Source organism: Weizmannia sp. FSL K6-0777, from assembly GCF_038593185.1.
Lineage (GTDB): Bacteria > Bacillota > Bacilli > Bacillales > Bacillaceae_C > Weizmannia > Weizmannia faecalis.
Genome location: NZ_CP151971.1, coordinates 2,305,348 through 2,363,018 on the forward strand (window position 1 = coordinate 2,305,348; position 57,671 = coordinate 2,363,018).

Consider the following 57,671-nt stretch of genomic DNA (forward strand, 5'->3'; position numbering starts at 1 on the left):
ACGGACCTTTTGACAGGGCATCCGCTCGATTTTATCGAAGACATTGCCGCGCTCATGAATGACAACCGGATCGGCTGCCTGCCGATTCTTGAAAACGGGCAGCTGGTCGGAATTGTGACAGGGACCGATCTGCTTCAGACTTTTGTAGATCTGACCGGCGCAGGACATCCGAGTTCGCAGATTGAAATCCGCGCCCGCAACCGGACCGGCATCCTGCGCGATATCACCGAAATCATATACGAACATCATCTGAATATTTTAAGTGTGCTGATTTACCCCGACCGTAAAAATGAGGAAAACCGTGTGCTCGTGTTCCGGGTCAGCACGATGAACCCGGTGTCCCTCATTACGCATTTGAAGGAGGCCGGCTATGAAGTACTCTGGCCAAATATGCCGGGGATGCCGCGATGAAAGATGCTGTTTTCGTCTATTCCACCGATTTGCTGGCTTATCGTTTCCGCGATGACCACCCGTTTAACCAGATGCGGCTCCAATTGGTTAAAGAACTGCTCGAAGCGATCGGGGCTTTGAGTGGGGAGGATATTGTCAAACCACGGAAAGCTACTGATGAGGAACTGTTGCTCATCCATGACCCGTCATATGTGGAAGCCGTAAAACTGGCCGGGCATGGAAAACTTGATCCGGTCAAAGCAGAGAATTACGGGCTCGGGACAGAAGACACCCCCGTTTTTCCGAATATGCACGAAGCGAGCGCTTTAATCGCCGGCGGTACATTGCAGGCAGCCGAAGAAGTGATGTCGGGGAGGGCGCGGCATGCTCTGCACCTTGGCGGCGGGCTGCATCACGGATTCCGCGGCAAAGCTTCCGGATTTTGCATCTACAACGATACGGCAATTGCCATTAAATATTTGCGCAAACAATACGGCGCGCGCGTTCTTTATGTGGACACGGATGCCCACCACGGTGACGGCGTGCAGTGGGCTTTTTACGATGATGAAAATGTTTGTACGTTTTCCATCCACGAAACGGGCCGTTACCTTTTCCCTGGCACCGGCAATGTTAACGAATGGGGAACGGGAAAAGGATATGGCTATTCTTTCAATATTCCTTTGGATGCGTTTACAGAAGACGAATCATGGCTGGAATGTTATGCAAAAGCATTGGAAGAAATCGCAGCATACTTCAAGCCGGATGTACTGGTCACGCAAAACGGGGCGGATGCCCATTATTATGACCCGCTCACCCATTTGTCCGCGACGATGAACATTTACCGCGAAATTCCGAAACTGGCCCACAAAATGGCGCACGAATATTGTGAAGGCCGGTGGATTGCAACTGGCGGGGGCGGCTATGACATTTGGCGGGTCGTGCCGCGGGCCTGGTCGCTCATTTGGCTGGAAATGGCGGAAAGGGAAGGCGGAAGCGGAGAGATCCCTACTGCATGGCTTGAAAAATGGCAAAAAATCTCCCCCTACCCCCTGCCTGAAAGATGGGACGACCCGGTAGGTTTATACCGCCCGATCCCGCGCAAACCGGAAATTGAAGAAAAAAACCGGCTTGTGCTGAACCGGTTGCTGCAATTCATTAAACAGACAAAATAAAAAGCCGGCCCTGCCAGATCATTCTGGCAGCACCGGCCTTATTCATTCTATTCGTTTCAATGGTGAGCGTTACCGTTTACGCCCATGCTGCTTTTTTATTTTGTCGAATTCCGGTATTCCACACGGTGCGGCAGGATGACCTGGTTTTCCGTTACGGTTTCTTTGTTCATGTATTTCGTCAAAAGCCGCATTGAAACAGCACCGATATCATACAACGGCTGGACAACGGAAGTCAGCTGCGGGCGCACCATTTCAGCGAGACGCGTATTATCGGAAGAAACGACTTCCAGCTGTTCCGGAATGTTAACACCGGCATCAAGGGCGCCGTGGATTACGCCGAGTGCCATTTCATCGTTTCCGACAAACACGGCAGTAGGGGTCTTGTCCAATTCCTGAAGCCGTTGCCATGCTTCTATGCCGGAATCATATGTATAGTCCCCTTCCAGAACATAATCCTCATCGAATTCGATGCCCGCATTACGGAGCGCTTCTTTGTATCCTTCCAGGCGCAATTCGCGGTTGACCGCATCATGCAGCGGCCCGATTACCAATGCAATTTCCTTATGTCCCTTTTTGACAAATTCGCTGATCACTTCAATTGTCGCTTTTTTATAATCGATATTAACGGACGGAATTTTTCCCGTAGGTTCAATCGACCCGGCGAGTACGATCGGAACAGAAGATTTTTCAAATTCCTCAATATGCTCTTCCGTAATATTCCCGCTCATAAACACAATGCCGTCCACTTGTTTGCCGAGCATCGTGTTCAAAAGGCGCAGTTCCTTTTCCTTATTCTGGTCGGAATTGCTTAGAATAATATTGTATTTGTACATCGTTGCGATATCTTCAATCCCGCGGGCAAGTTCCGCATACAGCATATTCGACACATCCGGGATAATGACGCCTACGGTTGTCGTCTTTTTGCTGGCGAGGCCGCGTGCAACCGCATTCGGGCGATAGCCGAGCCGGTCGATCACTTCGAGCACTTTCTTCCTTGTTGTCGGTTTCACATTCGGGTTTCCGTTAACAACCCGCGACACCGTTGCCATGGAAACGTTGGCTTCACGGGCAACATCATAAATCGTAATATTCATCTTTCAATCACTCTCCAATATACAAGTCCTGTTCATAGTTTTCACCATTCAGCCTGTCTTAAACATAGAAATGTAAGGCTTTTTCCTCTGGTGTATCGTACAAAAAAATGCCCAAACACGATCGCGTTCGACACTTCTATCGGTTCATTAGACTTCTCATTATACCATATATGATAAGCCAGGCAAAAACTTCCTGCAAGGTTTGACACAAAATTGCCACATTCTTCACAAAGAATTTTAGGGGTAAAGACGACGTCTGGACGTTGGCGCCGCTTCTTTCGTGCCGTATGCAGCAACATGACAGCGGAATTTTGGCCAATTTGAGCTTTTGCTGGAATATTGCCCGCTTCCTTAGCCGTGGCTGCCTGAACTTTGGATGGATTCCTTTACTTAGAGCGCGTCTACGTTAAGAAAGCAAGCTAATATGAAGGCATTCCTTCACTTAGAACCCGTCTATGTTAAGAAGGCGCGAAAAACGATGGCATTCCTTTACCTAGAGACCGTCTACGTGAAGGAATTTCGCTTATTCAACAATCCCTAGTTTATCCGCCATTCGATGTTCTTGCGTTTAAAAATGACAGGACGACGCCACCACACGGCCGGAAAAATCCCCCACAAAGAAAAACCTTCTGCAAGGCAGAAGGCCGGATGCTGATCCTTATATTTTCGCCGGCAAAGCGGATTGGATTTCCTGATAAAATGCATCGAACTGTTTCAAATCCATTTGCTGAGCTGCGTCCGAAAGTGCGACTGCCGGATCCGGGTGCACTTCCGCCATGACACCGTCCGCTCCGATCGCAAACGCCGCTTTGGCAGCTGGAAGGAGCAAATCCCTTCTCCCTGTCGAATGGGTCACATCCACAAATACTGGCAAATGCGTTTCCTGTTTTAAAATCGGCACCGACGTAATATCGAGCGTATTGCGGGTCGCCCGTTCGTACGTCCGGATGCCCCGTTCGCAAAGTATAATCTGTCCGTTTCCTCTTGACATAATATATTCAGCGGCATTCATAAATTCTTCAATCGTTGCCGCGAGTCCGCGTTTTAAGAGAATCGGCTTTTGGATGGAACCTGCCGCTTTCAACAGCTCGAAATTCTGCATATTGCGCGCGCCGATTTGGATGACATCGAGGTAATCGACCGCTTTTTCGAGATCAGCAGGTGTCACGATTTCACTGATAACAGCGAGATCATATTCATCGGCAATCTGTTTTAAAATTTTCAGGCCTTCAAGTCCAAGCCCCTGAAAATCATACGGAGAGGTGCGCGGTTTGTAAGCGCCGCCGCGAAGCAGTTTCAGCCCCTTCGCTTTTACGGATGCCGCAACAGCCGCAACCTGGTCGTACGATTCAACCGAACACGGGCCGAATACAAAATACGGGTTGCCGTCGCCCACTTTTTCGCCTTTAATATCAACAATTGTATTTTCTGGCTGTTTCTTCCGCGAAACGAGCAATGCTTTCCGATGGTCATCTTCCTGCAGTTCAAGGGCCGCTTTAAAGATCTCTTTAAATAAATGTTCAATGGTAGACATTTCAAACGGGCCATCGTGATGTTCTTTAATGGCATTCAGCATTTCACGTTCCCGAACTGGATCATAGCGGTTTACACCCTGAGCTTCTTTCAGTTTCCCGATTTCCTGGACGAGCTCACCCCGCTTGTTGATCAGCTCCAGCAGCTTTAAGTTTACTTCTTCAACTTCTTTCCGCAATTGTTCAAGCTCTCTGTTCCCCACGAACCTCTCATCCTCTCTGTCAATATCCTTATCTCATTTTGTTGCCGGCGTCTATTACCATAGAAGCTTACAAGTGATTAGCACTTATTATAATCGATTCTTTTTAAAAAGTCACGAAAAAATTCTTTATCGGATAAACGCTTTTATGTGCTAAAGCAATACCCGTCCTGTTATAGTTTTATATGTTTTTCTCGGAAAAACGTTCCCTCTTTCTTTTCGTTTTGCCAGTCGCCATGTCCATCCTGATCGTAATTGATTATGTCGTGAAAAACTTCAATTCATATTATACCGCTCCATCTGAAAAAAAACGCACAAAGAGCGGCTGTCGTTTGGCGCGTATCATCCTTCTTGTTCTGTTTTCCTGTCTGAAAAGCACAAAAAAAGCGGCTGATATGCCGCTTTTTTTTGCGCTTACTCACCGACCGATGAGGAACTGCCTGAATTTGAACTTTGTTGATTCACATTTTCCATATCCGTTTGTGCTTTATCTTTTGCCTGCTGCGCGGTCTGAACGGCGCTGTCTTTCAGCTGGCTGCCTTTCTGCACGGCAAAATCGCGGACTTGTTTTGTTTTTTCAGCAGCCTGCGAAGCGAGCTGGGTCCCTTTTTCGGTCGCAAATTCGCGCCAGCCGTCTGTTTTTCCTTTAATGGTTTCCACCTGGCCGCTTAAGTCTTCCCGAAGTTCTTTCCCCGATTTCGGCGCCAGCATAAGCGCTACTGCAGCACCGACAACACCACCGACAATTGCACCAGTCAAAAAATCTTTCGTGGACATTTGTTCTTCAGACATGTAAATTCCTCCTTAAGTTTATGAATTTCTTACCCGTTGGAGCAGCCTTTCATCATTGCGGACCGGTTCTTCAAGAAGGTGTTTCGGGACAGGGTCTTTGGCATGGACAGGATGGGTTTCATTCGTGCCTGTGCCTGTACCTTTTTTACCCGACCATCTATCTTTTATTTCCTTCAGCGCAGCGCCCCATTGCACGGCCTGTGCAATTTTGTCCTGCCTTTTGCTGACGGCCGAAGCAATCGATGTTGTGACTTTACGCAGCGCCTGACTCAGTTGCTGGGCGGAAACACCGATATCTTCCACGGCATAGACGACACTGTTCAGCCTTTCCGATTTATGCTCGATGTCTTCAACCAACACATTCGTTTTTTCCAGTAATTTTGTTGATTCCTCTGTAATGCCGTGCATCTGCCCTTCAAGGCCCTTTACCGTATCCGACAAGTTGTCCAATGTTTTGCTTAATGATTTCAATGTCTTCGTCAGGGCGATGACCAGAATAAGGAATGCAACAGCAATCAGCGCCACGCTTAAATACAGGATGATTTTCATCTTTCGTTACCACCTCCATGTACAATAAAATTACCCCAAATCGCCTTCCTTAAACTATGGGGTTGAAATCTTTGCGGGTACCATCCTTATTTTCGCATAACGGCCGCCTTGTGCCAACAAAAATGGAAACATTTTCTGCTTGACAAATCTTATAACAAAAAAAGACATTGCCCGCCTGTTTTTCGGACAATGCCTTTGCCTTACCGGCTTACATGCTTTTGCAGCAATGCTTCGTATGCCTTTTGGTACTTTTGGATGTCCCCGGCACCCATAAAGAGAATGACACTGTTTTCAATGCCAAGAAGCGGGGACATGTCCTCTTCCTTGATAATTTGAGATCCGCTGACTTTTTCCTGCAAATCGTAAATAGAAAGCTTCCCGTGGTGTTCGCGCGCCGAGCCAAAAATATCGCACAGAAAAACCCGGTCTGCAAGGTTTAAGCTTTCCGCAAACTCTGTAAGAAATGCCTGCGTGCGGCTAAAAGTATGCGGCTGGAATACGGCGACAAGCTCTCTTTCCGGATATTTTTTCCGCGCGGCATCAATGGTTGCCTTGATCTCAGTCGGATGGTGGGCATAGTCATCAATGATGATTTGCGTGCCGATTTCTTTTTCCGTAAAGCGGCGTTTGACCCCGTGAAATGTTTTTAAATGCGTTTCAACCGCTTCTTTTTCGATGCCTTCGTATTGGCAGAGGGCGATGACCCCAAGCGCATTCAGCACGTTGTGGTTCCCGAAAGAGGGAATTTCGAACGTCCCATAAAAATTATTGCGGACCACCACATCGAATTTCGTTCCTTGCGGCTCCGTCACAATATTTCTTGCCTGAAAATCGTTGCCTTCTTCAAAGCCATAAAAAACAACCGGCACTTTCGCCTGGATTTTTTGCAGCTGCTCGTCGTCCCCGTAAGCGATGATGCCTTTTTTGACTTGCAGTGCCATTTCTTGAAAGGCGGAAAAGACATCGTCAATGTTCGCATAATAATCCGGATGGTCGAAGTCAATATTGGTCATAATCGCATAATCCGGATGGTAGGAAAGAAAGTGGCGCCGGTATTCACACGCCTCAAATACAAAATATTCCGCTCCCGGAACCCCTTTTCCCGTTCCGTCCCCGATCAAATAGGAAGTGGGCTTGATCTCATGCATGACATGGGCAAGCAGCCCGGTAGTCGATGTTTTACCGTGCGCGCCTGTTACAGCAACGCTCGTAAAATTTTTCAAAAACTCACCGAGAAATTTATGGTAACGGATCACAGGAATACCGCGTTTCATCGCTTCATCAATTTCTTCGTGCGTATCGGGAAAAGCATTGCCGGCAATCACCGTCAGGCCGGGGTGAATATTTTCCCGGTTGAAAGGCAGGATCTTAATGCCAGCATCTTCTAATGCCTGCTGGGTAAAAAAGCGCTTTTCCACGTCAGACCCCTGCACTTCGTATCCGATGTCATGCAGGATCTGTGCCAGTGCGCTCATGCCCGATCCTTTAATCCCTACGAAATGGTATACAGTCATAATAGAACCTCCAACACTGTCTATATGTATGCAGTATATGATAAAAACCCGCCATGTGCGATAAGGCATGTTTCCATAGCAGCTATACAGGCTTTATACGGCTGCCTTCATGCCCATCATAAAAAATTCATACTCCATCATTATATCATTTCCAGGCAGCCGTGAACATGAAAAAACGGAATTTTGCCCGCAGCCCGCCGGAAGCCGGAAAGGGCAGCGCACATCCGCATTCCGCATGCCCTTTTTCCTCTATCCTTGCCAAAACAGCTGCCGGCTATAAGGAAAAACGATCACTCTCTGCTTTCCGCTTCCTGCATTTGCATAAATTCGCTTTTCGTTATTAAAACATCCCGCGGCTTGCTTCCTTTCGCCCCGGAAATAATCCCCTGCTGCTCCATCATATCAATCAGACGGGCGGCCCGGTTATAGCCGATCCGAAAATTGCGCTGCAAAAGTGACGTGGACGCCCCGCCCTGGTGAATGACAAATTCGCAGGCGTCGGGAAAAAGCTCGTCTTCTTCTTCGCCCGTTTCCGTTTGTCTCAGCAATTCTTCAGGCTGGAACAAATATTCCGGCTCTGCAGTTTCCCTTACAGATGACACAACATCGTCGATTTCACGGTCGCTCACAAAAGTGCCCTGCAGCCGGACCGGTTTGGAAGTGCCGTTTTCCAAAAACAGCATGTCCCCTTTGCCTAGCAGTTTTTCCGCCCCACTCATATCAATAATGGTGCGCGAATCGACCTGTGAAGAGACGGAAAAAGCAATGCGCGTCGGGATATTGGCCTTGATTAAGCCGGTAATGACATCCACGCTCGGCCGCTGTGTCGCCAGAATCAGGTGAATCCCGCAGGCGCGCGCTTTTTGTGCAATCCGGCAGATGGCATCTTCGACATCCCCCGGTGAGGTCATCATTAAATCAGCGAGCTCATCGATGACAATGACAATATACGGCAGCTTTTCGGAAAACCTGCGGGTACGGACGGCCATTTCATTATAACGGTGAATATCGCGCACACTTTCATGGGCAAACAATTCATAACGCCTTTCCATTTCTTCAACCGCCCACTTTAATGCCGCTGTTGCCATTTTGACATCTGTAATGACAGGGCTGACGAGATGCGGAATTTGATTATATGGCGCAAGCTCCACCATTTTCGGGTCGATCAGGAGCAGTTTCAAATCCTGCGGCGCCGCTTTATACAGGAGCGAAACAAGCACCGAATTGATACAGACGCTTTTTCCCGATCCGGTGGCGCCTGCAATCAGCCCGTGCGGCATTTTTTGCAGGTCGGTTACAACCGGTTTCCCCGAAATATCCAGGCCCATCGCAACCGTCAACGGAGATTTGCTGTTTTGAAATACGGGATCACCGATGATCTCACGCAAACGGACAGGGCGGCTTTTCAAGTTCGGGATTTCAATGCCGACCGTATGCTTGCCCGGAATCGGCGCTTCGATCCTGATATCTTTCGCAGCGAGGCTTAATTTTAAGTCGTCGTTCAGATTGGTGATTTTATTGACTTTTACGCCCGGTTCAGGCTGGACTTCAAACCGGGTGACGGAAGGCCCCTGGCTTGCGTTTACCACTTTCGCGCGGACATTGAAATTTTCAAGTGCCTCATCCAGCGTATAGCTTTGTTCTTTGATCCACTCCTCATCCCGGGTCTGCTTCACCGGCGGCTCCAGCAACGAAAGCGACGGGAAAGAAAACGGTTTTTCACCGCTGTTTTCGGCCGGATTTTCTTGTTCCGGCCGGGGACCCGGGGCCTCTTTCTTTTCTGTGATCCTCCGGCGGTCCTGTTTCAGCATCAGCACGTTAAACGGCAGATGCTTTCGCGGGCGTCTTTCCGTTTTTGTTGCTTCGCCGGATGACGGAGAAGTGCCCGCCATCTCCGTATGCCGCTGTTCCGGTTCATTTCCTGCATTTTTTTCGGTTTTTTCCGAAGCATATGCCGAAGGGGTTCCCGGCTCATTTGCAAGGTCCGCCATGCTTGCCTCTTGAGAAACGGCGGCATCCTCTTTTGACAATTCACTTGCCGGATTGAATCCCAGTGTTCCTGCGTTTTGCTGGTCTGGTTCATTTACCAGGATGGCTTCGGTTTTTTCCGAAGCATATGACGAGGAAGCTTTTTCCGGTTCACTTGCAATGGCCGCCGTACTTGCTTCCGGAGAAACAGCCGCTGCATCCTCTTTTGGCAGCACACTTGCCGAATCGGATCCCGGCGTTTTCGCTTTTAGCTGTTCCGATTCATCTGCCGGGTTTGTGCCGGGTTCTTCCGGAGAAATGGCCGTGGCATTCCCTTTTTCCGGTTCGTTTGCCGGATCGGTTTCGGCTTTTTCCGGTTCACTTGCCGAAGTAGCTTTCTCTGTTTCCGGCTCATCTGCCAGGCTTATGCCGGATTTCTCCAGCATGCCTGCTGCTAAAGATTCCGGCGTGCCCATGCTATGTTGTTCTGGCTCCATGTTCTCCAAAGCGGATGCCGGAGTCTCTTCCGATTTTGCCGGGTCACTTGCCGGGTCGGATCCCAGTGTTCCTGCGTTTTGCTGTTCTGGTTCGTTTACCTGGATGGCGTCGGTTTTTTCCGAAGCATACGACGAAGGGGTTTCCGGTTCATTTGCAAGGTCCGCCGTACTTGCTTCCGGAGAAACGGCCGCCGCATCCTCTTTTGGCAGCACACTTGCCGGGCCGGATTCCGGCATTTCCGCTGTCAGCTGTTCCGATTCATCAGACGGAATTGTGCCGGTTCTCCCCAGCCTGTATGCTGCTTCGGATTCCGGCGTTCCTGTGGCTTCATCTGCCGCACCTGGTGAATCTTCGCCGCGCCCTGTTTCCGTTTGGACAGGTTCGCCCTTTTCCGCCTGATCCGCTGTTGCGCGCCCGGCTTGATCTGCCGGTAAATCCATTTTTTTCTCTTCGAACAATTGATCCGCCATGCCGTGTTCAGGTGTTGTCAGGTTCCGTTCGCCGTCCGTGCCCGGATTTTCTGCAAAATCAAGCAATTGCTGCAGTTTCGCCATATCCAAGAGACGGATATCCTTTTTGTAATGATCTTCCAGCTCGTATTCCAACACTGTTGTTTCTTCCTGCGCAGAATCATTTGTCGGCCGTTTAAATCCAAAGACCGGGGACGGGATATCCGTCGGCCGGAAAGGATGGCCTTTTTGCACTTTTTCGCTCCGTTCAGACTGTGGCTCGGGACGATGTTTTTTTGCCCGTGGCCGCTGCTTTTCCGGTTTTTCAGCCGTCTTCCGGCGCGCCCCTTCCTGATCCGGAATTACAGGAAAACGAAACTGTTTTTTCGGATAATGATAAGCCACACGAGTATCTATTTTGTCCGGGCGTGCCTGGTAAAGCCCGGGTTGTTCCGGGGCCTCTTCGTGCACGTTTTCATCCTTAAAATATTTTGCCATTTTTTTAATCCAGCTCAAATTCATCACTCTTTCCTTTGCTCATGCGTCCGAAGAGCCTTTCAAAAATTCTTCTCACCTTCCATTATACAAAGGAAACACATGTTTTTCGAGGGATTTTTTAACACAGGCATGCCGGCATAAAAAAATCGGGGTTAGGCACATTATGAGTGATACTATTTTTTTGAAGGAGGGAATGGATTGAAGATCGCAAAAGCATTGCTCGGCATCGGGCTTGCATCCGGGCTGTTGATGGGATGCGGAAACAATAACGGTGCTGGCGACAATAATGGCAACCGCAACAATGCACGGCCTGTACGCTATAACGACACAGCCGACAATAATGATGTGCGTTACAATAATGTCCGTTACAATACAGGAAGAACAAACGGCAATAATGGCGCTGATTTGACAAATAATACACGGGGTACACAAGGGATCAACAACGCCAATTTGACGAACAATAACGGCAACGGCAACAACAACAATAATAACAACAATAACGTCCGGGTGGCCAACCGTATTGCGCGCAGCATTGAGAATTTAAAAGAGGTAGCACAAGCGCGTGTCATCGCCACGAATGACAATGCTTATGTGGCTGTCTTACTGGAAAGGAACCAAAACAACGACAAACTTGACAAAAAACTGAAAAACAAAATTTCGAAAGTTGTCAAGCAAACCGATCCATCGATCAATGATGTGTACATTTCCGAAAATCCGGATTTCTTTGACCAGATGAGTGATTACGTCAATGACATCCGAAACGGCCGCCCGATTTCAGGATTTTTTAACCAGTTTAACGATATCATTCAGCGTGTCTTTCCGAACGGATCAAGATAAGCGAAAAAGGGCCGCATCCCGCGTGATGCAGCCCTTTTTTTGGCATCCGGCTTTTTATTCCGGCAGCGGAAATTCGCTTCCGACTTCGTATTGCCCGTCCAGCACAAGGATGCCTTTTTTCTGCGGTGCATTCGGGAGCCCGAGTTCACGCGCCGAGCAGATCATGCCACTTGAAGCCACGCCGCGCAGCACGGCATCTTTGATGATCATCCCGTTCGGCATAACAGCGCCTGTTTTTGCAACCACAACTTTTTGCCCGGCTTCCACATTCGGCGCGCCGCAGACAATTTGCAATGTCTCAGCACCGGTGTCAACCTGGCAGATGCTTAAATGATCAGAATCCGGGTGCTTTTCCTTTTCTTTTACATACCCGACAACGAATTTCGGGGACAAGTCGGCGTCCAGTTTTTCATCGAACCCGTTTTCGGCGAGTATTCCGTTCAGCTTGTCGAGTAAAGCTTCCGTCAGTTTCACGGGGGCGCTTCCTTCAAACGCGCCGTACCGGGATGCTTCAAAAATATTGAACCCGGCTGTTTCTTTTGTCTTTTCATCATAAATGCGGGCAACCGTGCCTCTCTTTTCATAAGCGGCATGCTCCGCGTCTTTGATCATAACAATCAATGTATCGCCGATGCCTTCGCGGTTGTAAAAAACATTCATAAACGAAACGTACTCCTTTCAAGACTTCCGGTTTTTGCCCAAAATAAAGACCGGCTCCAATTCGCCGTCCTGATATAAAAATGAGAGGGCAGTAATCGGCACATGGCCGTTTGCAAAAAAATTCATCGCCATTTGCGCGATTATATCATAACCTGTTTCATTGCGGATGTCACCTATAATTAAAACATCCTGATGGGGAACAGCAAGAACCATTTCCCCTTCCGTTTTCTCGGACATTTCCTGCAATAACTTTTCATTTAAAATCCGGCTTGCATCATAGCCATCATTCGTGTTCAAGAAATAAAAATCATTCCCTGCGACAGTGTCTTTTTTCATTTTCGTGGAAAGCGACCGTAAATTAAACCGCGCCGTTTCCCGAATTTGTTCCGGGCTCCACTCTTCCCGCTCCAGCATTTGAAGATCGATCAACCGGTACGTATTCCCCAGATCAAGCGCGTAATAAATGCGCGTCTCGGCCGTGTGCGCATCGGTTAAAAACGGGATGCCTCCTGGAGCTTCTTCTGGAAAAGAAGTGGACCGGATCACAGGAAAAATACTTTTTTCCCGGCCATTAAGCGAATGGTTTTTCCCCATTACACCGAGCGCTGCTTCCGCATAATAGACAACTTCTTTAATCGCTTCTTCTTTTTGGGTAGCCCATTTGGCGGCAATCTCCGGCAGGGAAATATTGAGTCCCTGGTGTGTGTCTTCATTTTCGACCCGAAGTACATCTTTTTCACGGTCATAGGAAAAAATCCGTCCTTTTTTCTCCAGCCTTTTTTCCAGCTCCCGTCTTAATTGTTTCGTATCCATTTTCCGGTTGGCACCTCCTTTATCCCCCAGCTTAGGAAAAATCCCCCGTCCGCAAAGAGGGGGATTTCGGCCTGCTTTTTGTCTTTCCTGAAAATATGCGTATGCATTCGGATGGTGCCGCGTTCAATGCGGCTTGATCATCTATGATTCAGGCAAGGCTTTCGATAAATTTTTCGACTTCTTCTTTTGTTTTCCGGTCTTTGCTGACGAAACGGCCGATTTCCTTGCCGTCCCGGAATGCGACAAAACTCGGGATCCCGTATACATCAAGATCCGCACATAAATCCAAAAATTTATCGCGGTCAACATGGACAAAAGTATAATCGCTGTATTCTTTTTCAATTTCCGGCATAAACGGGTCTAAGAAGCGGCAGTCCGGGCACCAGTCCGCTGAGAACAAAAAAATATGTGTCCCGTTTTCTTTCAAGTTTTTAAAATCTTCCATTGATTGCAATTCCTGCATGGTTAAACCCTCCAGTTTCTGTGTCTTCTTTTTATTATACCGTAACGGCAGAGCTGTTTCATTTTTCATCACCCGGCTTTCCCGGTATAATGAAAATTAAGCAGTTTGCGGGAAATGGACTTTTTACATAAGGGGTAGACTTCATGACCATTTTAATTGTAGATGACCATAAAGTAAATTTATTTGTCATAGAAAAAACTTTAAAAAATGCCGGATATGATCAGTATGTATCTTTCACTTCGGCTAAAGGATTATTCGCTTATTTGCATCTAAATGAGGAACACGCGCCAAAACCGCCTGCCGACTGCATTTTGATGGATATTATGATGCCCGAAATCGATGGTATTGAAGCGTGCCGGATGCTGCAGCAGTCACAGCTTTTTCGTGATATTCCCGTCATTTTCCTGACTGCGCTTGATGATGCCCGGAAGCTGGCGGAAGCACTGAACGCCGGGGGAATCGATTATATTACTAAGCCGATCAACAAAGTCGAGCTGATCGCCCGCCTTAAAGTAGCACTGCGCCTGAAAGAAGAGAAAGAATGGCATGCGGAACAGGAAAGGCATTTAAAAGACGAGCTCGATCTTGCAATGCAGGTTCAGCGCACACTTTTGAGCGAACCGATAAAAGAAAACTGTCTTTCCATTACATCTTCGTACAAACCGGCTCATCAACTGGCCGGTGATCTTTATTACTGGTATAAAATGGATGATCACCGTTACAGCCTCATGCTGCTCGATGTGATGGGGCACGGGATTTCGGCATCGCTCGTCTGCATGTTTATTTCTTCCAAATTAAGGGATTTAATGCAAAGCAAGGCAGACCCTGAAACGGTGATGCAGAAATTAAACGAACTGATGCTTTACCTGAATAAAAATGGCGGGTTGCAGGATTATTTTACAGCCATCTACCTTGTGCTCGACTGTGCCAGCAAAACGATCGAATATGTGAATGCCGGCCACCCGCCCGCTTTTGCCCTCGTGGATGAAAAGGAAGTCGTGTCGCTTTCGGAAGGCGGATGTGCTGTCGGCTTCTTCCCGCAATTGAAAGTGGAAAAGCAGGTGCTCCGTTACCATGAGAGCCTGCAACTCCTTTTATTTACAGATGGCGTAATGGAAGCACTCGATTCGGACAGCCACGACGGCTTGAAAATCCTGCAGCAGCTCGCTTCATCCACTTGGTCTCCAGAAAAGGCCGCTTCCCCCTTGGATACCGTCCTTGCCAAAGAACTGCAGGAACAACAGCCGGATGATATGTGTGTTGTGCTCGTGCAGGCAAAATAAGTGCTAGGGCTTACTAAGCGGGATATAGGGGTTGTCCGGCGAAAATACAGTAAAAAACGGCGAGATCGCAGTGTCTCGCCGTTTTTTAAATGGTTATGCTTTTTTTCGGTAAATTTTTTCTTCTCTGTCAAAAACCTCATACTTTCCTTCCGTATCAATTGTCCGCACGGTTTCTTTATGGCCGAGCCCTAAAAATCCCCGGTTCGTTAAACTTTCATCAAATAATCGCAAAACTTTTTTCTGAAGGTTTTGGTCAAAATAGATCATAACGTTCCGGCAAATAATCGCATGGAACTCATTAAACGAACCGTCCGTGACAAGATTGTGCTGGGCAAATACGATATTTTCCGCAAGGCTCTTATTGAAATAGGCATGCTGGGCATCGGCCGTGTAATAATAGGAAAATTCGCGTTTCCCACCTGCTTGGAAATAATTTTTCGTATACGTCTGCATTTTATGAAGCGAAAAGGCGCCGCTTTCCGCCTGGCGCAACACTCGTTCATTCATATCAGTTGCATAAATTCTCGTTTTTTCGCGCAGCCCCTCTTCGTCCAATAGAATGGCCATCGAATAGGCTTCTTCACCCGAGGAGCAGCCTGCATGCCAGATCCGGATTTCCGGGTACTGCCTTAATTCCGGGACGACTTTTTCGCGAAAGGCGACAAAAAAGTCCGGATCCCGGAACATTTCTGTCACTTAAATGGACAAATCATTTAACAGCACTTCAAGGAATTCGGGTTCATGGATCACCCTTTCGATTAGCGCGCTGATGCTCGGCAGGTTTTCGAGCCGCATCCGGTGCGTAACCCGCCTTTCAATGGAAGAACGGGCATACTGGCGGAAGTCGTAGCCAGATATCCGGTAAATGGCAAATAGCAGCATATCCAGTTCGAGCTTCCTGATGTCCTCATCCGTTAGTTGGTTTTTTTTCACGCTTTTTGCACTCCATCATTCTAAAGTTTGGGCTTGTTGAAATTGCGGAAATGGCATTCATTTCGCAACGGCCGCTAAAAAGCAACAAAATTTCCCGTGCTTCCTTTACTTGAAGCATGCCTATGTGAAGATAGCGGGCTAAATTTGCGGCCTTTTTTACAAAGAAAATCCTGTAACGAATTTTTTTCGGACTTCCCTGCGTGAAGAAAGCAAGCAAAATGTACAGCCTTCCTTCACCCCGTACCCCTCTCTCCGCTTTTTCACGGGCTTCCTTCCCTCAGCCTGCCTTTATTCTAGCGGCAGCCATACCCGCATGACAGATAACAGCTGGTCCATCTTCAGCGGTTTGCTGATGTAATCTGTTGCGCCGGCATCCAGACACTTTTGCCGGTCGCCTTTCATCGCTTTTGCTGTCAGAGCGATAATGGGCAAATCCGCAAATGCATCGTTCTTCCGAATTCTTTGCATCGTTTCATAACCGTCCATGCCCGGCATCATAATATCCATGAGGACGATGTCGACCTCTTTGTGAAGGTCCAGCATATCCAGGCATTCGAAACCGTTTTGCGACACAAGCACTTTCATGCCTTCTTTCGACAGCGCCTTTTTCAGTGCATAAATGTTCCGGTTGTCATCGTCACAAATCAGCACCGTTTTATTTCGGAGCGCCTGATCGGCTGATTCTTCTTCGCCCTGCTGCTGATCTTCTTCATGCAGCAATGCCGGCGCTGCTTCGCTTTCCGACGCTGGCACTTCTTCCGTAGCGGTCATCCCGTTCGGCAAGCTTGGAATATACAAAATGAAGGTGCTGCCCTTTCCGACAGTGCTGTCGAGACAGATTGTGCCGCCGAGCAAGCGGGCAAACTCACGGCAAATGGACAAACCGAGTCCCGTACCGCCGTATTTGCGGCCGGTCGCACCGTCCCCTTGCTGGAAGACTTCGAAAATGAGATCCTGTTTCTTTTCCGGAATCCCGATCCCCGTGTCTTGCACAGCCACTTCCAGCCAAAAATCGGCGCCTTCCGTTTTCACGTATTTTCCGGCTGTTTCTGCGCTCACTTTGCGCATCCGGAACGTCACCGAACCATTTTCCGTAAATTTGACGGCATTTGAAAGCAGGTTTTTCACGATCTGTTGGAAACGCCGTTGGTCGGTATAAATCAAATCCGGCACATTATCATCGACATCAATCTTCAGTTCAAGTCCTTTTTGCTCTGCCAAATAAGCAAACTGGTTGCCGACATACACTGGCAATTCACGGGTGTTCGTCTCTTCAATGACAATTTCCATCTTGCCGGCTTCTACTTTGGACAAGTCAAGTATATCGTTAATTAAATTGAGCAAGTCACTGCCGGATGAATGGATCACACGGGCGAATTCTTTTTGTTCTTCGGTCAGATTGCCCTCTTCCGATTCATCCGCCAGCATTTCGGAAAGAAGCAGAATGCTGTTGAGCGGCGTCCGCAGTTCATGCGACATATTTGCAAGAAATTCAGATTTATACTGCGAGCTCTGGATAAGCTGCTCTGCTTTTTCTTCCAACTGATGCTTTGTTTTTTCCAGTTCCTGCGCTCTTTTTTCCGCTTCTTTCGTCCGTTCCTCAAGCTGTTCATTGATCATGCGCAATTCTTCAGACTGCGACTGCAATTCCTCCGACTGGGCTTGCAGTTCTTCCGATTGCGATTGCAACTCCTCCGACTGGGCCTGCAACTCTTCCGTCATCATTTGCGATTCTTTCAAAAGCCGCTCAACCTCCATTCTGCTCAGGACACTGTTGATTGCCATCCCGAGTGTATGGTTGATTTGCTTGATGAGCTCAAGCCGCGCCGGCGTGAACTCCTCCAGGCTTGCCAGTTCCAAAACCGCCAGTACTTCCTCTTCATAAATGACAGGCGCAATCAGAATGCTGCGCGGTTTCGCTTCACCCAAACCGGTCGAAATTAGCGAATAATTTTCGGGAACATCGGTAATGATCCGGCTCTCTTTTTCTAACGCACACTGGCCGGCCAGCCCTTCCCCGTATGAAAATTTTTCGCGGCCCGGATTCCCGCGGTCTTCCGCATAAGCGGCAATTTTGACAAACTCGGCTTTTGTTTTTTCTCCTCTTTTCAAGTAAAAGGCACCCATCGAGGCTGCCATAACAGGTACGGCTTTTTGAATAAACCGTTCCGCCAGCGTATTGATATGGGTGATATTCTGGTACATCGTCGCCATTTTGGCAAGTGTTGTCTGCATCCAGTTTCTTTCCGATATTTGTTCAATATAATTTTTTTCCTTCTAGCTTGCCTGCTCAAGCGATGCGGCCATCCGGTTAAAAGCCGCGCCGATTTCCCCGATTTCATCATCTGTCGTAACATCCGCCCGCGGCAGTGACGTAAGGTCATCGTAATTGATATGCGTCATCACTTTGGAGATGTTGTTTAAGCTTTTCGCCGTTCCCGATACAATCCAATAAGCAATCAACAGCATAACGGCAATCATCAGCCCGGAAGAAACGACAATCATCTGCAGCAAAGTTTTTTCCAGCTGGCTGGCATTTTTCATTGCTTTAGACATCAAGTTTTCCTGGAAATTTTTAAAATCGGTAATGTATGCCGTTAAATGGCTCCGCTTCGTTTGATAGTCGGAAATCACCCCGGACGGCACCGTTTTATTGTGCCGTGCATCATTGATAATCGTTTCTTCCGTTTCCGTATAGGAAGCAAATTCATTTTGGAGCTTTGCCAAAATATTTTTTGCCTGGCTATGGTTTAATATATTGTCTAGCTGGTTCAGCCTTGATTCGATTTTTGCACGGTTAGCCGTAATATTTTGAATGGCGGTTTCCGTGCCGCTTGCTTTTTCATCATTGATAATGGCTAAAAGTTCCCGGTCGGACTGCGAAAACAGCAGCTGGATCTCCGTTGCCATTTTTACTTTCATATAGCGGTCCTGCACGATTTCAGACATGTTTTTTTCATATGGTTCATGGAAACGAGCATGACGACAGCCGTGACAAGCATAAAAGCGAGTATCACGCCGAACCCTGCATATTGTTTTTTCTTAAAGCCCATGCTTTCTTCCCCCTGTTTTTCCATCTGCCGGATATATCAACACTTCTCAAGCCAAGTGATGAAGCCATTGAAGCTTATACTCTATTCCCGATTTTCCAACATATTATACCACCAATTTGTGGCAAATTTGTTACAAAACGCTGTCCCCCGCAAAACTGGACGTTTTTCCCGGGACAAAAGCCTGTGGCCGTTGCAAAGAAATGTCTGTGTGGTAAAATTTTTCTCGAAGAGGCAGAAGTGTTGGCGCGGAAAAAGAGGCGCCCGATCTGAAAAAGCTGGTTTATTCAAATTTTCCGATCATTATCTTTCTTTGCTTTTTCAGTGTATAATGATAGCTAAGTGAAATATTAGATGCACTAAATAATGAAAGGGTGGGCACTTATGAATTGGAAAACTTTTATAGCCGGAATTGCAGTGGGCGCAGCCGCCGGGTATGCCGTAAATGAAACATTGCACCATACCGTTAACGTATCCGCAGAAACCGTTCTTGCAAAAGTCAAGAAAGCGTTTAAAGAAAACGGGCCGATTGACGGTTCCTGGATTCAAATGACAGAGGAAGATTATGAAAAATATCCGTTTAAAACGAGGGTTTATAAGGGCGGGGTTTCGCTTACAAAAGACGGGGAGAAGAAGCAGTACGAGTTTATTGCTGACTCCAAAACCGGCACCGTCCTCGATGTCTATCCGATTTAACGGAAAAGCAGATCTGTAAGGACCGGTTTTGTAAACCGGCTTGTGCCGGATGGCTGGAAAAGCAGCATCCTTTTAGGGCTGGCTTTTCATGCCGGCTCTATGCGCAGCGGTTTGCTTAATTTAAACCCGGCTCTGTTCCGGATATCCCGGTTTAGGGCTGGTTTTTCATGCCGGCTCTGTACCGGACAGTAAGCAGAATCGGTTTAAGGGCGGGGTTTCATGCCGCCCTTCTCAATACCGGCCAGTTTAGCAGGAAGCCGCAGGGGGTTATGGCCATGCAAAAAAATATGTGCATAGATCGTTTTCCATACGCGGCAGTAAAAAACGGCGGACCTTTTGTTCACCGTTTTTTTGCTGCTTTATACGGGCGTTTTTTCACGCTCCACTTTTTCTGCCATATTCCCGTCCGTATCCCACTTCAGCGCCCGGTAGACAGCGTCGTGGTAAAATACAAACCAGGCATTGTCTCGGATCGCCTCTTCAATCCATTTCTGTTTTTGAAAAATGGAGGTCATAGGGTAATCATCATAAGCCATCACCCAAAGCGGGTTGCGGTGCGCATGCGTCGGCAAAAGATCTGCCATATGGATCCATTTTTCGCCGCCGGACTCCGCCATGACAATCGCATGCCCGTCACTGTGCCCGCCTGTATGTACCATCCGGACTTTGCCTTCAATAGTAACTTCTTCTTTAAACGTTTGTACCTGATGCTGGATCGCTTCCCAGTTTTCCTTCCAATACGTGCTTTTTGAACGGATATTCGGGTGGCGCATTTCGTCCCATTCCGTTTCAGATACATAGATGGCCGCATTTGGAAATGAAGGGACATATCCCTTTGTATCATCCGGCATGGTCAGGCCGCATGCATGGTCAAAATGCAAGTGCGTCATCAGGACAATGTCGATATTCTCACGTGCCAGCCCGAATGCGCTTAATGCGCGGTCAATCTGCGACTCCTCTGTGACGCCGTAATTCCGCTTCTGCTTGTCTGTCAGTTTTCCGTTCCCAATGCCGGACTCAATGAGGATGTTTTTCCCGTTCAGCTGAAAAAATATCGGGTCTGTCCGAAGTTCGATCTGGTTTTTTTCATTGTATGGATATTTCCGCGACCAAAGCGGTTTCGGGACAACGCCGAACATTGCCCCGCCGTCCAGATGCGTGACGCCGCCATCGAGCCAGTAAAGGGTCATTTCACCGACTGTTAAATGTTCCATTCTTTTCCCTCCTGTAATCGATTTCATTTAAAAGGATTCGCCGCCATTTCCCATTTTCCTGCCTGTGCCGGGACGAAAAAAGGCAATCCTCCCTGCTCGCTTTGCCCTGCGGCTTTCCCCCGCCAGTTCCGTAATGCCAAAAACTGAAAATGCTGTTGCGTTTTCCCCAGCCTGCTGCACGGTGCAAAAAACTGAAAATGCCATTGCGTTTTCCCAGCCTGTTCCTCGTGCAAAAAATTGAAAATAACGTTGCTTTTTCCCCTGCCGCGATGCAAAAAAAGCGCCCCGCACTGCCATTATCCTTGCAGTGCGCCGGGCGCGTTGCGGTATTTTGCCTCACAGCGGTAAATGCGCTGCCCTTGTGCGGAAAACTTTTCTTCATATTCCGTCATGACATTGCCGGAAAAATCACTGCGATGCAAATCAAGGCTGATATTTTTTAACAGCAGGCCATATTCAGAAAAACTTTGCAGCGAGTATTCGAACAGGCCCTGGTTGTCGGTTTTTAAATGAATTTCCCCGCCGTCCGCCAAAATGTCTTCATACAGCTGCAAAAAAGTGCGGTATGTGAGCCGCCGTTTTTCATGGCGTTTTTTCGGCCACGGGTCGGAAAAATTCAAATAAATCCGTTCGACATCGCCTTTTGCAAAAAATTCCCGCAACCGTGCACCGTCTGCATTCAACAGTTTTACATTCGGGCTGTTCTTTTCAATCTGCTTATCGAGCGCAGATACGATCACGCTCGGCTGTTTTTCGATCCCGAGAAAATTGATTTCGGGATGCTGTTCCGCCATTTCGGAAATGAACCGGCCTTTCCCTGTTCCGATTTCAATATGGAGCGGGTTGCCGTTTCCAAACAGCGCCTGCCAATGGCCGCGCCATTTTTCCGGGTCCGGTACGACGAATTGCGGGTACTTCTTTAATTTTTCTTCCGCCCACGGCTTATTCCGTAATCTCATAAAAACACCCCAACTTATATTTTTTGGCAAAAGCCAGGCCTGCCTGCATAAAAAAAAGAGGCAGGTTAAACAATAGAGTATGTATGGAGGCACCGGCGCAAGACCTTCATGCACATGTCAATAGCTGCATATCTCAAGTGAAGGATGTGTTCCACTTGGCACTCAGCCATCGCGACCAGTTAACCTTATTGACGGATATTTTGTACGATCATCAAACAGACTGCTGCGGATCTATTTCAGAATGTGAACAATTGGAAAGGCTGGTCAAATCATTGCTCGTCAATCCGGCTGTCGCAAATGATATGAAACAAACGCTGACAGATGTTTACAGCTACAGCCAGGCGGGAAAATATGCACAGCATTTGGACGACCATATTGAAGCCCACCAAAACAAGCTTGAGGAATGGGTTGACCAGCTGAACACCTATTTTTAAAGAATGAGGAGCGGCAAAAAGAAGAGAAACCATCACCCGGTTTCTCTTCTTTTTCATTCGAAACCGGGAAACACAAGGCACTCTTTTTTTGAAAGCAATAAGCCCGCAGCCAGCGTTCTCTAAAGCCCCTGTAAAAGCAGTCCCGGGCAAACGCGGATGAGCCTTCTCTTATTTTTTCACGCCGCCATGCACACTCTGCAAAAAATCAAGCCAGTGCTGCATTTCTTCGTACCGGCCTTTTTCTTTATGCCAGCAAATCATCACGATCGCCTGGTAAATGGTATGCCATTTCATCCGGAGCGAAAGACTCGCGGTCATTTCCGTGCCGTATTGGCGCAGCCATCTTTTCCAATTTTCGGGCGGAATGTAAGCGTACAGAAGCATGCCGATGTCCATTGCCGGATCGCCGATCAGCGGGCCGTCCCAATCGATCAGAAACAATTCATTTTCGTTTGATAAAAGCCAGTTATTATGATTGATATCGCCATGGCAGACGACACAATCCCCGTATGCAACGTTCGGCTGTTCGCGTTCGAGAAATTCAAGGGCATCCAAAACACCCGGTGCATCGGGCCATTCCCCTTTTGCGCCGGATTTGAGATCATGCAACATGTTTTCGGGCTCCATCGATTCCAGCCCGAGCCTTTGCAGCATCGTTAAAAGCGGTTTTGAGTCGTGAATTTTTTTCAGCATCCTAGCAACGCGTTCTTCTTCCATTTCGTAAGGCTTTAGTTCCCTGCCCTCCACCCACTGCTGGGCAGTGATGGTGTCGCCGTTTTCAAGCCTTTTCGTCCAGACAAGCTTCGGGACAATGCCTTCAGCGGATAACACAGCCAGAAACGGCGATGAATTCCGTTTTAAAAAGAGGGATTGTTCCTGGTATTTGGCATAGAAGGCTTCTCCTGTCGCCCCCCCTGCCGGCATGATCTCCCAGCCTTTTCCTAATATATCTTCCAACATATTCACCTTCAAATTCAGTAAGTCAACCTCACACCGATGAAAAAACAGCGATATAAAATGGACGAAACTTTGCGTCCCTGTTATAAAGCCGGGAAAAGCAGGATTTGTAAAAAAGTAAAAAATGCCATTTCTTTTTACACAAAACATTGGCGCGCATTTTTCATGTTTGCTGAAAAATCCGCAGCTGCCAGTTTTTTCACGGCAAACGGAGACAAAAACAAAAAAAGACAGCTATTGGCAAGTATCATTCACAATAGCCACCTTTCAGTAAATTTTATCGCTTTTTGACTTTTTTCGTCAAGCGCAATTTTGGTTTGGCACGGGCCCGGGTTTCCCGAAAGTGTTGAAATGCCGGTAAGGCAGCTTTTTGTATGCCAATAATTTTCCAATGCTGCAGAACAAATTTTTACAAGGGACAACCCGCTTTATTCCCCGCCCCCGCCACGGGCAGCCCCGCTGTTTCCGGAACTTGTATTTGTGGCCAGGCATTCGTTAAGCAGCACTTGCGCCGCCTTCAGCTGCATATATTTAAACGGCGAGCGCAAATTCCGCTGATGCCGGAACCATTCGGCATGCGGGCGTTTGTCAAGAATATGGAGGCCGTCCGGCGCATCCGGCCATTGGATAAACCCGTTCCGGCAAATGAGCGCCCTTTCGACCGGAAACGTGATATCATGCCGTTTCAAAATGCTGCGCACGACTTTTTCCGTCCGCGCGAGGGCAATGGCCGGATTTAAAATCTTTTCTTCGTTCCCGGCTGTCCGCTTCTTCCAGAAACGGCCGTTCGACCCGAAAAAGACGGCATCTTTTTCTTTTTCCACAAAGGCAATACACCACACTGCCATTGGCGAAATCAAAAGATGTTCCATTTCCAAAACAGCTTTTTTGAATGAAAAAACTGGCCGGTACATCAATAAAAATGTATCCGGAAATCTTTGCAAAAAATATTTTAAATCCGGGTCAAAATAAAGGACAGCCGGGATTTCGGACTGTTGCAGCAAAGTGGAACTGGCCCATTTCAGCTGGAAACGGAACAGCTGGTCGAGAAATAATTTTTTTAACTGGTCTTCCGTCTCCGGCAAAAAGGCAAGCTGCGGGGCAAAATCCAATTCCCCGGGAGGCGCGGGGGAAGCCGGCGCGGCTTGCTCCTCTATTTCAGCCGTATCTTTTCTTTTTAACCATTGTTTCATGCGGGAAAGGACCTGGCGCGATTCTTCCGGCGCAGGCGCTTCCTCTTCTTCCTCCGGCCCGTTTTCCCAGTTTTCCCGGAATTTTTCCCACTGTTGTTTTTTCAGCCGGATAAACTGGTTGGTGTAACGGATTAAGTCTGTTTCATAACGTGATACAAAGTCTTGCATTTTTAATAACTGTCCCATTTTCCTTTTCCCTTACTTCAAATTCTGTGCATCAGCCAGCCTGAAAGACTGCACGATTTCGTATTTTGGCGTTTTATGGAGATTCGTCCGGTAGAGCACGATCCGGTCTGCCGAAAAAGGCACCGGTTCCGGCAAATACCTGTCCAGCATGCCGGCAGCAAAAGGCCTGTCGCCGCCCCATTTCCGCGCCAGCGTAATATGCGGGCGAAACGGCCTTCGATCAAGTGAAAATCCTGCTTCAAGGCAGCAGCCGGCCACCATTCTTTCGAGATCAAAAAGCGGCTGCGATTCCTGTATGCCTGCCCAGAGCACGCGCGGTTCGTCTTTTTTTCCAAAAGTGCCGTAGTGGTCAAACACAAGCGGCAGCACGTGGAATGCGCCGATTTTATCTGCAATCAGCCGGTTCGCTTTTTCCAATTGCGCCTCTTCTGCCGCTCCCAAAAAAGCAAGGGTAATATGGGCATCATCGCGGTGCACCCATCGCTGGAACGGCAGGCTGCTTTTCATGCCGGCAGTTGCCTGCTGCAATTTTTGTTTGAGCGCTTCCGGCAGCATGACGGCATAAAAATAATGGTTTGCCATCGCTTTTTTCGCCCCTGTCCATCATGGTTTTGTGTTTATTTTAACAAAAACCGCCCTGCTGGTATACTGTGCAAAACTTGGTTTCTGCAATTTTCCATGTTTTTATTTTTCAAAATCGGGTATATAAATATGTTAAGGGGGGGGAGCTGGAGTGAAGATTGGCGACCATGTCATGTACAAAGGAGAGAATTGTGAAATCGTATTTATTTACAAAAGCGGGTATTGTGAACTGAAAAAGCCGTTTCTTCATCAGATTGTGCTTGCCCGCATGTCGGAGCTTGAACCGGCAGGAGAAGAAGAGGCCAGGCTCCAAAAATAGCAGGGGCTTCCTTTAACCGTTTCTCCGGCTAAAGGAATGCCCCTTCTTTTAGTTTGGCGCCCCCGGAACCGCTTGAGCCGAAAGGGCATGAATCTCCCTATCAAAAGCATGCTGCAGTTTTAACGTTACCGTGCCCGGTGTTCCGCCTGCAACGGGTTTACCGTCAATGTCCACAACCGGCATCACTTCGGATGTCGTGCTTGTAATCAGGACTTCATCCGCCGTGCACAAATCCTCTACCGTAAATGGCTCTTCCCGGAAAGGAATGCCTTCTTTCCCGCAAATGCCAAAGACCACTTGTCTTGTAATTCCGTTTAAAATGAGGTTCGTTGCCGGGTGTGTCAATAGCACGCCGTCTTTCACAATAAATACATTCGACGATGAACCTTCTGTCACTGTTTCGCCGCGGTGCTGGATTGCCTCATAAGCGCCATTTTCCGCAGCTTTTTGTTTGGCGAGCACATTGCCGAGCAGGTTCAGGCTTTTGATGTCGCAGCGCAGCCAGCGGATGTCTTCCGCAAGCACCGCTTTTACGCCTTTTCTCATTTTTTCCAGCGGCCTTTCCATTTCACTCGTGTATGCAACAAACGTCGTTTCGCTTGTTTCCGGAAAATGGTGTTTCCGTTTTGCGACGCCGCGCGTAAATTGCAAATAGACAATCCCTGTATGGAGCTGGTTTGCCGCAACCAGTGCTTCCAATTGCGCCGTCAGCTGCTCCATTGTATACGGAATGTGGAGCGAAAGTTTTTCCGCGCTTGAATAGAGCCGTTTTAAATGCATTTCGCTTGTAAACAGCCTGCCCCCGTATACGCGGACCACTTCGTAAATGCCATCCCCGAACTGATAACCGCGGTCTTCAATATCAACACTTGCTTCTCCCCTGTCGACCAGGGTGCCGTTTAAAACCAGTTTCTCCATGATGCAACCCCTTTGCCTTTCTTCATTTTATTGCGGCTTTCCCGACCATTTCTGTGCTTGCTTGCGGCCCGCCGGCATTGACGCTCACAGCTGAAGTCACGCGTGCTTCCCGGCCAGTTCATAAATGGACTGTGCATAAATCGCCGTTGCTTTGAGCAAATCTTCCACATACATGTACTCATCTTTTTGGTGCATGACATCTTCGCGTCCCGGGAAAAGCGCCCCAAATGCCACACCTTTTTTAAGGGTACGTGCATATGTACCACCGCCGATTGCCAATAGCTTCGCTTCCTCTCCGGTCTGCTCCTCGTACACTTTCGCAAGCGTCGTAATCAGCGGGTCATTTTTGTCAACATAATGCGGTTTCTGATCGGAAAAATGATCGAAACGCAAGCCGTCTTTTTTTAATTTCGACACAATTTTTGTTTTTCCTGCTTCAAGATCGAAAGTAACGGGATAACGCATATTTAATCCTATGCGGCCGCCTTTTTCCTGATGATAGGACATGATCCCGATATTGATCGTCAATTCCCCGGAAACTTCATCTTTGTACCCGATGCCGAAATATTCACCGCGTGAACGGCCGAAGAACTGGTTGAGCGTTTTGATGAATTTTGCCCCGGCACGGTCAAGCGCCACACTGTTTAAAAATTTTGCCAGATAAAGCCCCGCGCTTTTTCCGTTTTCCGGTTCCGCGCCATGGGCCGAAACGCCTTCCAGCTTTAAAATCAAAACGCCGCCGTCCACGAAATCCTGCCCGGCAAGCCCGGTTTCCTTCTGATAATCCTGGAATTTTTGCAAAAGTTCCGTCTGCTCGCCGTGCGCGACAAGGCGTGCCTCCGCATAGTCCGGCACCATATTGTAGCGGCGCCCCGATTCAAAAGAAAGCAGTTCCGCCTGCTGCGGGTCTTCCGTTTTTTCCGGATCCTGGATAATGTCAAAATCGGCAATCCCTTTTTCCGCATAAATGATCGGGAAGTCGGCATCCGGCGAAAACCCGATGGCCGGCATTTCCTCGTTTGCAAAATAGGCGTCCATGCATCTCCAGTTGCTTTCTTCATCTGTCCCGACAATGAGGCGCACCCTTTTTTCAAGTGGCACCCCGAGTTCTTTTACAATTTTCATGCCGTAATAAGCCGCCATTGTCGGGCCTTTGTCGTCGCTTGAGCCGCGCGCATAAATTTTCCCGTCTTTGACTGTGCCGCTGTACGGGTCAACTGTCCAGCCGTCCCCCTCCGGCACTACATCGACATGCCCGAGGATCCCGAGAATGTCTTCTCCTTCCCCCATTTCAAGGTGGCCGGCGAGATTTTGCACATTTTTCGTTTTGAACCCGTCTTTTTCACCGAGATCGAGCATATATTGGAGCGCCTCCCTGACGCCTTGCCCGAGTGGTGCTTCTTCCGTTGCATTCGCTTCATCGAGAACGCTCCTGATCTGCAAAATCCCTTTCAGATCGCGGATCAAATCCTCTTTCCTTTTTAATACTTCTTCCATCCAGTGGATATCGGCCATTTTTGTCGCTCCTTTATGTTGTCATTCGTTCTTTATTTTACTTCTTTTTCCATTGATTACAAAATGAATTGATATCTTTTGCGGGCGGGGGATGAAAGACAAAACTTTGGCCGGCAAACGGCATTTTGTCCTTCATCGGAGGGATGAAGGACAGAACGTGGTGCCGGAACCGTCGAAATGTCCTTCATTGGCGTGGTGAAGGACAAATCACGAACCGGAAATCAAAATATTGTCCTTCATAACCGCGATGAAAGACAAAACAGTTGAAGGCAAACGGCGAATTGTCCTTCATAACCGCGATGAAAGACAAAACGTGGTGCCTGGACTGCCGAAACGTCCTTCATTGGCGTGGTAAAAAACAAAATACCAGCCAATCCGACCTGTCCGATTGGAACGGGCGCCCAATTAGACAAAATTGCCAGTCACTACACGCCAATTGTTCCATTAGCACGCCTAATCAGAAAAGCAAACAGCAAAATGTCTTTCACCGGGCTGGCAAAGGCCATACCTTTAGCCGGATTACAGCAACCCAGGGAAAAGGGTGGTGAGAAGAAAACGCTATCATTAGTGGTTATAAACTTAGCAGGCACAACATATGGTGTAAACAAGAGCTGATATATTTGTCAATTCAGGCAAAAAGATGTACAATATAATTGTCTGACATCTTAGAAAAAATTTTAGAAAAAGGAGTTGTCCGAACGGCACGCTATTCCTGTAAGCTAAACACATGTTGTAAAGCTGTTTGTCGTCTTTGTCTTTGGAAAAAAGATGAGGGAGTGGTATTTTGAAACCATCAACAGACCGTATGCTTACTCGTATTAAGTCGATTTATATGTTTATTAAAGAGAAAGGGACTGTGACAACCCAGGAACTGGTAGATGAGTTCGGCATCACTCCTCGCACCATTCAAAGAGATTTGAATGTGCTGGCATACAACGACTTGGTCAAAAGCACACACAGGGGGATTTGGACAACAACCAGCAAAAAAGTTAAGATGTCATCTTAGAGAAAGAAACAAATTGTTTTTTTGGAAAGCGGCAGCGGAGACATGCAGTGCCGCTTTTGGCATGTTTAAGAGCCTTTTATCCCCGCCATTTTCTTTTACCACAACGCCATCTCACAAGTTAAATGCGCCTCACCCTTATATCCGTTTTGCCTTCCCTGCACCAACTTTTTACCCAAATATGAAATCCTGCCTCCATCTATTAAACCCTGACACCGGGCACCTATCCGCTAAAGTGGGATTCAGCTTTTACTCCCGCTTGAAAACCCGCCTCCACGCATTGAACCCTGACACCGGAAACCTATCCGCTAAAGAGGGGGCAGCTTTTTACTCCCGTTTGTAGCCCACGGCTAAACGGTTGAACAACCGAAAACGCCAGGAAGTCCAGCTTTTTACCGCAGCTTGCAATCCCGCTGTCACGATAAAACAGCCAGATACACAACTTTATCCCGCGTCTTGCCCGCAAGCCAGCTTCCTGCCGCACACACCCCGTTTCCTTACCGCATATGCAACCTGGCCTTCACGCGTTGAATCCTTACGCCGAACAGCTTGTCCGCAAGTTTCGATTTCAGGCCAAGGTAGGCATAAACAACCGCACCGGCCGCGGCGCAAATCGTGACAATCAGCAATGCCTGCCACCTTGAAGAAGGCGAAAGCACAAGCGTGAGCCCTTTATATACGGCACCGGTCACCGCCAGCATGACGGCATTAAAAATCAGAATCAAGATCGTGCGCCGGATCACTGTCCGATACGGATAGGCTGCGAAAAGTTTGATCACAATAAAGCTGATCAGAATCGACGCTGTATAACCGATTGCCGTGGCGTAGACTGCGCCGAGAATCCCAAACATTTTGATCAGCGGGATATTCAGGCTTAATTTTAACAAAAGCCCGACGAGCAAGCTTAAAATCGTCCAGCGCTGCTCATTGATCCCCTGCATGATCGCCGCCGTCACGGAATAAAGCGAGAACAAAATAGCAACCGGCGCATAATGCATCAGCACGCTGACCGAGACGGCGTTATCCGTATTATAAAAAATCGCAAAAATAGGCTTGGCCAAAAGCGACATCCCAAGCGCAGCCGGCACCGTAATAAAAAGCAGCACCTGCAATGTCTGGTCAACAGATCGGACGAGCATATCGCGCTCCCTTTTTGCGAAAGCTTCCGTAATCATCGGAACAAGCGTCATGGAAAAGGCGGTCGCAAGGGAGACCGGAATGATGACAAGCTTGTGCGACTGGAAATTCAACATCCCGAGCTGCGTCTGCCACATTTTCCCGAGCCCGACCGCTTCCATACCGCGCTTCACTGTCAGCTGGTCAACCATTTGGTAAAGCGAATTGGCGATCCCGACAAATACAAACGGCAAAGCAGAAAGGATGATTTCTTTATACAGCGTGGGGATCGAAACATGCATTGTGCCTTTGTCCTGTTCAAGCAGCCGGTCAAGATGCGGTTTTCGTTTGAACCAGTACCAAATGAGCACAAACAGGCTCGCCATCCCGCCGACAAAAGCCGCAAATGTTGCCGCGCTGATGGCGGACACGATGCTGCCGTGAAGGATATGCAAAATCACGTAAGCACCGATCAGCATAAATAAAATCCGGACAACCTGCTCCACAACCTGGGAAACAGCAGAAGGCCCCATTGACTGGTGCCCCTGGAAAAAACCGCGAATCAGGCTCATCACCGGAATAATGATCAGCGCAAAACTGACCGCCCGGATCACCACCGTCACATCGGCTTTTGAGAAAACCTGCGCTTCCTGCTTGCCGGCCATCGCCAAATCCGTAAAATACGGGGCAAAAACATACATCACAAGAAAGCCGGCAATACCGGTCACAATCATTAAATACATGCTCGACCTGAACAGCTTCCGGCTGACCGCATATTCTTCCAGCGCATTGTATTTTGCCACATATTTTGCGACAGCAAGCGGGACGCCTGCCGTGGAAATGCTGATAAAAATATTGTAAGGGACATATCCGAACTGATAGAGTGCCTCCGGTCCCGATCCGCCGATGATCGCATCAAACGGAATCACATAGAATACCCCGAGAATTTTCGAGATGATCGTCCCAAGTGTTAAAATAAACGTGCCGCGCAATAATTTTGAAGACATAAAATCCCTTCCCGCCCGAAATGATCTTCCGGCCGCCCCTGATGCGGACGGGCCTTTTTTCACACACTATAATGTAGTGTACCGCGAACATACCCGCTTGACAATTTTTTTATGAAGAATTTTTTTCGCGGACAGGCGGCGGGATGGATGGCAGTTGGGACTGCAGCTGCCATGGATCATATTTTACAATCGTGTGGACGAAAAAAATCCGGGCCGGGCAACCCCGCTTTATTTATGGTATAAAATCATCGCCGAAAAACAGTAAATCTGGTCGTCGTCCTCCGGCTCCACCATGGCGGCAATATTATATTTGACATCAATGAGCTGGTCTTCGCTGATTTTTTCCAAAAACGTATTCATGCTCTCCTCAAGGTCTTTCTCATGTTCACAATCAAAAAGTTTAACCTGTACCATTGTGGCCCCTCCCTGTTTTATTTATTTCTATTATCTCCAATTTCAGAACATTTTAATCAGGCACTTCGATTTTTAAAATCCAATTGGCATAAGTATAAAATACCGGGAAAAGGAAGCAATAGGAAACCAGTGAATGGAGATTGTCCCACCCTTCCAAGTAATGAAATACCCCGAACCGAACGGAAATGGATTCCATCAATAATGTGAATCCAATCCAGACAAGCAAATAAAACAGCACGATGCGCACAGAGCGAAGCCGCGCCCGGAATAAACTCTGTACCGTAATAAACAAATAGCCGTACAAAGTAAAAACCGGAATATAAATAATAAAGTCGAATAGTTCGATATCTTTGGAATCAAATGTATTGTATAAGTTTAAAGGATACATCCCGCTAAGCACTTCATCCGCAAAGCAGGCCATTGCTGTAAAAAACAGCCCGGTCGCAAGCCCTGCTTTCCATGAAACGGCTTTTGGAAGAAGATACAGTGCCAGCATCAAACCTGCCAAAGCAACAAGGGTAAAGATTTCATTCTCGTCAAATTTTTTCGGAAGCATGCCGGCGCACCTCCTTTTTCCTGTCCAACCATCTATAGAGCGCATCGCCCACGTGTACCACCGCAAGATCAGTGAAGAAGAAAGCAAGGGCATACCGCCATGACCATTCGTAGGTATACAGAATTTGTAAAAAATCGAGGATGGCGACATAACCCGTAAAAACAAGGAAAAAACTTACAGCGGCCAGGGTTTTCCGGCCGGACGTCCGTGATATGTGAAATACGTGCAAATACAGCAAAAACAAAAGGGGCACCTGAAACAGAACAAGCAACCTGGAAATATAGAACATCGGTGTATGGTGATCATGAACAAAGTGCAGGTTCATTTCCAATATCCTTAAAAAATTGATTGTCCAGTAATATAACCATAAGTAAAGCAGCAATGATTTCATTTTTTCTGCCTGAAACAGCGCGCGGGATAAATATGCCAGTCCCGCCCCTGCCAAAAGTGAAAATAAAAGAACCATCTTTTTTCCCCTTTTTTGTGGTTGATAGTCCTAGTTTGCCATTTCACAAACAAATTATGAATTTCACGCATAAAAAATGGGGCTTACGGCCATTTCACCGTAAAGCCCCGTTTTCCGGAAATCCATTAGTTTGCCACAATGTTGACAAGTTTGCCCGGCACGGCAATGATCTTGCGAATCGTTTTTCCTTCCGTAAACTCTTTGATTTTTTCATCCGCAAGCGCGAGTTTTTCCATGTCCTCGCGGCTCATGTTGCGGTCGATCTTCACTTTGTTGCGGACTTTGCCGTTCACCTGGAGGACAATTTCCACTTCATTGTCGACGAGTTTTGAAGCATCAAAAGAAGGCCATGCTTCATATGTGATCGTGCCGCTGTGGCCGAGTTTTTCCCACAGTTCTTCGGCAATATGCGGGCAAAACGGCGACAGCAGCTTGACGAAGCCTTCCACATACGTTTTCGGTATGACTTCCGCTTTATAGGCATCGTTGATAAACACCATTAATTGCGAAATGGCCGTGTTAAAATGAAGGGCATCGATATCTTCCGTCACTTTTTTGACCGTCAGATGATACGTTTTTTCAAGTGCCGGATTGGCCTTGTCCTGGATTTTTTCTGACAGGCTGCCGTCTTCATTCACAAACAGGCGCCAGATCCTGTCAAGGAAGCGGCGGGAACCGTCAAGGCCGTTTGTCGACCATGGAATCGAAGCATCCAAAGGGCCCATGAACATTTCGTACAGCCTGAGCGTATCTGCCCCGTGCGACTCAAGAATGTCATCCGGATTGACGACATTGCCGCGCGATTTGCTCATCTTTTCATGGTTCTCGCCAAGGATCATGCCCTGGTTGAACAATCTTTGGAATGGCTCTTTCGTCGGCACAACGCCGATATCGTACAAAAATTTATGCCAGAAGCGGGCATACAGCAAGTGAAGCACCGCATGCTCAGCCCCGCCGATGTAAAGGTCAACCGGCAGCCATTTTTTCAGTTTTTCCGGATCGGCAATCGCTTTGCGGTTTTTCGGATCGATGAAACGGAGGAAGTACCAGCAGCTTCCTGCCCATTGCGGCATCGTGTTTGTTTCGCGCCGGCCTTTTTTCCCTGTTTCCGGATCCACAACATTGACCCATTCTTCAACATTTGCAAGCGGTGATTCGCCTGTTCCGCTCGGTTTGATTTCCGTCATTTTCGGAAGCATGAGCGGCAGCTCTTCTTCCGGCACGGCAGTTATGGTCCCGTCTTCCCAGTGGATGACCGGGATCGGCTCGCCCCAGTAACGCTGGCGGCTGAACAGCCAGTCACGCAGGCGGTATGTCACTTTTTTCTGCCCAATCCCTTTTTCTTCAAGCCATTCGATCATGCGTTTAATGGCTGCCTGCTTGCCCAGCCCGTTTAAAAACCCGGAATGGACGTGTTCGCCGTCGCCGGTATAGGCTTCTTTTTCAACATTGCCGCCTGCGACGACTTCTTTTATCGGCAAATTGAATTTGCGGGCAAATTCATAGTCGCGTTCGTCATGGGCCGGCACCGCCATGATTGCGCCTGTCCCGTAGCTCATTAATACATAATCGGCAATCCAGATTGGCATTTTTTCGCCGTTGGCAGGGTTCACGGCATACGCCCCTGTAAATACGCCGGTTTTTTCTTTCGCAAGGTCGGTCCGTTCGAGGTCGCTTTTTGACTGCACCTGGGCAATGTAAGCCTGGACCGCTTCGGCCTGCTCTTTCGTTTTAATTTTATCCACAAGCGGGTGTTCCGGCGCAAGCACGGCGTAGGTCGCCCCGAACAGCGTATCCGGGCGGGTCGTGAAGACGGTGAACGTTTCATTTGTGCCTTCAACCTGGAATGTCACTTCCGCCCCTTCCGAACGGCCGATCCAGTTGCGCTGCATATCCTTAATGCTTTCCGGCCAGTCCAGTTCCTCGAGGTCTTCAAGAAGGCGGTCCGCGTAGGCGGTAATTTTCAGCATCCACTGGCGCATCGGTTTGCGGATGACCGGATGCCCGCCGCGTTCGCTCTTGCCGTCAATGACTTCTTCGTTTGCAAGCACGGTTCCGAGCGCAGGGCACCAGTTGACCGGCACTTCATCAATATAAGCAAGCCCGTTTTTCCACAGCTGCAGAAAAATCCACTGCGTCCATTTATAATATTCCGGATCAGATGTGTTGATTTCCCTGTCCCAATCATAGGAAAACCCGAGCGCTTTGATCTGGCGGCGGAATGTATGGATATTTTGAATCGTGAAAACAGCCGGATCATTGCCGGTATCAATCGCATACTGCTCAGCCGGAAGCCCGAATGCATCCCAGCCCATCGGATGAAGCACATTATACCCTTGCATCCGTTTCGCCCGCGAGATGATGTCGGTCGCCGTATATCCTTCCGGGTGCCCGACGTGGAGGCCCGCCCCCGACGGGTACGGAAACATATCCAGGCAGTAAAATTTTGGTTTATTTTCGTCTTCACCGGCACGGAACGTTTGATGTTCTTCCCAGTAATGCTGCCATTTCTTTTCGATTTTCCGGTGGTCAAAACTCATGACAGACTCCTCCTTTTTTATGTATCGACATTGACAACAAAGCAACACAAAAAACCTCCCATCCCAGGGAAAAGGGACGAGAGGGTTCTCCCGCGGTACCACCCAAATTAGTGCAAGCACTCACTTTAAGTCCTTAACGCGGAATACGGCAAATACTAAAACGGGTTCATATTTGCAACTCAAAGGCGAGTTCACGGGGTTCCCTGATTGGCTTGCACCTCCCGCCAATTCTCTTGTTTCAGTGCCGCCGTTACTGCTCCTTGTCAACGTTCTTCTATCGTTTATTCAATTTATAACCTATTTTACAGAAATTCATTCCCGGTTTCAACATTATTTTCCTGCCACCTCAGAATGCGGTTTTTTTGCGAGCGGGCGGTCATACAACAAGGCCAGTAAAAGGGAAACGGCGAGAAAGAAAATGAGCAATCCGAACAATGCCTTCATGCCGAATGCATCTGCGACAAACCCGCCTACAACAGGGCCAATCATTCTGCCGCATGTTGCGACACTGTTAATGATGCCCTGGTAAAACCCTTCCCGCCCTTTCGGCGAAAGCGTATTGGCAACTGCGGGCACAGCCGGCCAGACAAACATTTCCCCGACCGTTAAAATGCCCATTGCCACTGCAAAACCGGGAAAATGCCCGGCAAAGGCAACGACAGCGAATGACAGCATAAAAATGGCCGTCCCAGCAACAATTTGCTGTTTGACTTCCGGCAAGAACCGCTTTAAAAACGGCAAAAGGAGCGGCTGGCCGAGCACGATGATCGCGCCGTTCAATGTCCAAAGAAAGCTGTACTTGTTCAGCGATATATGAAGCGTCTGCGTATAAGTGGAAATCGTAGCCGTCCATTGCGTGTACGCCGTCCATGCCAGGAAATAAGCAAAGCATAATATGATGAGGGATGCCACTTGCGCCCTTCCTGCACTTTTGGCAGAAACAGCGGCTGCTCCCGCATACCCAGCATGTTTTTCGGCAATATTCCGGTAGCCGAAGATGGCAATCGCCATAAAAACGAGAAAAAGTGCAAGATTCGCTGCAAAAATAAGGTCAATGGAATAAGAGGCAATCACACCTCCCAGCGCGGCACCGAGTGCAACCCCGATGTTGTTGGCGACATAGATGGCATTGAACGCTTTTCTCCCTCCGCCTTTCCAAGCCGCGCCCGCCATTGCAAGGATCGCCGGGCCGATCATGCCGGAACCGAGCCCGATGGCACCGAGGAAAAATACATAATCCGGCCAAGCGTGGTTCCATGTCAAGCCGGCAAGCGCCGCGGCAGAGATCAAGCCACCCAGTATTACGGAACGGTAACCTCCGATTTTATCATGCAAATATCCACCCAAAAGACTGCCGATGACGCTTGTAAAATTATTCAGCATGAGCACAAGCCCGGCGATAAACAGCGATTTACCGAGATGATCGTGGATATAGATTGAATTTAACGGCCATAAAAAAGAAGCGCCAGTCATGTTGACAGCCATGCCAATGACAAGCAGCCACACAGTTTTTGGCAAAATGAATGCCCCCCTGCTAATGAATCGATCAAAGGAAATTGTAGGGGTTTTTCCCGACAGTTACAAGCATTCTTGCAAAATATAAATATTATGGCAATTCCCCGTCCTCTACTTGATCCAACATTTGCATTAAAAGCGGGATAAGGCCCGTGCCCTATCCCGCTTTCATGAATCCGGCCGGCTTTTCTTGTTGTTTTTCCTAATTTTAACGTGCCGAAACTGCTCCCATATTCCCGTTGTTCCCGCCGGATTTTTCGCTGGGTTACTTGCCTGGCTTTTCCGTTTTCCCCATTTGCTTATTGAGCATTTTGCCCCAGCAAGTTTCCGGCTTACGTTTTTCCAATTACATGGTCGGTTCATGTTCCTGTAAAATCATCTCGTTTTGCAGCTGCTGAATCACAAGGCGCATACGGTGGAGGCGCTCACGCTGCTGGGAGTTGGCACTGATCGCCAATTTGCAAAGTTCATTATAGGCTTCTTCCAGCTCTGTTAACGGTTCCGAAAAATCATAATAGCCGTAGTTTTCCTGGCGGTTGCCTTCCGCAAATTGCTCACGCGCCGATTGAACGGCTTGCTCGCAACGGTTGATACAATTTTCGACTGCTTCCCGTGTGGCCATCACGATTCCCCCCTTTATGCTTTGAAGCGTGCAGGCTTCATTTGTATAATGCCCCGTGCAGAAAAAATGTTTCCCCAGCGCATTGGGAGTTTCTTCCCGACAGCTCGATTTAGAATCCGAGCCGCCTTTGCACCCGCACCCGTTCATGGTAAAATGCAAAAGGAGTGCGCTGCATAAAGACGGTTTTTTACCATTTTGGGGCGCGAGCCTGTATGTCTGAAGAATAAGAACGATTTTGCCGTGTCCATTCCGGTATTCGAATGGAAAGCGCTGAAAAATATGATTTACATGGGGCACATTTGCCTTTTCACAGTAAAAAAACAGGCGTTCAACTTTCGCCTGTAGACCAATCAATAAATGGAGATGCTGCAAAGATGAATATGCTTCCTGTTCTCTCATTTGCTCATTTACTTTTAGAAAAAGCTGTAAAGAGCGGCGGTTTTGCCATTGACGCAACAGCCGGGAACGGGCATGATACTGTATTTCTCGCCAAACGGGTTGGAGAAGGTGGAAAAGTGTTTGCTTTTGATATCCAGCCGGAAGCGGTGAGGCGGACAAAGGAACGCCTGGAGAAAGAAGGCCTCGTTACGCGCGCCGAACTTTTCTGCACCGGCCATGAACATGCCAGCGAATGCATCCCGGCAGCGCTGCATGGCAAGATCAGCGGAGCGGTTTTCAATTTGGGCTATTTGCCGGACAGCGACAAAACGGTCATTACCCGGCCGGAGTCAACCATTGCCGCACTCGAGCAGATTTTTTCCATGCTTGAAACCGGCGGGATCATCGCAGTTGTGGTTTACCACGGCCATGAAGGCGGCGCGTATGAACGTGACCGGCTCCTGGATTATGTAAAACAGCTCGATCAGAAAAAGGCGCATGTGCTCCGGTATGAATTTCTCAACCAGGCAAACCATCCGCCTTTTCTTATTGCTATTGAAAAACGATAACGAAGGATCGATTGGTTCGGATTCAAAACATAACGGGAACCTGGCTTTTTCATGTCATTCCCAAAAGCGATAACATATGCGCCGGCTACGAACAGCTGCCTTTTTCAATCGCATATGAATCTGACCGGGTTCTGGATTATGCAAAGCCCGCCTTTTTTCATGCCATTCAAAAAGCGATAACAAAAGGGCCGGGTACGAAAAGCACGCCTTTTCTCATTGCCTTTGAAAAACGGTAACAACGGGGCCGGGTACGAAAGCCCGCCTTTTTTAATCGTATATGAACACGGCCGGCTCTTGAATGATGCAAAAAGTCCGGCCGGAAAAAGCCACATTGCTCCGGTTTCCTCAACCAGACAACCATCCGCCTTTTCTAAAAACGGCAACAAAGGGGCCGATAAAATCTGCCCTTTCCCGTTGCCACCAGCCGGCTCATTTTACTATTGTTTTTGCCAGGCTGGCCGGGATCATGTTTTTGATGGCGCGGTACATTTTTCCGTTAAAATAAAAGAATAAACTGATCGAGCCGGCAAATTTGATCATTTTCCGCGACAATTTCTGAACGCTCCGCTGCTTCTTCACCTTTTCATCTGACAAATAAACAGCCAAAAGCCCCCGGTTAATCAGTTTATGAAATTTTTCATTTGGGAGTCGGGCCGTATGTTTATCCGCCTCCTGCAAAAAATGCTTCAGCCGTTTAAACAGCTCTTCTTCGCTCGGGTAATAAAAACAAAAATTCAAGTCTCCGCCTTTTTTGTCTTCGTCCTGGTCGATAAAATAATCCAGCAGAATATGCAACCCCTGAATATAAGGAAAATACCCGTCACGGATGATTGTCGCATATTCAGGGCGGAAATCGTCCCGGAGCGCGTAGGAAACAAGGCAGAAAATCCCGAGGGTCGAGCCGGAACAGGCGGAAAACTCATACCATTCCATATCTGGAAAATCCGGCTTGTAGCGCAAAAACCATTCCTTTAGCCGCGGCACCCGTTCCTCTACGCGCACATGTTTATGTACTTGCAGATCCGAATAATAACGGCAAAGTTCCAGCAAATAAGGTTGAATGGCTTTATATTGAGGGATGCGGCTCAACACAACCTGGCATGTCCGCACGAGTTCATGCAAATAACCACCGTCATCCTGGTCCAGTCGGTAACGGTAATAATTTTTCAACGGTGCGCCGACTGTAAGCGCATCGGACATGGACTCGTGCAGTGCTCGGAAATCAACCGGGTCAAGCGATGTGCTGCGGTCGCATAGATTATCAAGATAGTCGCTGATCGTCTGGTAAGCGACAATAAACCGAAAAGCCGCTGTCCGCTCTTCCATTGCCAAAAGGCCGAGGATCGATCCGCCTTCACAGTGAAACGTTTTATGTTGAATGCTGGCGAGCGCCTGTGTCTTTAATTCATCATTGGGAATCTGGCGTGCCTTTTCCCGCCAGTAATGGAGTTCACGGTGGACAGCCGGCATCACCCGGCGGTAAACTTGCGCCATTAATGAGATCGGATAGGATGGAATTGTCACAAGCGTCACCTCATTCTAATATATAGCCTAACGTGCGGAGCCGGTTTTCCACAAAATTTTTCGCATAAAGGAAAACATCTTCCCTTTCCGGTTCATTGAAAATTTCATGGTAGCATTTCGGCCATTCTTTGTATAATTTTTCGGACACGGAAGTTTGGTTAAACCAATTTACGACAGCCCCCTTGTCCACAATTTTGTCATTCCCGGCCTGCATGACAAGAAACGGGACGTCCGGCAGCCGTACGGTATCCATCTGTGCCTGCCGCATCGCTGCGAGCAGCTCACGGTACCAGCGGACAGATACTTTTGTCAGCATCAATGAATCGTTGACCGCCTGCATTTGAATATCCTTATTCCGCGTTGCCATTTGCACGGTCAGCGGGCTGTTAAAGCGGAGGCCCGGGGCAATCCGGTTTAACCCGATCGAAAGCAGGCCGAGCAGCTTTGAAGGATACTGGACAAGCCCAAGGCACGGCGAGGAAAGAATAACCCCCGCGATTTTCAGATGTTCCTGCTCAAGCAGCCGGATGACCGCCAGCCCGCCCATGCTGTGACCGAGGAGAAAAATCGGGAGGTCGAACTGATAGGCTGCCGTCACCCACTCTTTTATCTCTGTTGTATATTCATCAAAGGAATCAATATGCCCCCTTTTTGCTCTTGATGTCATCCCATGACCGGGAAGATCGCCCATCACGACATGATAGCCGCTTGATCTCCACATCTCAATTAGCCAGCTGTAGCGGCGGTGATGTTCCATCGCGCCATGAACTATGACGATGACTGCTTTTGGGTTTTCATCTGCTTCCCATTTCCACATGTTCCTGCCTCCTTCAAAACCTGCGAAACCATCCTGCTTTTATTTTACCCATAATCCTTCTGTTCTGAAAAACATATGCCATTTTTAACCCGATTTATTCACAATTTATTCCCAATTCTTTAAGATAAAAGAAAAGATCAAAATAGGAGGGTATGAATATGATTTATGCTTACAATGGAAAAACCCCTTTGATTGCGCCAACTGCTTATATTGCTGACAATGTGACCGTTACGGGGGACGTTGAAATCGGCGATGAATCCGGCATCTGGTTTGGAACCGTTATCCGCGGCGATGTCGCACCGGTAAAAATCGGACAAAAGGTAAATGTCCAGGATAACTGCGTCCTGCACGAAAGCCCGCAAACACCGCTCATACTGGAAGATGAAGTGACGGTCGGCCACCAGGTAATTTTACATAGCTGCCATGTTCGGACAAAAGCTTTGATCGGCATGGGTTCAATTATTCTTGACGGCGCCGAAATCGGGGAAGGCGCTTTTATTGGCGCCGGCAGCCTTGTAACGCCCGGGAAAAAGATTCCTCCGCATACGCTTGCGTTCGGCCGCCCGGCAAAAGTGATCCGTGAACTTACCGAAAAAGATATCCAGGACATGCGCCGCATCGTCCGCGAATATGCCGAAAAAGCACAGTACTATAAAAATTCCGTCGGGCGCTGACAAAGGTTACCGGCGGGGACAAAAATAACGCCTTCTTTAAAAGCATCGGCAGCCGCACTGTTTTAAGCCGCAAACAAGCGAAAAAATGAACAAAAAAAGCCATGCTGCGAACCGGGATAAATGCAAAGCTTACCAGGCATATACGAAAAAAGCGTTATACGATAAAGGGGCCTGCCCCCGTTTCCGATTACACGGAAGCGGGGCCAGACCCCCCTTTTTTGTCCCAGCTTTCTTACTGTGAAACGCTGAACGAACATCGGACCATTTCACAATTCCATCCCCTTTTGAAGACGGAAAAACCTCCTGCCCGCTCATTTTGCGGACAACTTTATCCGGTTATTTTCCCGATTGTGAATCGATTTTTTGGAGATTACAGCGAAGCGCCGGCAAGCCGCCCTTGTGCGCCTTTTTGGAAATCGTACTTGTCTTCCATATACACGGCATGCCAGAGCATGAAAATGAGCACGGTCCAGATTTTCCGGCTGTAATCGAGCTTGCCTGCACAATGGTCTTCCAAGAGCTTCAGTACATATTGTTTGTTGATGATGTCATCGGTCGGGCTCGTTTTGATGATCTCTGCCGCCCAATCATGCATTTCATCTTTCAGCCAGTGGCGGATCGGGACCGGGAACCCGAGTTTTTTCCGATTCAGCACATGTTCCGGCACAATGCCCTCTGCCGCTTTGCGCAAAACATACTTCGTTGTGTTATGAGACGTTTTTAAGCTCGCCGGAATTTGCGAAGCGACCCGGAACACTTCTTTATCCAAAAACGGCACACGCAGTTCAAGTGAATGGGCCATCGTCATCCGGTCCGCCTTCAGCAAAATATCGCCGCGCATCCACGTATGGATATCGATATATTGCATCCGGTTAACCGGATCATAGCCTTTTGTTTCATTGTACAGCGGCTTTGTGATGTCACGGTAGTCAAGGCTGTTGTTATAAGTCAACAGCAAGTCGCGTTTTTCTTCTTCGGTGTACATTTTCGCATTGCCAATATAACGGTCTTCCATTGGCGTGACGCCGCGTTCGATAAAGCTTTTTCCTTTTACCCCTTCCGGCAACACTTTCGCCAAAGCTTTCAAAATAGATTTTCCGGCAGCCGGAATTTTATCAAAAACTTCAAGCGACTGCGGTTCACGGTAAATATTATAGCCGCCGAACAATTCATCCGCGCCTTCGCCAGACAGAACAACGGTCACGTACTTTCTTGCTTCACGCGCCACAAAATAAAGGGGCACACAGGCAGGATCTGCGAGTGGATCGTCCATATGCCAAATGATTTTTGGCAGTTCTTTCATGTATTCTTCCGGCGTGATCACATAGCTGATATTTTCAACCCCGAGTTTTTCCGCCGTTTCTTTGGCCACATCAATTTCGCTGTAGCCGTCGCGTTCGAAGCCGACGGAGAATGTTTTAATGCCCGGATGGAACTGTTTTGCAATCGATGCCGTAATCGAGGAATCGATCCCACCCGACAGGAATGCGCCAACCGGTACATCGCTGCGCATATGGACTTTCACCGAATCAATCATTACGTCACGCACTTCTTGAATAAATTCGTCCTCGCTTTTATGAACCGGGTGGAAGGATGCTTTCCAATATCGTTTGATTTCCATCGGTTTGCCAATTTTTTTCACAAAATAATGGCCCGGTTCAAGTTTCCGGATGTCTTTTGTCATGGTGAAAGGTTCGGGCACAAATTGGTAGGTTAAATAATATTGGACAGCATCATAATTCAGTTCTGGTTTTTCCATGGCAAGCAAAATGCTTTTCTTTTCAGAACCGAAATACATTTTATCGCCGTCTTCATAATAGAAGAACGGTTTAATGCCGAACGGGTCACGCGCGCCGCAAAGCGTTTGTTCCTGCTTATCCCAGATCGCAAACCCGAACATCCCGCGCAGACGTCCGATTGCTTTTTCGCCGTAACGGCTGTACATGGCAAGAATGACTTCCGTATCCGAATTCGTTTCGAATGTCATCCCTTCTTTTAGCAGTTCTTCACGCAATTCCACATAGTTATAAATTTCGCCATTAAAAATAATCCAGTACCGTTCGTTTTCGTATGTTAAAGGCTGGTGCCCCGCCTCGATATCGATAATGCTCAGGCGCCTGAAACCGAACTGGATATGCTCGTCTTCATAAAAGCCTTCATCATCCGGGCCGCGGTGCTCAATCATATGATTCATCTGTTTAAACTGTTGCCTGTCTTCGTCTGATAATGTAACGGGATGGTCATGGACGCAGCCAATAAATCCGCACATGTAAAAAGTCACCTACTTCATTTCGATATACTCTATTGTAAATTTATTTCTTTAAAAAACAAATGCATTTCCGCCAAAATTTGACGGCCAAATTCTGCACATGTAATATAGTTTAGCATGTTTTCCGCCAGTTTGCAGGGTTTTTGTTAAAAATGAGGCAAACAGGATTCCTTATTCCCGCCGTTTTATGAAAAAGAGCGGCCTGTATACCAGGCGCGCTCTTTTTCATATTATTTTCCGATATGATTGCGGGCGAATTCGTTCAACGCCCCGGCTTTGTCCGTTTTTTCCCAAGGCACATCCAAATCATCGCGGCCGAAATGCCCGTACGCAGCGATCTGCCTGTAAATCGGACGGCGCAAGTCGAGCATTTTGATAATGCCGGCCGGGCGCAGGTCAAAATGAGCTTCGACCGCCTCGATCAGCACTTTTTCCGGCACTTTTCCGGTCCCAAACGTATCGATGGAAATAGAAACGGGCTTCGCCACCCCGATCGCATACGCAAGCTGTACCTCGCATTTTTCCGCAAGGCCTGCCGCAACAATATTTTTCGCAACATAGCGGGCGGCATAAGCAGCGGAACGGTCCACTTTCGTCGGGTCTTTCCCGGAAAATGCGCCGCCGCCGTGACGTGCATAGCCGCCGTACGTGTCGACAATGATTTTGCGGCCGGTCAGCCCCGCATCCCCTTGAGGGCCGCCGATAACAAAGCGGCCGGTCGGATTAATCAAATACTTTGTATCCGCATCGAGCAAGTGTGCCGGCACAACCGGTTCAATGACGTATTTTTTCATATCTTCCTGGATTTGTCCGGCGCTTGTGTCAGGATCATGCTGCGTTGAAATGACAATCGTATCAATGCGGGCAGGCTGGTTGTTCTCGTCATATTCAACTGTCACCTGTGTCTTCGCATCCGGGCGCAAATACGGGATCACTTCTTGTTTGCGGAGTTCAGCAAGACGGCGGGCAAGCTTGTGGGCAAGCGAAATGGGAAGCGGCATCAGCTCTTCTGTCTCATTGCAGGCAAACCCGAACATCAGGCCCTGGTCGCCGGCTCCGATTGCCTCAATCTCTTCGTCGCTCATCCCGCCTTCGCGGGCTTCCAAAGCCTGGTTAACGCCGCGCGCAATATCTTCGGACTGTTCGTCAATCGATGTCAGCACAGCGCATGTTTCCGCATCAAACCCGTATTTCGCGCGCGTATAGCCGATCTCTTTAATGGTCTTGCGCACCACTTTCGGAATATCCACATATGTATTGGTGGAAATTTCCCCCGTGACAAGCACGAGCCCTGTTGTGACGGAAGTTTCACAGGCAACGCGGGCATTCGGGTCTTTTTCTAAAATGGCATCCAAAATGGCATCGGAAATCTGGTCGCAAATTTTGTCCGGATGGCCTTCCGTCACCGATTCCGATGTGAACAAATGCCGTCCTTTTAACATCCGCTTTTCCTCCTTATATGGTTACATATTGGAAACGGTACTCATACCCTAAACTCGATTCATTTCATGTACAAAGCCAAAAATAAAAACCTTCCCCATTCATCATGAGTGGAAAGGTTTTGACTTCAATCAATCGCGCCTTTCACTCTTATCGTTCAAGGAAACAATCCTTGCTGCAGGTTAGCACCTTTGCCTGGAAGTCAAGCGGCAGCTGCGTTGCGAGCGCATTGCCTGTTCCAGAGGCGGGTTGCTGGGTTTCATCGGGCCCGTCCCTCCACCAGCTCGGGATAAGAGTATCCGTTCAAAGTAAAATCATACGCAATTTAGCAGGCGCTGTCAATGATTTTTTCGCCCTTCTCCCCTTTGTCCTCTGCATTTTTCCCGGAAAAAAGTATGTAATAAACGGATGAATATGTTATACTGATATCGTTTAAAGTGAAATAAGTTATTCAAAGGGGCGGTTTATGAAAATGGATCTGATTGGCGCTTCTGACGATTTAAAGTTTTTGTTGTCGGGGGAAAACGTACGCATGCAGCTTTCCGTGCCACAATTAATGGAAAAAATTATCGAACGGAAAGAAGCTGTACTGACAACGGAAGGGGCCATTTCTGCTGCAACAGGAAAATATACAGGAAGGTCACCGAAAGATAAATTTATTGTCGTCGACTCCGAATCAAAAGACCGTGTCGACTGGGGCAAAATCAACCAGCCGGTTTCTCCCGGCGTGTTCAACAGGCTTTATGAAAAAATGGTCCGGCATTTAAAAGGGAAAGACGAAATTTTTGTGTTTAAAGGTTTTGCGGGTGCCGATCCAAAAAGCCGCCTTCCGATCCAGACCGTGAATGAGTTCGCCTGGCATAATTTATTCGCGCATCAATTGTTTATCCGGCCGGATGCGGAGGAGCTCTATCAACACGATGCGCAATTTACGATTCTTTCCGCGCCGCTGTTTAAGGCAGACCCGGCGCTTGACGGCACGCATTCCGAAGCGTTCATCATGATTTCACTTGAACGCCGGATAATTTTGATCGGCGGGACGGAATATGCAGGCGAAATGAAAAAAAGCATTTTTTCCATCATGAATTACTTGCTGCCGCAAAAAGGCATCCTTCCCATGCACTGCTCCGCCAATACTGGGAAAAACGGCGATACGGCCCTGTTTTTCGGCTTGTCCGGGACCGGGAAAACGACGCTTTCCGCCGATCCGGAGCGCGCACTTATAGGGGACGATGAGCACGGCTGGTCCGACAGCGGTGTCTTCAATATTGAAGGCGGATGCTATGCAAAGTGCATCGGGCTTACGGAAGAAAAAGAACCACAAATTTACCAGGCGATCCGTTTTGGGACCGTACTTGAAAATGTGGTCGTAGATCCGGTGTCCCGCAAACCGCAATATGACAACAATGCACTGACGGAAAATACAAGGGCTGCTTACCCGATTGAAAACATCGGCAATATTGCCCGCTCCGGCATGGCCGGCCATCCGTCAACCATTATATTCCTGACGGCCGATGCATCCGGTGTCCTGCCGCCGATCAGCAGGCTGACAAAAGAGCAGGCCATGTACCATTTCTTAAGCGGTTACACTTCTAAACTGGCCGGTACCGAACGCGGCGTCACGCGCCCGGAAGCCGTGTTCTCCACTTGCTTCGGCGCGCCGTTTTTGCCGCTTGAGCCCGCCGTTTATGCGGAAATGCTCGGCGAGAAAGTTGACAGGCACAACGTCCAGGTATTTCTTGTCAATACCGGCTGGACAGGCGGCCCGTACGGAACCGGTTCCCGCATGAAATTAAGCGATACGCGGGCCATGGTCCGGGCTGCGATAAACGGCAAACTGAAAGATACCGAAACACGGCAGGATGATATTTTCGGGCTACACATCCCGGTTCATATTGAAGGGGTGTCAGATGACGTCCTTTATCCGGCAGATACATGGACGGACAAGCAGGCTTACCGTGAAAAAGCGTTCGAACTTGCAGCCCGGTTCAAAGAAAATTTCCGGCAATTTTCGGTGCCGGATGACATTGAAAAACTCGGCGGCCCGCTTATATAAGCATAAACGGGAGCCCGCATTTTAAATTAAAATGAGACTCCAATTAAATTGTGGTATGCTCATTTCTGTAAAAGCGGAAACGCTGCAGCAACCCAAAAGGTTACGGCGAGTACCAAGGGTCTGCTCATTTAAGCAAAAGCGGAAACCCAGTTAAAACCAGGTGCTTGTCTGGACGGCGCTGATTCCTTCCTGCACTGCCCATTGATGGTGGGCACCGGCCATTTTTTCCACAGCCTCGTGAAGGTTGAGCCATTCCAAGTTATGGCTTCCTTTGCGGGGCTGTTCCCATTTTCCTAAATAAAACAGGCCTTCATCCATGGACCGCGCGCCCGTTTCCTGTGCCGCTTTGCCTAAAAAGCCCGCGATTTCAAGTTCCGCGCCGACTGTCCGCATCAGGCAGGCAAGTTCAGACTCCCCGCGGCTGATTTCCCCACCCGGCAGCCTGTAGCCGCTGCCCGATGGCACCACCCCGACTTTTTCTTTTTTCGCATCAAAAATGACGGCATATGCGCCGCAAGCTTTTTTGTAGTCCGTTTCCATCTTTGGACTTCTCCTCCTTTTTCAAGCAAATGCGGAAGGCCGGCCCTTTACCTCAAGTATTCGATTCTGGCGGGAGTAGCTGCCAGCCTTTTTAAATCGCTGCGACCAGTTCTCTTTTCCAGTTTTAGAAGCCGGCCTCTCTTCCGATTAGTATTTTCAATCCTGCCCATTTCATCCCGAAGAACCAGGCTGGCGGCACACTTGCAAGACGTGTTGCGTTCGCCAATATTCCTGTCCACACCGGTCTAGGCCCAGTTGAAAAATTTTAGCAGTTCCATTCACCAATACTCCGGCACCACTCCCGCCGGATCCGTTCTTTCTCCGCGCTACCCGCAAGCTGGTTCACCATTCACAAGGCATTGCCCTTTGGCCGAATTCCGGCGTTCTCCGCAAGACCAGCCAGGCATTACACTTGTAAAATTCCCTTCCGCCCGTCCTGATAAACTAAACAGGCGCCGCGGACCATGGTGCGGCGCCTGTTTAATTCGGCGTGTTCAAAGAAACCAATTCATAGTGAACGATCGTTGTATTGTTTTCCCATTCCAGTTTGCGGATGACAGCGCTTCCGCTCGGCCCGTGTTCCTTCTTTTTCCGGATTTCAACCGGCGTATCAAGCGGATACACGCAGTATCCCGGTTGTTTTAGCAAAAAGAGGTTTTGCTCAATACGCTCTTCTTTTCCGTTCGTCACGAGCATCGTATCGAGTTCCATCGGCATTCCCATTCGGCTCACCTCCGTCGTTGCTTCTATTGTATCATGTGCGGAATGCCTTTTCATCCAAACGCTGGCAGCATGGACAACCCGCCGGTTTACAGGCGGCGGGAAATGGTGGCCAAGTTCCGGGAAATACCATGTTTCAACCGATTTTCCAAGCTGTTTGAGACCGTGTTCGAGACGAATGGCGTGTTCCACGGACACATTTTGATCCTTCTCCCCATGGATGACGAGAACGGGGCAACCGATTTGCCCGAGCTTGTACAGTGGCGTCCGCACCCGGTACCGTTCCGGATATTTATCCGGCGTGCCCCCGATCACGCGCTTCATCATTTTTCTTAAATCGACCCGTTCCGCATAACAAAGCGCAACATCCGAAACGCCACCCCATGTGACAATAGACGCGGCAGGCCGTGCTTCCGCGGTGCCGAGTGCCATGATGCCGCCGCGGGAAAATCCGAAAACGTGGACACGCCCGCTCACCCGCTCATGCTCCATTAATACGTCAAAACCAAAATACGCATCATGCATATCGTCTCCGCCAAAGTCTTCATCGCCTTCCCCGCCCCAGTTGCCGCGGTAAAAAGGCGCGAAAACGATAAACCCTTCCGACGCAAACTCGCCGATTCGCGCCGGCCGCACCATCCCGACGCTTTTGATGCCGCCGCGTAAATATAAAAACCCGTCATAAACGCGCCCGTCATCCGGCTCTGCCAGCAACCCTTTCACTTTCAGGCCGTCCGACCAGTATGTTACAAGATACATGCGCACATGCGGATTCGGGGACGGAAAAAGCTGCTTTTCGATCACGGTCTTCAAATTGCATCACCTTTTCAGTGCTTCGTTTAATTGATCCGCTGCAAAGATTGCCTCTTTATCTTGTACAATATCGCCGGGTTTATTGCCTTCTCCAAGAATGTAACCGTCAAAACGCATGCCTAAAAAGTCAAAAATATATGCAAACTGCTGAATCAGCGGCAGCCCTTTGACACGCGGCATATCCCCGCCGACTGCAATCACATAAATTTTTTTCTCCGCCATTCTTTTTTTAAAATCCGGAAACTGCGGATCCCGCAACGTTTGCGACCAGCGATCGATGAAGTTTTTCATCAGCCCCGACATCCCGTACCAGTAAATCGGCGTTGCAAAGATAATCGTATCGCACATGAAAATATGCTGGATGAGAATGCTATAATCATCCTCCACTTTTGAAAACCCTGAATCCGTATGGCGCTTGTCTTCGATTGGAAGAATATGCGCATCTTTCAAATAGAAGCGCTCCACATGCATGCCTTCCACTGCCCGCTCTGTCAGCATCTCTGTATTGCCGCGCGGGCGCGAACTTCCGTAAATCACTGCAATCGTCATGGCTGTACCCTCTTTTATCCATTTACTTTTACTTTCTATGTTAGTATGTCGGCCGCAGCCTTCGCCTGTCAAGCAATTCGGATTCCAGCGATTTTCCAAAAAACTTTTAAAACCCGTCCAGTTTCAGTTAAAATAAAGGTATTGGAAAAAATTAAAAAAACGCTGAACTGTAAACCATTTTGAAGCAACAGGTTCATAAAAAGGAGATTGACTTTTAATGACCTATTATTTAGGCGTAGATATCGGTACAACAACAACAAAATCTGTTTTATTCGGCGAAAAAGGGAAAGTCATCAGCATGCACCATGCAGGCTATCCGCTTTACAGCCCATCCCCTCAGGTCGCCGAGCAAAATCCGGATGAAATTTTCCGTGCTGTCATTGACTCGATGAAAACAGCGATCGTAAAAAGCGACATTGATCCTTCCGAAATAAAACTTGTTTCGTTCAGTTCCGCGATGCACAGTTTGATTGCAGTGGACAAAGACGGAAAACCGCTAACCAACTGCATTACTTGGGCGGACGCACGCGCGGCAAAATGGGCGAAAAAAATAAAGGATGAATGGCACGGCCAGGACATTTACAGGCGGACCGGCACCCCTATCCATCCGATGTCCCCCCTTTCCAAAATCACATGGCTCCGCCACGAGGAACAGGAGCTGTTCAAAAAAACGTTCAAGTTTATCGGCATTAAAGAGTATATTTTTTACCGCTTTTTCGGGCAGTATGTCGTCGATTATTCGCTTGCCTCTGCGACCGGCCTTTTTAACCTCCACGACCTGGACTGGGACAAAGAGGCGCTACATGTGGCCGGCATTACAGCGGACAAGCTGTCAAAACCTGTGCCGACGACCTTTTCCCTCACCGGGCTTGCGCCGGAATATGCGGTCGAAACCGGCATTCCGCAAGACACGCCGTTTGTTGCCGGCGCAAGTGACGGGGTGCTTTCAAATCTTGGTGTGAATGCAATCGACCCCGGTGTTGTCGCGATCACGATCGGGACAAGCGGCGCGATCCGGACCGTTACCGACAAACCTGTGACCGATCCAAAGGGAAGGATTTTCTGCTATGCATTAACGGAAAACCACTGGGTCGTTGGCGGGCCGGTCAATAACGGCGGCATGACGTTCCGGTGGGTGCGCGATGAACTGGCCGCAGCTGAAGTCGAGACGGCAAAACGGCTCGGCATTGATCCGTATGAAGTGCTGACGAAAATTGCCGCCCGTGTTGCCCCGGGATCGGACGGACTCATCTTTCATCCGTACCTGGCCGGCGAGCGCGCACCCATTTGGAACGCGGATGCAAGGGGCTCGTTTTTCGGCCTTGGCCTGCACCATAAACGCGAGCATATGGTCCGCGCCGTGCTGGAAGGCGTGATTTATAATCTCTATACGGTCATGCTGGCGCTTCAGGAAATGATCGGCATTCCGAAAAAAATCCAGGCGACCGGCGGCTTTGCCCGCTCCGATTTGTGGCGGCAAATGCTCGCTGATATTTTCAACCAGGAAGTCGTCGTGCCGGAAAGTTTTGAAAGCTCCTGCCTCGGGGCGATCGTCCTCGGCATGTACGCGCTCGACGAAATAGATGACTTCTCGGTTGTCTCCGACTGGATCGGCGCCACGCACACCCATCGCCCGATTCCGGAAAACACTGCGGTATACGAAGAGATCCTCCCAATTTACATCCGGATCTCCCGCCTGCTTGAAGGGGAATACACCAACATTGCCGCATTTCAGCGAAAATGGGTAAAATAACACACACGTAATGGTGAAAACAAAGACACACATGGATTTGATAGGGCCGCCATTTGCTTTTGTTCATTCTGCAAATGGCGGCGTTTTTTGTAAAACTAGGCCGCCCACTTTGCGAGATCCAATTCGCAAATGGGGGCGTTTTTCCCAAAACCCGTTCGTTCGCTTTGCAAGATCCAATTCGCAAATGGTGGTGTTTTTCGCAAAAACAGTTCGTCCGTTTTGCCTTTAGAAAGACACAGTGTGGGGGTGTATGGAAGACAACCATTCCGCTTTAAAATTTGCGAAGGACCTGGGTTGCAAATAGGGATTGCTGAATAAGCAAAATTCCTAGATTTAGCAAGAATGCTGACAGCTTTGGCATTTATAAAAAATGCAGGGAAAAGCTTGCACTTGAAACGCGCCCTACGTGAAGGAAGGCCGTCAATTTTACGCACTTTCTTAACGTAGACGCGCTCTATGTGAAGAAAGAGACTCGTTTTTGCTTGCTTCCTTAACGTAGACGCGCTCTATGTGAAGAAAGGCCTTCATTTTTCCGTGCTTCCTTAACGTAGACAGTCAAGTCCAGGTTATTGTGTAAATTTATGGGCAAATGTTTTCAACCACCCCTTCATTTTTTCGGCTTAACTTCCATGGATTTTTTTCTTCATCTCCGGGAAGGGATGTCAAATGCCTTTCAATTTGACATCCCTTCCCGGAGATGAAATCATCCATGATGGAAGTTAAGCTGAAAATGCTGCTAACTATTCTTTCCCATAAGTGACTTCCTCTTCGAGTATTCTGTATCTTGATACTGCATTAAAACGGCACCAACCAAACGAAAAGCAGATTGGGTATTAGGAAAAATGCGAATGACCCTTTCCCTTCTACGAACCTCTTGGTTAAGCCGCTCGAGGGAATTAGTACTCCGTATGTGCATACGGATATTCTCAGGAAAGTTCATGTATTGGATAGTATCTTCAAAACCTTCATCTAAAATGGCCAGGGCTTTTTCAAATCTTGCTTCTGTACCAAATTTGTTTATTAATTCATCTTTAAACTTGCGTATGTCCTCAATCGTAACGGCCTCAAACACGCGCTTAATCATCACCCGGATTTCTGCAGTATCTTTTTTGGGCAGTTTTTCAATGATATTGCGTTTAAAATGAACATTGCACCTTTGCCAAGCAGTGCCAATGAATTCCCGTTGTATTGCTTTCTGAAGGCCCATGTGAGCATCGGAAATAACGAGTTTTGGTGATTGGAGTCCACGTGATTTAAGTTGTTTAAAAAATGAACTCCAACTCTCCAAACTTTCTGCATGGTCAACGCTTAAACCCAGTATTTCACGTGTATTCTTCTCTGTAATGGCAGTCGCAATATAAACAGCCTTTGATATGACCTTATGGTGCTCCCGTACTTTTATATACATGGCGTCCACAAACACATAAGGGTAGTAGGTTGTATTCAACGGTCTCTCGGCCCAAGCATTCACAATGGGATCCAGTTTTTGCGTAAGGGAAGAGACAAACGACTTGGATACATTCTTACCGCAAAGCTGTTCTACGACATTTGTGACCTTACGGGTAGAGACGCCATTGATGACCATCTCCAACATAGAAAGGACGAAAGCTTGGTCACATCTGGCATACTTTTCAAATAAGGTAGTTGAGAATTCGCCATTACGTGTCCGGGGAACTTTTAATGTAACATTGCCGATGCTCATCAACAGCTCGCGTTCATAGTAACCGTTCCGGTAATCCCGGCGTTCAACAGCGCGTTCATAAGGGCTCGTTTTTAAATAGTCATCCCTTTCCTTTTCCATAAACTCGTTTAACACGAGGACAACCGCTGATTTAATTACCGCGTCAAGATCGGAAGTCATGATGGCTTCTTTTAAAACATCCAAATTTAGGTTAAACTGTAAGTGAGTCATTTTATCTCCTCTTTTCATTGTTTATTGTTGTTGAAAACAGTGTTGCCAAGAGTTGATAAAATGACTCCTTCTTTTTACACAATTATACGGACTTAATCACGTAGACGCTCTCTATGTGAAGGAAGCGCCTCGTTTTTCCGCGCTTCCTTAACGTAGATACTCTCTATGTGACGGAAGACCTTCATTTTTCCGCGCTTCCTTAACGTAGACGCTCTCTATGTGACGGAAGACCTTCATTTTTCCACGCTTCCTTAACGTAGATGCACTCTATGTGAAGAAAGGACGTCAATTTTCCTCGCTTTCTTAACCTAGACGCCCTCTATGCCCCGGCATCCGGCTGGTCTCCAGTACTGTCATCGTTTTTATCATAAGCTCTCTTCTCTTCCCCTAACCCGGCAAAATAAATTTTTAATTGATTAGGCGTTCACACAATCAGCGCCCGCGGCATAGGCTGTAAAAAAGCCCAATGAGGAGGTTGCATGATGAAAAAGTGGCTCAAATCCGGATGCACGCTTCTACTTGCCGCATTGCTTGCATTCAGTTTAAGCGCGTGCGGCACTAACGGTTCAAAGAAAAAAGCATTGCAGAAAGTACGGGTTGCCGAAGTGACACGCTCCGTCTTTTACACTCCGCTTTATGTCGCGCTTGAAAAAGGATATTTCAAAGAGGAAGGGCTTGATATTAAGCTGACCACCACATGGGGCGGGGATAAAACGATGACTGCCCTACTTTCAGGGGGAACCGATATTGCGCTCGTTGGATCGGAAACGTCCATCTATGTATACAAACAAAAAGCGGCAGACCCGGTTATCAATTTCGCACAGCTGACGGCGACAGACGGAACATTTCTCGTCTCGCGCAAAAAAATCGACCATTTTTCGTGGGATATGCTGAAAGGCACCACTTTTCTCGGCCAAAGGAAAGGCGGAATGCCGCAAATGGTCGGCGAGTTTGTCCTGAAAAAGCACGGTATTGACCCGCACAAAGACACGAAGCTGATCCAAAACATCGATTTTGCCAATGTCGCTAATGCTTATGCATCCGGAACGGGGGATTTTGTCCAGCTGTTTGAACCGACCGCATCCACAATGGAAAAAGAAGGAAAGGGTTATATTGTGGCTTCTTTCGGCAAAGAGTCCGGCGCAGTGCCGTACACGACCTTCATGGCAAAACAAAGCTATTTGAAAGAGCATGAAAAAACAGCGGTGGAATTTGTCCGCGCCCTGCTAAAGGCCGGAAAATGGGTGCAAGAAACCGATGCGGAAACGGTCGCAAAAACGGTTCAGCCTTATTTTAGGGCTTGCTGAATAAGCAAAAGTTCCAGATTTGACAAGGATTTTGGCTACTTTTGTCGAATATAAAGTGTAAGGATTTCAAAGGAAACACGTAAAAAACCTTGCACTTGGAGGCTGTTACGATGTACAAAAAGACCGAACATCAATTAACTTTTGTAGATGATTTTTTTCTACCATTCGGTGGGAAATTAAATAAAGAAAATCGCTGGGTCCGTCTTGCTGAAATGATTCCTTGGTGGATGGCCGAAGAAAAGTATGCCAAGTCCTTCAAGAAGAAATTCAAAGGCGAAAAGGCTTATTCTGTCAGAATCGCTCTTGGGGCTCTTTATATCAAAGAACGGCTTGGGCTGTCTGACCGGGAAACAGTCGAACAGATCACAGAAAACCCGTATCTTCAGTATTTTATCGGCTTGCCTGAATTCCAGGAAAAAGCCCCATTCGACCATTCTCTGATGACTCGTTTTAGAAAACGTTTGGGCGCAAATATCATCAACGAACTGAATGAATGGATCGTTCTGGAAGAACAAAAACGCCAATTGGAAGAAGCATCTAAGGAAAACGACAACAATGATGATCAGGATCACGACGATGACGATCATGATGATGAAGATCGTAATGATCATGATCATGATCGTGGCGATCTTCAGCCTTCCGGTTCCGATTCAGAAAAGCATTCAACTGAATCGGCTTCTCCCAAAACGAAGAACAGAGGAAAGCTCATTTTGGACGCAACCTGTGCACCGGCTGATATTGCTTACCCTACAGACCTTGGGTTGTTGAACGAAGCCCGTGAGAAATTGGAACATATCATTGATGTCCTGCATGAACCACACAAAGGGAAATTACGTAAGCCACGGACCTACAGAAAAAGAGCCCGCAAGGACTATCTTTCTGTCGCTAAGCAACGTAAAGCTGGCGCCCGGAAAATCCGGAAAGCTGTAGGCAAACAGCTCGGATATGTGAAACGAGATCTGGAGATCATTAAAAATCTTGTTTCCCAAAGCTCTCTGTCTCTTTTAAGCAAAGATGAATACAGGCAACTTCTCGTGATTCATGAACTTTACCGCCAACAGGCAGAAATGTACAAAAAGAAAACACACCGGGTTGACCACCGGATTGTAAGCATTTCCCAGCCACATGTCCGTCCAATTGTGCGCGGCAAGGCAAAAGCGAACGTGGAGTTCGGTTCAAAAGTCGCCATCAGTGTCGTAGATGGTTATGCCTTGATTGAGCACCTCGACTGGGAAAATTACAATGAAGGGACCACTCTCAAGGAATCTGTTGAAAACTACTACAACCGGTTCGGATTTTATCCGGAAGCGATCTTGGCAGATAAAATTTACCGAAACCGTAATAATCTGGCATACTGCAAATCTCTTGGCATTCGTCTGAGTGGGCCAAGGTTAGGACGCCCATCCAGAACGGAAGACAAAACCTTGGAACGCGTCGCAAGGCAGGATGCCTCTGAACGTAATGCCGTTGAAGGCAAATTTGGCGAAGGCAAGCGCAAGTATGGGCTGGGCCTTATTCGAGCACGCCTTCAGGAGACCAGCGAAACAGTAGTAGCCCTTCAATTCTTCATACTGAATCTGGAGCGCAAGCTCAGGGTTCTTTTTTTGAAATTTTTACACAACACTATTTTATATTTTGATAATCGGAATTTGGCTTGTATCTGACCAAATTTGATTCGTTCAGCAAGCCCTATTTTAAAGACACGAAAACTGATATGCTCGCCTCCTCCATTGAACGGTACCGCAGCCAGGGCTCGTTCAGCAGCGATATGATTTTAACCAAAAGCGGCTGGAACACGATCCAGGACATCATGAAAGAAGCCGGCGAACTCGACCATACTGTGCCGTACGACAAACTGGTCAATGCATCGATTGTGAAAAAGGCAAAATAATGGAAAGGGGGTGCGCCCCTCTTCAGGCGGGCAGCACAAATGCATTTTTTGACCGTACAAAACGTCAATCACACCTATTTTACGGCAAAACAGGCCACAAAGGCGCTTGAAAACATTTCGTTTCAAATGGAAGAAGGCGAGTTTGTTTCGCTTTTGGGCCCGAGCGGCTGCGGAAAAACAACGCTGCTTTCGATTCTTGCAGGGCTTCTGCAACCGACTGCGGGGATTGTACAGATTGACGGCAAATTGCCAGGTTCCCGGCAATCTTCCATCGGCTATATGCTGCAGCAGGACTATTTGTTTCCGTGGAAAACAATTGAAGAAAACATCATGATCGGGCTGAAATTGGAAAAACGGCTGAATCCGGAGTCAAGAAAACATGCTCTCGGGCTTTTACAAACGATTGGCCTTGCCGGCACCGAAAAGCAATACCCGCGCCAACTTTCGGGAGGAATGCGGCAGCGGGCGGCACTTGTGCGGACGCTCGCGGTCGATCCGAAAATCCTGCTGCTGGATGAACCGTTTTCCGCCCTTGATTTTCAGACGAAGTTAAAACTGGAGGACCTGGTATTTGACACACTGAAGCAATTCCATAAAACAGCGGTGCTTGTCACGCACGATATCGGCGAAGCGATTGCGATGAGCGACCGGATCCTGCTGTTGGCATCAAAACCCGGCAGGCTCTATAAAATTTTTGACGTGCCAACAGAGCTGCGCCGCCTCCGCCCGTTTGAAGCGCGAAGCCAAAAAATTTATTCCGAACTTTTTAATGACATATGGAAGGAGCTGGAGTCCCTTGAAAACAGCTGAAAATACGGCGCTCCGGCATGAAGATTACCTCGCCGCAATGCGCAAAGAAAAACGCCGGGTTCGCTTTTTCCAGCTTTTCATTTTAATTGTCTTTTTCTGCCTATGGGAAGTGGCGAGCCGCCTGCATTGGATTGACCCGTTGATTTTCAGCTCCCCGTCCAAAGTGTGGGCGTTATTGGTGGCAAAGTTAGAAGACGGCTCGCTTTACGTCCATTTGGGAATCACCGTTTTTGAAACCGTCATGGGCTTTATCCTCGGGACTGTGCTCGGCGCGGCACTTGCCGCCGTTCTTTGGTGGTCGCCGTTTTTATCGAAGATTCTTGACCCGTATCTCGTCGTCCTGAACGCCATGCCGAAAGTAGCGCTCGGGCCGATTTTAATTGTCAGCATGGGCCCGGGATTTTCTTCTATTGTTGCCATGGGCGTCATTATCTCCGTCATTGTGACGACAATTGTGATTTATACGGCGTTCCGGGATGTCGACCCAAATTACACGAAAGTGCTGCACTCGTTCGGCGCCTCCCGTTTGCAAGTGTTCCGGGAAGCCATTTTTCCGGCATCGATTCCTGTGATCATTTCCACGCTGAAAGTCAATGTCGGGCTTGCATGGGTTGGAGTCATTGTCGGCGAGTATCTCGTATCTTCAAAAGGGCTCGGCTACATGATCATCTATGGTTTCCAGGTGTTTAATTTTACGCTCGTCATGCTTTCGATGATCCTGATTGCCATTGTGGCAACCATT

General features: G+C 48.2%; 49 protein-coding genes, 3 pseudogenes, 1 riboswitch and 1 other annotated feature (2 of these 54 only partly in view). Of the genes and pseudogenes, 17 read left to right on the plus strand and 35 right to left on the minus strand.

The genetic code is table 11. The features are described from left to right. Together NST70_RS11015 and NST70_RS11020 are read left to right on the plus strand one after the other, a co-directional pair. Positions 1-411: the 3' portion of an acetoin utilization AcuB family protein gene (locus tag NST70_RS11015; protein ID WP_017550268.1), read on the plus strand. 237 nt of this gene lie to the left of the window's left edge; 411 of the gene's 648 nt are visible here — the last part of the coding sequence; its start codon lies beyond the left edge, outside the window; its stop codon occupies positions 409-411. Then, positions 408-1,562 carry an acetoin utilization protein AcuC gene (locus NST70_RS11020; protein ID WP_014097697.1) on the plus strand — a complete coding sequence of 385 codons (1,155 nt, stop codon included), beginning with the start codon at positions 408-410 and terminating at the stop codon, positions 1,560-1,562. The genes NST70_RS11015 and NST70_RS11020 overlap by 4 nt, the downstream gene beginning before the upstream one ends. A gap of 95 nt (positions 1,563-1,657) precedes the next feature. On the opposite strand, the gene ccpA is transcribed toward NST70_RS11020, so the two are convergent. The 6 genes from ccpA to NST70_RS11050 form a co-directional block, all read right to left on the minus strand. After that, complete coding sequence (ccpA, locus tag NST70_RS11025) at positions 1,658-2,656, minus strand: catabolite control protein A (RefSeq protein ID WP_035184303.1); 999 nt, start codon at positions 2,654-2,656, stop codon at positions 1,658-1,660. Positions 2,657-3,314: 658 nt separating this feature from the next. Then, on the minus strand, positions 3,315-4,391 hold the full coding sequence (locus NST70_RS11030; protein WP_014097695.1) for a bifunctional 3-deoxy-7-phosphoheptulonate synthase/chorismate mutase: 1,077 nt from the start codon (positions 4,389-4,391) through the stop codon (positions 3,315-3,317). A 411-nt stretch (positions 4,392-4,802) separates the two neighbouring features. Next, positions 4,803-5,180 (minus strand): YtxH domain-containing protein, encoded by a 378-nt coding sequence (locus NST70_RS11035; protein WP_014097694.1) that lies wholly within the window; start codon positions 5,178-5,180, stop codon positions 4,803-4,805. 18 nt (positions 5,181-5,198) lie between these two features. Further along, positions 5,199-5,729: a DUF948 domain-containing protein gene (locus NST70_RS11040; RefSeq protein WP_014097693.1), complete on the minus strand. Its 531-nt coding sequence runs from the start codon at positions 5,727-5,729 to the stop codon at positions 5,199-5,201. A 200-nt stretch (positions 5,730-5,929) separates the two neighbouring features. Beyond that, positions 5,930-7,243 carry a UDP-N-acetylmuramate--L-alanine ligase gene (gene murC / locus NST70_RS11045; RefSeq protein ID WP_014097692.1) on the minus strand — a complete coding sequence of 438 codons (1,314 nt, stop codon included), beginning with the start codon at positions 7,241-7,243 and terminating at the stop codon, positions 5,930-5,932. Between the two features lie 290 nt (positions 7,244-7,533). Further along, positions 7,534-10,680 (minus strand): DNA translocase FtsK, encoded by a 3,147-nt coding sequence (locus NST70_RS11050; protein WP_326244238.1) that lies wholly within the window; start codon positions 10,678-10,680, stop codon positions 7,534-7,536. A gap of 174 nt (positions 10,681-10,854) precedes the next feature. On the opposite strand from NST70_RS11050, the gene NST70_RS11055 reads away from it, so the two are divergent. Beyond that, positions 10,855-11,493 carry a YhcN/YlaJ family sporulation lipoprotein gene (locus tag NST70_RS11055; RefSeq protein ID WP_014097690.1) on the plus strand — a complete coding sequence of 213 codons (639 nt, stop codon included), beginning with the start codon at positions 10,855-10,857 and terminating at the stop codon, positions 11,491-11,493. 54 nt (positions 11,494-11,547) lie between these two features. On the opposite strand, the gene ytpR is transcribed toward NST70_RS11055, so the two are convergent. From ytpR to NST70_RS11070, 3 genes are all read right to left on the minus strand, one after another. Next, positions 11,548-12,153 (minus strand): YtpR family tRNA-binding protein, encoded by a 606-nt coding sequence (gene ytpR, locus NST70_RS11060; RefSeq protein WP_342475055.1) that lies wholly within the window; start codon positions 12,151-12,153, stop codon positions 11,548-11,550. Between the two features lie 18 nt (positions 12,154-12,171). After that, a complete protein-coding gene (locus NST70_RS11065; RefSeq protein WP_017550264.1) occupies positions 12,172-12,966 on the minus strand; it encodes a DUF1444 domain-containing protein in 795 nt (264 codons plus the stop codon). A 148-nt stretch (positions 12,967-13,114) separates the two neighbouring features. Continuing rightward, complete coding sequence (locus tag NST70_RS11070) at positions 13,115-13,429, minus strand: thioredoxin family protein (protein WP_014097687.1); 315 nt, start codon at positions 13,427-13,429, stop codon at positions 13,115-13,117. Between the two features lie 143 nt (positions 13,430-13,572). On the opposite strand from NST70_RS11070, the gene NST70_RS11075 reads away from it, so the two are divergent. Next, the gene (locus tag NST70_RS11075) at positions 13,573-14,712 is read left to right on the plus strand and encodes a fused response regulator/phosphatase (protein WP_014097686.1); all 1,140 of its coding nucleotides are present in this window, start codon (positions 13,573-13,575) and stop codon (positions 14,710-14,712) included. A 93-nt stretch (positions 14,713-14,805) separates the two neighbouring features. On the opposite strand, the pseudogene NST70_RS11080 reads toward NST70_RS11075, so the two are convergent. The 4 genes and pseudogenes from NST70_RS11080 to NST70_RS11095 all read right to left on the minus strand — a co-directional run bounded on the left by NST70_RS11080 (position 14,806) and on the right by NST70_RS11095 (position 18,698). Then, positions 14,806-15,594: pseudogene (locus NST70_RS11080) on the minus strand (protein-glutamate O-methyltransferase CheR). Positions 15,595-15,933: 339 nt separating this feature from the next. Then, positions 15,934-17,880 (minus strand): response regulator, encoded by a 1,947-nt coding sequence (locus NST70_RS11085; RefSeq protein ID WP_342475057.1) that lies wholly within the window; start codon positions 17,878-17,880, stop codon positions 15,934-15,936. Between the two features lie 42 nt (positions 17,881-17,922). Beyond that, complete coding sequence (locus tag NST70_RS11090) at positions 17,923-18,567, minus strand: HAMP domain-containing protein (protein ID WP_342475059.1); 645 nt, start codon at positions 18,565-18,567, stop codon at positions 17,923-17,925. After that, the gene (locus tag NST70_RS11095) at positions 18,564-18,698 is read right to left on the minus strand and encodes a hypothetical protein (protein WP_258921294.1); all 135 of its coding nucleotides are present in this window, start codon (positions 18,696-18,698) and stop codon (positions 18,564-18,566) included. The genes NST70_RS11090 and NST70_RS11095 overlap by 4 nt, the downstream gene beginning before the upstream one ends. 381 nt (positions 18,699-19,079) lie before the next feature. Here NST70_RS11095 and NST70_RS11100 point away from each other — a divergent pair, with 381 nt between their 5' ends. Next, entirely contained in the window at positions 19,080-19,391 is a 312-nt protein-coding gene (locus NST70_RS11100) for a PepSY domain-containing protein (RefSeq protein WP_061567098.1), read from the plus strand. Between the two features lie 359 nt (positions 19,392-19,750). Here the strand turns inward: NST70_RS11100 and NST70_RS11105 are convergent, their stop codons facing one another. Together NST70_RS11105 and trmB are read right to left on the minus strand one after the other, a co-directional pair. Next, on the minus strand, positions 19,751-20,605 hold the full coding sequence (locus NST70_RS11105; protein ID WP_061575930.1) for an MBL fold metallo-hydrolase: 855 nt from the start codon (positions 20,603-20,605) through the stop codon (positions 19,751-19,753). Positions 20,606-20,901: 296 nt separating this feature from the next. After that, positions 20,902-21,564 carry a tRNA (guanosine(46)-N7)-methyltransferase TrmB gene (gene trmB, locus NST70_RS11110; RefSeq protein WP_326244506.1) on the minus strand — a complete coding sequence of 221 codons (663 nt, stop codon included), beginning with the start codon at positions 21,562-21,564 and terminating at the stop codon, positions 20,902-20,904. Between the two features lie 155 nt (positions 21,565-21,719). Here trmB and NST70_RS11115 point away from each other — a divergent pair, with 155 nt between their 5' ends. Beyond that, complete coding sequence (locus NST70_RS11115) at positions 21,720-21,998, plus strand: YtzH-like family protein (RefSeq protein WP_326244505.1); 279 nt, start codon at positions 21,720-21,722, stop codon at positions 21,996-21,998. Between the two features lie 168 nt (positions 21,999-22,166). On the opposite strand, the gene NST70_RS11120 is transcribed toward NST70_RS11115, so the two are convergent. From NST70_RS11120 to thpR, 3 genes are all read right to left on the minus strand, one after another. Then, the gene (locus NST70_RS11120) at positions 22,167-22,958 is read right to left on the minus strand and encodes a phosphotransferase family protein (protein WP_326244504.1); all 792 of its coding nucleotides are present in this window, start codon (positions 22,956-22,958) and stop codon (positions 22,167-22,169) included. A 425-nt stretch (positions 22,959-23,383) separates the two neighbouring features. Further along, positions 23,384-24,334 (minus strand): NERD domain-containing protein, encoded by a 951-nt coding sequence (locus NST70_RS11125; RefSeq protein ID WP_326244503.1) that lies wholly within the window; start codon positions 24,332-24,334, stop codon positions 23,384-23,386. Positions 24,335-24,346: 12 nt separating this feature from the next. After that, positions 24,347-24,916: an RNA 2',3'-cyclic phosphodiesterase gene (thpR, locus tag NST70_RS11130; RefSeq protein ID WP_326244502.1), complete on the minus strand. Its 570-nt coding sequence runs from the start codon at positions 24,914-24,916 to the stop codon at positions 24,347-24,349. A gap of 151 nt (positions 24,917-25,067) precedes the next feature. Between thpR and NST70_RS11135 the strand changes: the two genes are divergently transcribed. Beyond that, positions 25,068-25,235, plus strand: coding sequence for a hypothetical protein (locus NST70_RS11135; RefSeq protein WP_019720672.1), 168 nt, complete (start codon positions 25,068-25,070; stop codon positions 25,233-25,235). Between the two features lie 48 nt (positions 25,236-25,283). On the opposite strand, the gene dat is transcribed toward NST70_RS11135, so the two are convergent. Further along, positions 25,284-26,153 carry a D-amino-acid transaminase gene (gene dat / locus NST70_RS11140; protein ID WP_017552521.1) on the minus strand — a complete coding sequence of 290 codons (870 nt, stop codon included), beginning with the start codon at positions 26,151-26,153 and terminating at the stop codon, positions 25,284-25,286. A 96-nt stretch (positions 26,154-26,249) separates the two neighbouring features. Beyond that, positions 26,250-27,668 carry a dipeptidase PepV gene (gene pepV, locus NST70_RS11145; protein WP_133536269.1) on the minus strand — a complete coding sequence of 473 codons (1,419 nt, stop codon included), beginning with the start codon at positions 27,666-27,668 and terminating at the stop codon, positions 26,250-26,252. 784 nt (positions 27,669-28,452) lie between these two features. Here pepV and NST70_RS11150 point away from each other — a divergent pair. Beyond that, positions 28,453-28,674, plus strand: a complete 222-nt coding sequence (locus NST70_RS11150; protein ID WP_017552518.1) for a DeoR family transcriptional regulator — start codon at positions 28,453-28,455, stop codon at positions 28,672-28,674. 494 nt (positions 28,675-29,168) lie between these two features. On the opposite strand, the gene NST70_RS11155 is transcribed toward NST70_RS11150, so the two are convergent. From NST70_RS11155 to NST70_RS11185, 7 genes are all read right to left on the minus strand, one after another. After that, positions 29,169-30,794, minus strand: coding sequence for a polysaccharide biosynthesis protein (locus NST70_RS11155; protein WP_013860004.1), 1,626 nt, complete (start codon positions 30,792-30,794; stop codon positions 29,169-29,171). A 228-nt stretch (positions 30,795-31,022) separates the two neighbouring features. Beyond that, positions 31,023-31,208, minus strand: a complete 186-nt coding sequence (locus NST70_RS11160) for a sporulation protein Cse60 (RefSeq protein ID WP_013860005.1) — start codon at positions 31,206-31,208, stop codon at positions 31,023-31,025. A 52-nt stretch (positions 31,209-31,260) separates the two neighbouring features. After that, a complete protein-coding gene (locus NST70_RS11165; RefSeq protein ID WP_326244501.1) occupies positions 31,261-31,764 on the minus strand; it encodes a hypothetical protein in 504 nt (167 codons plus the stop codon). Next, complete coding sequence (locus NST70_RS11170) at positions 31,745-32,230, minus strand: hypothetical protein (RefSeq protein ID WP_326244500.1); 486 nt, start codon at positions 32,228-32,230, stop codon at positions 31,745-31,747. Before NST70_RS11170 ends, NST70_RS11165 begins: the two co-directional genes overlap by 20 nt. Positions 32,231-32,355: 125 nt before the next feature. Continuing rightward, complete coding sequence (gene leuS, locus NST70_RS11175; protein WP_013860007.1) at positions 32,356-34,770, minus strand: leucine--tRNA ligase; 2,415 nt, start codon at positions 34,768-34,770, stop codon at positions 32,356-32,358. A 69-nt stretch (positions 34,771-34,839) separates the two neighbouring features. Further along, positions 34,840-35,046, minus strand: a binding site (T-box leader). A 54-nt stretch (positions 35,047-35,100) separates the two neighbouring features. Continuing rightward, on the minus strand, positions 35,101-36,288 hold the full coding sequence (locus NST70_RS11180; RefSeq protein ID WP_326244499.1) for an MFS transporter: 1,188 nt from the start codon (positions 36,286-36,288) through the stop codon (positions 35,101-35,103). 343 nt (positions 36,289-36,631) lie between these two features. Beyond that, positions 36,632-36,907 carry a YtzC family protein gene (locus NST70_RS11185; RefSeq protein WP_014097661.1) on the minus strand — a complete coding sequence of 92 codons (276 nt, stop codon included), beginning with the start codon at positions 36,905-36,907 and terminating at the stop codon, positions 36,632-36,634. Positions 36,908-37,281: 374 nt separating this feature from the next. Here NST70_RS11185 and NST70_RS11190 point away from each other — a divergent pair, with 374 nt between their 5' ends. Further along, positions 37,282-37,854: a class I SAM-dependent methyltransferase gene (locus NST70_RS11190; protein WP_014097660.1), complete on the plus strand. Its 573-nt coding sequence runs from the start codon at positions 37,282-37,284 to the stop codon at positions 37,852-37,854. 429 nt (positions 37,855-38,283) lie between these two features. Here the strand turns inward: NST70_RS11190 and NST70_RS11195 are convergent, their stop codons facing one another. Together NST70_RS11195 and NST70_RS11200 are read right to left on the minus strand one after the other, a co-directional pair. Continuing rightward, entirely contained in the window at positions 38,284-39,378 is a 1,095-nt protein-coding gene (locus NST70_RS11195) for a tetraprenyl-beta-curcumene synthase family protein (protein WP_014097658.1), read from the minus strand. 10 nt (positions 39,379-39,388) lie between these two features. Beyond that, the gene (locus tag NST70_RS11200; protein ID WP_014097657.1) at positions 39,389-40,195 is read right to left on the minus strand and encodes an alpha/beta hydrolase; all 807 of its coding nucleotides are present in this window, start codon (positions 40,193-40,195) and stop codon (positions 39,389-39,391) included. Between the two features lie 158 nt (positions 40,196-40,353). Between NST70_RS11200 and NST70_RS11205 the strand changes: the two genes are divergently transcribed. Beyond that, positions 40,354-40,869, plus strand: coding sequence for a gamma carbonic anhydrase family protein (locus tag NST70_RS11205; RefSeq protein WP_014097656.1), 516 nt, complete (start codon positions 40,354-40,356; stop codon positions 40,867-40,869). 370 nt (positions 40,870-41,239) lie between these two features. Here the strand turns inward: NST70_RS11205 and asnB are convergent, their stop codons facing one another. Together asnB and metK are read right to left on the minus strand one after the other, a co-directional pair. After that, positions 41,240-43,138 (minus strand): asparagine synthase (glutamine-hydrolyzing), encoded by a 1,899-nt coding sequence (asnB, locus tag NST70_RS11210; protein ID WP_017550245.1) that lies wholly within the window; start codon positions 43,136-43,138, stop codon positions 41,240-41,242. 230 nt (positions 43,139-43,368) lie between these two features. Further along, on the minus strand, positions 43,369-44,580 hold the full coding sequence (gene metK / locus NST70_RS11215; RefSeq protein WP_014097654.1) for a methionine adenosyltransferase: 1,212 nt from the start codon (positions 44,578-44,580) through the stop codon (positions 43,369-43,371). A 145-nt stretch (positions 44,581-44,725) separates the two neighbouring features. Continuing rightward, positions 44,726-44,874, minus strand: a riboswitch (SAM riboswitch). A gap of 170 nt (positions 44,875-45,044) precedes the next feature. Between metK and pckA the strand changes: the two genes are divergently transcribed. Continuing rightward, entirely contained in the window at positions 45,045-46,634 is a 1,590-nt protein-coding gene (gene pckA / locus NST70_RS11220; RefSeq protein WP_017550244.1) for a phosphoenolpyruvate carboxykinase (ATP), read from the plus strand. 150 nt (positions 46,635-46,784) lie between these two features. On the opposite strand, the gene NST70_RS11225 is transcribed toward pckA, so the two are convergent. The 3 genes from NST70_RS11225 to NST70_RS11235 all read right to left on the minus strand — a co-directional run bounded on the left by NST70_RS11225 (position 46,785) and on the right by NST70_RS11235 (position 49,256). Next, positions 46,785-47,174, minus strand: coding sequence for a DNA mismatch repair protein MutT (locus NST70_RS11225; RefSeq protein WP_014097652.1), 390 nt, complete (start codon positions 47,172-47,174; stop codon positions 46,785-46,787). Positions 47,175-47,654: 480 nt separating this feature from the next. Then, a complete protein-coding gene (locus tag NST70_RS11230) occupies positions 47,655-48,698 on the minus strand; it encodes a DUF2584 family protein (RefSeq protein ID WP_233896742.1) in 1,044 nt (347 codons plus the stop codon). A 15-nt stretch (positions 48,699-48,713) separates the two neighbouring features. Beyond that, positions 48,714-49,256 (minus strand): flavodoxin family protein, encoded by a 543-nt coding sequence (locus NST70_RS11235; RefSeq protein ID WP_014097650.1) that lies wholly within the window; start codon positions 49,254-49,256, stop codon positions 48,714-48,716. A 217-nt stretch (positions 49,257-49,473) separates the two neighbouring features. On the opposite strand from NST70_RS11235, the gene gntK reads away from it, so the two are divergent. Continuing rightward, complete coding sequence (gntK, locus tag NST70_RS11240; RefSeq protein WP_014097649.1) at positions 49,474-51,009, plus strand: gluconokinase; 1,536 nt, start codon at positions 49,474-49,476, stop codon at positions 51,007-51,009. Between the two features lie 736 nt (positions 51,010-51,745). On the opposite strand, the gene NST70_RS11245 is transcribed toward gntK, so the two are convergent. After that, the gene (locus NST70_RS11245) at positions 51,746-52,921 is read right to left on the minus strand and encodes an IS256 family transposase (protein WP_017551449.1); all 1,176 of its coding nucleotides are present in this window, start codon (positions 52,919-52,921) and stop codon (positions 51,746-51,748) included. 482 nt (positions 52,922-53,403) lie between these two features. On the opposite strand from NST70_RS11245, the pseudogene NST70_RS11250 reads away from it, so the two are divergent. The 5 genes and pseudogenes from NST70_RS11250 to NST70_RS11270 all read left to right on the plus strand — a co-directional run. Further along, positions 53,404-54,216 (plus strand): annotated as a pseudogene (locus NST70_RS11250) (ABC transporter substrate-binding protein); the annotation flags it as partial. A 122-nt stretch (positions 54,217-54,338) separates the two neighbouring features. Then, on the plus strand, positions 54,339-55,892 hold the full coding sequence (locus tag NST70_RS11255; protein ID WP_342475087.1) for an IS5 family transposase: 1,554 nt from the start codon (positions 54,339-54,341) through the stop codon (positions 55,890-55,892). Between the two features lie 20 nt (positions 55,893-55,912). Next, a pseudogene (locus NST70_RS11260) lies at positions 55,913-56,119 on the plus strand (ABC transporter substrate-binding protein); the annotation flags it as partial. A gap of 39 nt (positions 56,120-56,158) precedes the next feature. Beyond that, entirely contained in the window at positions 56,159-56,929 is a 771-nt protein-coding gene (locus NST70_RS11265) for an ABC transporter ATP-binding protein (RefSeq protein ID WP_014097647.1), read from the plus strand. Continuing rightward, positions 56,916-57,671: the 5' portion of an ABC transporter permease gene (locus tag NST70_RS11270; RefSeq protein WP_017551856.1), read on the plus strand. It continues 51 nt past the right edge of the window; only the first 756 of its 807 coding nucleotides appear in the window; the start codon lies at positions 56,916-56,918; the stop codon falls past the right edge of the window. The genes NST70_RS11265 and NST70_RS11270 overlap by 14 nt, the downstream gene beginning before the upstream one ends.

Bases quoted from the DNA above. Each gene is read 5' to 3' on its own strand.
- NST70_RS11020 (WP_014097697.1), top strand. From the start codon at position 408: ATGAAAGATGCTGTTTTCGTCTATTCCACCGATTTGCTGGCTTATCGT.
- ccpA (WP_035184303.1), bottom strand. From the start codon at position 2,656: ATGAATATTACGATTTATGATGTTGCCCGTGAAGCCAACGTTTCCATG.
- NST70_RS11035 (WP_014097694.1), bottom strand. From the start codon at position 5,180: ATGTCTGAAGAACAAATGTCCACGAAAGATTTTTTGACTGGTGCAATT.
- NST70_RS11040 (WP_014097693.1), bottom strand. From the start codon at position 5,729: ATGAAAATCATCCTGTATTTAAGCGTGGCGCTGATTGCTGTTGCATTC.
- murC (WP_014097692.1), bottom strand. From the start codon at position 7,243: ATGACTGTATACCATTTCGTAGGGATTAAAGGATCGGGCATGAGCGCA.
- NST70_RS11050 (WP_326244238.1), bottom strand. From the start codon at position 10,680: ATGAATTTGAGCTGGATTAAAAAAATGGCAAAATATTTTAAGGATGAA.
- ytpR (WP_342475055.1), bottom strand. From the start codon at position 12,153: ATGAATGTTTTTTACAACCGCGAAGGCATCGGCGATACATTGATTGTT.
- NST70_RS11065 (WP_017550264.1), bottom strand. From the start codon at position 12,966: ATGGATACGAAACAATTAAGACGGGAGCTGGAAAAAAGGCTGGAGAAA.
- NST70_RS11070 (WP_014097687.1), bottom strand. From the start codon at position 13,429: ATGCAGGAATTGCAATCAATGGAAGATTTTAAAAACTTGAAAGAAAAC.
- NST70_RS11075 (WP_014097686.1), top strand. From the start codon at position 13,573: ATGACCATTTTAATTGTAGATGACCATAAAGTAAATTTATTTGTCATA.
- NST70_RS11085 (WP_342475057.1), bottom strand. From the start codon at position 17,880: ATGCAGACAACACTTGCCAAAATGGCGACGATGTACCAGAATATCACC.
- NST70_RS11090 (WP_342475059.1), bottom strand. From the start codon at position 18,567: ATGAAAGTAAAAATGGCAACGGAGATCCAGCTGCTGTTTTCGCAGTCC.
- NST70_RS11095 (WP_258921294.1), bottom strand. From the start codon at position 18,698: ATGGGCTTTAAGAAAAAACAATATGCAGGGTTCGGCGTGATACTCGCT.
- NST70_RS11100 (WP_061567098.1), top strand. From the start codon at position 19,080: ATGAATTGGAAAACTTTTATAGCCGGAATTGCAGTGGGCGCAGCCGCC.
- NST70_RS11105 (WP_061575930.1), bottom strand. From the start codon at position 20,605: ATGGAACATTTAACAGTCGGTGAAATGACCCTTTACTGGCTCGATGGC.
- trmB (WP_326244506.1), bottom strand. From the start codon at position 21,564: ATGAGATTACGGAATAAGCCGTGGGCGGAAGAAAAATTAAAGAAGTAC.
- NST70_RS11120 (WP_326244504.1), bottom strand. From the start codon at position 22,958: ATGTTGGAAGATATATTAGGAAAAGGCTGGGAGATCATGCCGGCAGGG.
- NST70_RS11125 (WP_326244503.1), bottom strand. From the start codon at position 24,334: ATGGGACAGTTATTAAAAATGCAAGACTTTGTATCACGTTATGAAACA.
- thpR (WP_326244502.1), bottom strand. From the start codon at position 24,916: ATGGCAAACCATTATTTTTATGCCGTCATGCTGCCGGAAGCGCTCAAA.
- dat (WP_017552521.1), bottom strand. From the start codon at position 26,153: ATGGAGAAACTGGTTTTAAACGGCACCCTGGTCGACAGGGGAGAAGCA.
- pepV (WP_133536269.1), bottom strand. From the start codon at position 27,668: ATGGCCGATATCCACTGGATGGAAGAAGTATTAAAAAGGAAAGAGGAT.
- NST70_RS11155 (WP_013860004.1), bottom strand. From the start codon at position 30,794: ATGTCTTCAAAATTATTGCGCGGCACGTTTATTTTAACACTTGGGACG.
- NST70_RS11160 (WP_013860005.1), bottom strand. From the start codon at position 31,208: ATGGTACAGGTTAAACTTTTTGATTGTGAACATGAGAAAGACCTTGAG.
- NST70_RS11165 (WP_326244501.1), bottom strand. From the start codon at position 31,764: ATGCTTCCGAAAAAATTTGACGAGAATGAAATCTTTACCCTTGTTGCT.
- NST70_RS11170 (WP_326244500.1), bottom strand. From the start codon at position 32,230: ATGGTTCTTTTATTTTCACTTTTGGCAGGGGCGGGACTGGCATATTTA.
- leuS (WP_013860007.1), bottom strand. From the start codon at position 34,770: ATGAGTTTTGACCACCGGAAAATCGAAAAGAAATGGCAGCATTACTGG.
- NST70_RS11185 (WP_014097661.1), bottom strand. From the start codon at position 36,907: ATGGCCACACGGGAAGCAGTCGAAAATTGTATCAACCGTTGCGAGCAA.
- NST70_RS11190 (WP_014097660.1), top strand. From the start codon at position 37,282: ATGAATATGCTTCCTGTTCTCTCATTTGCTCATTTACTTTTAGAAAAA.
- NST70_RS11200 (WP_014097657.1), bottom strand. From the start codon at position 40,195: ATGTGGAAATGGGAAGCAGATGAAAACCCAAAAGCAGTCATCGTCATA.
- NST70_RS11205 (WP_014097656.1), top strand. From the start codon at position 40,354: ATGATTTATGCTTACAATGGAAAAACCCCTTTGATTGCGCCAACTGCT.
- asnB (WP_017550245.1), bottom strand. From the start codon at position 43,138: ATGTGCGGATTTATTGGCTGCGTCCATGACCATCCCGTTACATTATCA.
- metK (WP_014097654.1), bottom strand. From the start codon at position 44,580: ATGTTAAAAGGACGGCATTTGTTCACATCGGAATCGGTGACGGAAGGC.
- pckA (WP_017550244.1), top strand. From the start codon at position 45,045: ATGAAAATGGATCTGATTGGCGCTTCTGACGATTTAAAGTTTTTGTTG.
- NST70_RS11225 (WP_014097652.1), bottom strand. From the start codon at position 47,174: ATGGAAACGGACTACAAAAAAGCTTGCGGCGCATATGCCGTCATTTTT.
- NST70_RS11235 (WP_014097650.1), bottom strand. From the start codon at position 49,256: ATGACGATTGCAGTGATTTACGGAAGTTCGCGCCCGCGCGGCAATACA.
- gntK (WP_014097649.1), top strand. From the start codon at position 49,474: ATGACCTATTATTTAGGCGTAGATATCGGTACAACAACAACAAAATCT.
- NST70_RS11245 (WP_017551449.1), bottom strand. From the start codon at position 52,921: ATGACTCACTTACAGTTTAACCTAAATTTGGATGTTTTAAAAGAAGCC.
- NST70_RS11255 (WP_342475087.1), top strand. From the start codon at position 54,339: ATGTACAAAAAGACCGAACATCAATTAACTTTTGTAGATGATTTTTTT.
- NST70_RS11265 (WP_014097647.1), top strand. From the start codon at position 56,159: ATGCATTTTTTGACCGTACAAAACGTCAATCACACCTATTTTACGGCA.